60 protein-coding genes (2 of these 60 cut by a window edge) are annotated in these 54,104 nt (G+C 73.1%); 39 read left to right on the forward strand and 21 right to left on the reverse strand.

Going from position 1 to position 54,104, the window contains the following annotated elements; all coding sequences use genetic code 11:
* The 5 genes from ACTG9Q_RS02200 to ACTG9Q_RS02220 form a co-directional block, all read left to right on the forward strand.
* Positions 1-325 carry the final stretch of a pentapeptide repeat-containing protein gene (locus ACTG9Q_RS02200; RefSeq protein ID WP_455570852.1) on the forward strand. 611 nt of this gene lie to the left of the window's left edge, so only the last 325 of its 936 coding nucleotides appear in the window; its start codon lies beyond the left edge, outside the window; the stop codon is at positions 323-325.
* A gap of 69 nt (positions 326-394) precedes the next feature.
* Positions 395-913: a WXG100 family type VII secretion target gene (locus ACTG9Q_RS02205; RefSeq protein WP_455570853.1), complete on the forward strand. Its 519-nt coding sequence runs from the start codon at positions 395-397 to the stop codon at positions 911-913.
* A 9-nt stretch (positions 914-922) separates the two neighbouring features.
* Complete coding sequence (locus tag ACTG9Q_RS02210; protein WP_455570854.1) at positions 923-1,714, forward strand: ESX secretion-associated protein EspG; 792 nt, start codon at positions 923-925, stop codon at positions 1,712-1,714.
* Positions 1,711-3,069 carry a hypothetical protein gene (locus tag ACTG9Q_RS02215; protein ID WP_455570855.1) on the forward strand — a complete coding sequence of 453 codons (1,359 nt, stop codon included), beginning with the start codon at positions 1,711-1,713 and terminating at the stop codon, positions 3,067-3,069. Before ACTG9Q_RS02210 ends, ACTG9Q_RS02215 begins: the two co-directional genes overlap by 4 nt.
* Positions 3,066-3,926, forward strand: coding sequence for a hypothetical protein (locus ACTG9Q_RS02220; RefSeq protein ID WP_455570856.1), 861 nt, complete (start codon positions 3,066-3,068; stop codon positions 3,924-3,926). The genes ACTG9Q_RS02215 and ACTG9Q_RS02220 overlap by 4 nt, the downstream gene beginning before the upstream one ends.
* 54 nt (positions 3,927-3,980) lie before the next feature.
* Here ACTG9Q_RS02220 and purL read toward each other — a convergent pair whose 3' ends face one another.
* Genes purL through purS form a run of 3 tightly spaced genes read right to left on the reverse strand, consistent with a single transcriptional unit; the run spans position 3,981 to position 7,170 of the window.
* Positions 3,981-6,254, reverse strand: coding sequence for a phosphoribosylformylglycinamidine synthase subunit PurL (purL, locus tag ACTG9Q_RS02225; RefSeq protein WP_455571304.1), 2,274 nt, complete (start codon positions 6,252-6,254; stop codon positions 3,981-3,983).
* Positions 6,255-6,262: 8 nt separating this feature from the next.
* Positions 6,263-6,934 carry a phosphoribosylformylglycinamidine synthase subunit PurQ gene (gene purQ / locus ACTG9Q_RS02230; RefSeq protein WP_455570857.1) on the reverse strand — a complete coding sequence of 224 codons (672 nt, stop codon included), beginning with the start codon at positions 6,932-6,934 and terminating at the stop codon, positions 6,263-6,265.
* A complete protein-coding gene (gene purS, locus ACTG9Q_RS02235; RefSeq protein WP_455570858.1) occupies positions 6,931-7,170 on the reverse strand; it encodes a phosphoribosylformylglycinamidine synthase subunit PurS in 240 nt (79 codons plus the stop codon). Before purS ends, purQ begins: the two co-directional genes overlap by 4 nt.
* 151 nt (positions 7,171-7,321) lie before the next feature.
* On the opposite strand from purS, the gene ACTG9Q_RS02240 reads away from it, so the two are divergent.
* From ACTG9Q_RS02240 to ACTG9Q_RS02260, 5 genes are all read left to right on the forward strand, one after another.
* Positions 7,322-8,302: an NAD-dependent epimerase/dehydratase family protein gene (locus tag ACTG9Q_RS02240; protein WP_455570859.1), complete on the forward strand. Its 981-nt coding sequence runs from the start codon at positions 7,322-7,324 to the stop codon at positions 8,300-8,302.
* A gap of 135 nt (positions 8,303-8,437) precedes the next feature.
* On the forward strand, positions 8,438-10,009 hold the full coding sequence (locus tag ACTG9Q_RS02245) for a GMC family oxidoreductase (protein ID WP_455570860.1): 1,572 nt from the start codon (positions 8,438-8,440) through the stop codon (positions 10,007-10,009).
* A gap of 9 nt (positions 10,010-10,018) precedes the next feature.
* Positions 10,019-11,182, forward strand: a complete 1,164-nt coding sequence (locus ACTG9Q_RS02250; protein ID WP_455570861.1) for a pyridoxal phosphate-dependent aminotransferase — start codon at positions 10,019-10,021, stop codon at positions 11,180-11,182.
* A 133-nt stretch (positions 11,183-11,315) separates the two neighbouring features.
* Entirely contained in the window at positions 11,316-11,489 is a 174-nt protein-coding gene (locus ACTG9Q_RS02255) for a hypothetical protein (protein ID WP_455570862.1), read from the forward strand.
* Between the two features lie 37 nt (positions 11,490-11,526).
* On the forward strand, positions 11,527-12,288 hold the full coding sequence (locus tag ACTG9Q_RS02260; protein WP_455570863.1) for an ion channel: 762 nt from the start codon (positions 11,527-11,529) through the stop codon (positions 12,286-12,288).
* Here ACTG9Q_RS02260 and ACTG9Q_RS02265 read toward each other — a convergent pair.
* Positions 12,269-13,291, reverse strand: a complete 1,023-nt coding sequence (locus ACTG9Q_RS02265; RefSeq protein ID WP_455570864.1) for a threonine aldolase family protein — start codon at positions 13,289-13,291, stop codon at positions 12,269-12,271. The genes ACTG9Q_RS02260 and ACTG9Q_RS02265 overlap by 20 nt on opposite strands.
* A 125-nt stretch (positions 13,292-13,416) precedes the next feature.
* On the opposite strand from ACTG9Q_RS02265, the gene ACTG9Q_RS02270 reads away from it, so the two are divergent.
* Genes ACTG9Q_RS02270 through purB form a run of 4 tightly spaced genes read left to right on the forward strand, consistent with a single transcriptional unit; the run spans position 13,417 to position 16,739 of the window.
* A complete protein-coding gene (locus tag ACTG9Q_RS02270) occupies positions 13,417-13,935 on the forward strand; it encodes a SigE family RNA polymerase sigma factor (protein ID WP_455570865.1) in 519 nt (172 codons plus the stop codon).
* Between the two features lie 16 nt (positions 13,936-13,951).
* Positions 13,952-14,716, forward strand: a complete 765-nt coding sequence (locus ACTG9Q_RS02275) for a hypothetical protein (protein ID WP_455570866.1) — start codon at positions 13,952-13,954, stop codon at positions 14,714-14,716.
* Positions 14,717-14,718: 2 nt separating this feature from the next.
* Positions 14,719-15,297, forward strand: a complete 579-nt coding sequence (locus ACTG9Q_RS02280) for a TetR/AcrR family transcriptional regulator (RefSeq protein WP_455570867.1) — start codon at positions 14,719-14,721, stop codon at positions 15,295-15,297.
* A gap of 11 nt (positions 15,298-15,308) precedes the next feature.
* Entirely contained in the window at positions 15,309-16,739 is a 1,431-nt protein-coding gene (purB, locus tag ACTG9Q_RS02285) for an adenylosuccinate lyase (RefSeq protein WP_455570868.1), read from the forward strand.
* 19 nt (positions 16,740-16,758) lie between these two features.
* Here the strand turns inward: purB and nagA are convergent, their stop codons facing one another.
* On the reverse strand, positions 16,759-17,898 hold the full coding sequence (gene nagA / locus ACTG9Q_RS02290; RefSeq protein WP_455570869.1) for an N-acetylglucosamine-6-phosphate deacetylase: 1,140 nt from the start codon (positions 17,896-17,898) through the stop codon (positions 16,759-16,761).
* 103 nt (positions 17,899-18,001) lie between these two features.
* Positions 18,002-18,604, reverse strand: a complete 603-nt coding sequence (locus ACTG9Q_RS02295) for a SigE family RNA polymerase sigma factor (protein ID WP_455570870.1) — start codon at positions 18,602-18,604, stop codon at positions 18,002-18,004.
* Positions 18,605-18,665: 61 nt separating this feature from the next.
* Between ACTG9Q_RS02295 and ACTG9Q_RS02300 the strand changes: the two genes are divergently transcribed.
* Entirely contained in the window at positions 18,666-18,947 is a 282-nt protein-coding gene (locus ACTG9Q_RS02300; RefSeq protein ID WP_455570871.1) for a YciI family protein, read from the forward strand.
* Between the two features lie 12 nt (positions 18,948-18,959).
* Here ACTG9Q_RS02300 and ACTG9Q_RS02305 read toward each other — a convergent pair whose 3' ends face one another.
* From ACTG9Q_RS02305 to ACTG9Q_RS02315, 3 genes are all read right to left on the reverse strand, one after another.
* The gene (locus ACTG9Q_RS02305) at positions 18,960-19,427 is read right to left on the reverse strand and encodes a PPOX class F420-dependent oxidoreductase (RefSeq protein WP_455570872.1); all 468 of its coding nucleotides are present in this window, start codon (positions 19,425-19,427) and stop codon (positions 18,960-18,962) included.
* A gap of 3 nt (positions 19,428-19,430) precedes the next feature.
* Positions 19,431-20,354, reverse strand: coding sequence for an SDR family oxidoreductase (locus ACTG9Q_RS02310; protein ID WP_455570873.1), 924 nt, complete (start codon positions 20,352-20,354; stop codon positions 19,431-19,433).
* A gap of 108 nt (positions 20,355-20,462) precedes the next feature.
* A complete protein-coding gene (locus ACTG9Q_RS02315; protein ID WP_455570874.1) occupies positions 20,463-20,747 on the reverse strand; it encodes a DUF427 domain-containing protein in 285 nt (94 codons plus the stop codon).
* Positions 20,748-20,833: 86 nt separating this feature from the next.
* Between ACTG9Q_RS02315 and fbaA the strand changes: the two genes are divergently transcribed.
* The 3 genes from fbaA to ACTG9Q_RS02330 all read left to right on the forward strand — a co-directional run bounded on the left by fbaA (position 20,834) and on the right by ACTG9Q_RS02330 (position 23,742).
* A complete protein-coding gene (gene fbaA, locus ACTG9Q_RS02320; protein ID WP_455570875.1) occupies positions 20,834-21,868 on the forward strand; it encodes a class II fructose-bisphosphate aldolase in 1,035 nt (344 codons plus the stop codon).
* 248 nt (positions 21,869-22,116) lie between these two features.
* The gene (locus tag ACTG9Q_RS02325) at positions 22,117-23,328 is read left to right on the forward strand and encodes an amidohydrolase (protein WP_455570876.1); all 1,212 of its coding nucleotides are present in this window, start codon (positions 22,117-22,119) and stop codon (positions 23,326-23,328) included.
* 3 nt (positions 23,329-23,331) lie between these two features.
* Positions 23,332-23,742: a DUF3151 domain-containing protein gene (locus ACTG9Q_RS02330; RefSeq protein WP_455570877.1), complete on the forward strand. Its 411-nt coding sequence runs from the start codon at positions 23,332-23,334 to the stop codon at positions 23,740-23,742.
* Positions 23,743-23,798: 56 nt separating this feature from the next.
* Here ACTG9Q_RS02330 and ACTG9Q_RS02335 read toward each other — a convergent pair whose 3' ends face one another.
* Positions 23,799-24,899 (reverse strand): peptidoglycan-binding domain-containing protein, encoded by a 1,101-nt coding sequence (locus tag ACTG9Q_RS02335; protein ID WP_455570878.1) that lies wholly within the window; start codon positions 24,897-24,899, stop codon positions 23,799-23,801.
* 129 nt (positions 24,900-25,028) lie between these two features.
* Here ACTG9Q_RS02335 and ACTG9Q_RS02340 point away from each other — a divergent pair, with 129 nt between their 5' ends.
* From ACTG9Q_RS02340 to ACTG9Q_RS02375, 8 genes are all read left to right on the forward strand, one after another.
* Entirely contained in the window at positions 25,029-25,715 is a 687-nt protein-coding gene (locus ACTG9Q_RS02340) for a hypothetical protein (protein WP_455570879.1), read from the forward strand.
* Between the two features lie 38 nt (positions 25,716-25,753).
* On the forward strand, positions 25,754-26,533 hold the full coding sequence (locus ACTG9Q_RS02345; protein ID WP_455570880.1) for an SDR family NAD(P)-dependent oxidoreductase: 780 nt from the start codon (positions 25,754-25,756) through the stop codon (positions 26,531-26,533).
* The gene (locus ACTG9Q_RS02350; protein ID WP_455570881.1) at positions 26,533-27,138 is read left to right on the forward strand and encodes a hypothetical protein; all 606 of its coding nucleotides are present in this window, start codon (positions 26,533-26,535) and stop codon (positions 27,136-27,138) included. The genes ACTG9Q_RS02345 and ACTG9Q_RS02350 overlap by 1 nt, the downstream gene beginning before the upstream one ends.
* A gap of 74 nt (positions 27,139-27,212) precedes the next feature.
* Positions 27,213-28,016 (forward strand): phospholipid scramblase-related protein, encoded by an 804-nt coding sequence (locus ACTG9Q_RS02355; RefSeq protein ID WP_455570882.1) that lies wholly within the window; start codon positions 27,213-27,215, stop codon positions 28,014-28,016.
* A 23-nt stretch (positions 28,017-28,039) separates the two neighbouring features.
* A complete protein-coding gene (gene pyrE, locus ACTG9Q_RS02360; RefSeq protein ID WP_455570883.1) occupies positions 28,040-28,615 on the forward strand; it encodes an orotate phosphoribosyltransferase in 576 nt (191 codons plus the stop codon).
* 68 nt (positions 28,616-28,683) lie between these two features.
* Entirely contained in the window at positions 28,684-29,043 is a 360-nt protein-coding gene (locus ACTG9Q_RS02365; RefSeq protein ID WP_455570884.1) for a DUF2784 domain-containing protein, read from the forward strand.
* Positions 29,040-29,684: a TrmH family RNA methyltransferase gene (locus tag ACTG9Q_RS02370; protein WP_455570885.1), complete on the forward strand. Its 645-nt coding sequence runs from the start codon at positions 29,040-29,042 to the stop codon at positions 29,682-29,684. The genes ACTG9Q_RS02365 and ACTG9Q_RS02370 overlap by 4 nt, the downstream gene beginning before the upstream one ends.
* A complete protein-coding gene (locus tag ACTG9Q_RS02375) occupies positions 29,681-30,238 on the forward strand; it encodes a GNAT family N-acetyltransferase (RefSeq protein ID WP_455570886.1) in 558 nt (185 codons plus the stop codon). Before ACTG9Q_RS02370 ends, ACTG9Q_RS02375 begins: the two co-directional genes overlap by 4 nt.
* A gap of 2 nt (positions 30,239-30,240) precedes the next feature.
* On the opposite strand, the gene ACTG9Q_RS02380 is transcribed toward ACTG9Q_RS02375, so the two are convergent.
* On the reverse strand, positions 30,241-32,382 hold the full coding sequence (locus tag ACTG9Q_RS02380) for a molybdopterin-dependent oxidoreductase (RefSeq protein ID WP_455570887.1): 2,142 nt from the start codon (positions 32,380-32,382) through the stop codon (positions 30,241-30,243).
* Positions 32,383-32,460: 78 nt separating this feature from the next.
* On the opposite strand from ACTG9Q_RS02380, the gene ACTG9Q_RS02385 reads away from it, so the two are divergent.
* Both ACTG9Q_RS02385 and ACTG9Q_RS02390 read left to right on the forward strand, forming a co-directional pair.
* A complete protein-coding gene (locus tag ACTG9Q_RS02385) occupies positions 32,461-33,612 on the forward strand; it encodes a glycoside hydrolase family 76 protein (protein WP_455570888.1) in 1,152 nt (383 codons plus the stop codon).
* The gene (locus ACTG9Q_RS02390) at positions 33,612-34,355 is read left to right on the forward strand and encodes an SDR family oxidoreductase (RefSeq protein WP_455570889.1); all 744 of its coding nucleotides are present in this window, start codon (positions 33,612-33,614) and stop codon (positions 34,353-34,355) included. Before ACTG9Q_RS02385 ends, ACTG9Q_RS02390 begins: the two co-directional genes overlap by 1 nt.
* Position 34,356: 1 nt before the next feature.
* Here ACTG9Q_RS02390 and ACTG9Q_RS02395 read toward each other — a convergent pair whose 3' ends face one another.
* Both ACTG9Q_RS02395 and ACTG9Q_RS02400 read right to left on the reverse strand, forming a co-directional pair.
* Positions 34,357-34,749 (reverse strand): ATP-binding protein, encoded by a 393-nt coding sequence (locus ACTG9Q_RS02395; RefSeq protein ID WP_455570890.1) that lies wholly within the window; start codon positions 34,747-34,749, stop codon positions 34,357-34,359.
* Between the two features lie 145 nt (positions 34,750-34,894).
* A complete protein-coding gene (locus ACTG9Q_RS02400) occupies positions 34,895-35,890 on the reverse strand; it encodes a LacI family DNA-binding transcriptional regulator (protein ID WP_455571305.1) in 996 nt (331 codons plus the stop codon).
* Between the two features lie 75 nt (positions 35,891-35,965).
* Here ACTG9Q_RS02400 and ACTG9Q_RS02405 point away from each other — a divergent pair, with 75 nt between their 5' ends.
* Positions 35,966-36,559, forward strand: a complete 594-nt coding sequence (locus tag ACTG9Q_RS02405) for a nucleoside/nucleotide kinase family protein (RefSeq protein ID WP_455571306.1) — start codon at positions 35,966-35,968, stop codon at positions 36,557-36,559.
* Here the strand turns inward: ACTG9Q_RS02405 and ACTG9Q_RS02410 are convergent.
* Positions 36,549-37,190, reverse strand: a complete 642-nt coding sequence (locus tag ACTG9Q_RS02410; RefSeq protein WP_455570891.1) for a DedA family protein — start codon at positions 37,188-37,190, stop codon at positions 36,549-36,551. The genes ACTG9Q_RS02405 and ACTG9Q_RS02410 overlap by 11 nt on opposite strands.
* Positions 37,191-37,295: 105 nt before the next feature.
* A complete protein-coding gene (locus ACTG9Q_RS02415; protein ID WP_455570892.1) occupies positions 37,296-37,601 on the reverse strand; it encodes a DUF6191 domain-containing protein in 306 nt (101 codons plus the stop codon).
* 69 nt (positions 37,602-37,670) lie between these two features.
* On the opposite strand from ACTG9Q_RS02415, the gene ACTG9Q_RS02420 reads away from it, so the two are divergent.
* Positions 37,671-38,231 (forward strand): ABC transporter ATP-binding protein, encoded by a 561-nt coding sequence (locus tag ACTG9Q_RS02420; RefSeq protein WP_455570893.1) that lies wholly within the window; start codon positions 37,671-37,673, stop codon positions 38,229-38,231.
* Positions 38,232-38,272: 41 nt separating this feature from the next.
* Positions 38,273-39,403 carry a hypothetical protein gene (locus ACTG9Q_RS02425; RefSeq protein WP_455570894.1) on the forward strand — a complete coding sequence of 377 codons (1,131 nt, stop codon included), beginning with the start codon at positions 38,273-38,275 and terminating at the stop codon, positions 39,401-39,403.
* Here ACTG9Q_RS02425 and ACTG9Q_RS02430 read toward each other — a convergent pair.
* Positions 39,293-41,032: an MDR family MFS transporter gene (locus tag ACTG9Q_RS02430; protein WP_455570895.1), complete on the reverse strand. Its 1,740-nt coding sequence runs from the start codon at positions 41,030-41,032 to the stop codon at positions 39,293-39,295. The genes ACTG9Q_RS02425 and ACTG9Q_RS02430 overlap by 111 nt on opposite strands.
* A 78-nt stretch (positions 41,033-41,110) precedes the next feature.
* Positions 41,111-42,058 carry an alpha/beta hydrolase gene (locus ACTG9Q_RS02435; RefSeq protein WP_455571307.1) on the reverse strand — a complete coding sequence of 316 codons (948 nt, stop codon included), beginning with the start codon at positions 42,056-42,058 and terminating at the stop codon, positions 41,111-41,113.
* Between the two features lie 135 nt (positions 42,059-42,193).
* Between ACTG9Q_RS02435 and ACTG9Q_RS02440 the strand changes: the two genes are divergently transcribed.
* Complete coding sequence (locus ACTG9Q_RS02440) at positions 42,194-43,576, forward strand: FAD-binding oxidoreductase (protein WP_455570896.1); 1,383 nt, start codon at positions 42,194-42,196, stop codon at positions 43,574-43,576.
* A gap of 6 nt (positions 43,577-43,582) precedes the next feature.
* On the opposite strand, the gene ACTG9Q_RS02445 is transcribed toward ACTG9Q_RS02440, so the two are convergent.
* Genes ACTG9Q_RS02445 through ACTG9Q_RS02455 form a run of 3 tightly spaced genes read right to left on the reverse strand, consistent with a single transcriptional unit; the run spans position 43,583 to position 44,918 of the window.
* Entirely contained in the window at positions 43,583-44,236 is a 654-nt protein-coding gene (locus ACTG9Q_RS02445) for a VTT domain-containing protein (RefSeq protein WP_455570897.1), read from the reverse strand.
* A gap of 27 nt (positions 44,237-44,263) precedes the next feature.
* Positions 44,264-44,614, reverse strand: a complete 351-nt coding sequence (locus ACTG9Q_RS02450) for a VOC family protein (RefSeq protein ID WP_455570898.1) — start codon at positions 44,612-44,614, stop codon at positions 44,264-44,266.
* Between the two features lie 46 nt (positions 44,615-44,660).
* Positions 44,661-44,918: a hypothetical protein gene (locus tag ACTG9Q_RS02455; protein ID WP_455570899.1), complete on the reverse strand. Its 258-nt coding sequence runs from the start codon at positions 44,916-44,918 to the stop codon at positions 44,661-44,663.
* 163 nt (positions 44,919-45,081) lie between these two features.
* Between ACTG9Q_RS02455 and dnaK the strand changes: the two genes are divergently transcribed.
* Genes dnaK through ACTG9Q_RS02475 form a run of 4 tightly spaced genes read left to right on the forward strand, consistent with a single transcriptional unit; the run spans position 45,082 to position 49,204 of the window.
* On the forward strand, positions 45,082-46,932 hold the full coding sequence (gene dnaK / locus ACTG9Q_RS02460) for a molecular chaperone DnaK (RefSeq protein ID WP_455570900.1): 1,851 nt from the start codon (positions 45,082-45,084) through the stop codon (positions 46,930-46,932).
* Positions 46,929-47,585: a nucleotide exchange factor GrpE gene (gene grpE / locus ACTG9Q_RS02465; protein WP_455570901.1), complete on the forward strand. Its 657-nt coding sequence runs from the start codon at positions 46,929-46,931 to the stop codon at positions 47,583-47,585. Before dnaK ends, grpE begins: the two co-directional genes overlap by 4 nt.
* Before the next feature lie 20 nt (positions 47,586-47,605).
* Positions 47,606-48,772 (forward strand): molecular chaperone DnaJ, encoded by a 1,167-nt coding sequence (dnaJ, locus tag ACTG9Q_RS02470; RefSeq protein ID WP_455570902.1) that lies wholly within the window; start codon positions 47,606-47,608, stop codon positions 48,770-48,772.
* A gap of 6 nt (positions 48,773-48,778) precedes the next feature.
* Positions 48,779-49,204, forward strand: a complete 426-nt coding sequence (locus tag ACTG9Q_RS02475) for a heat shock protein transcriptional repressor HspR (RefSeq protein WP_455570903.1) — start codon at positions 48,779-48,781, stop codon at positions 49,202-49,204.
* A gap of 80 nt (positions 49,205-49,284) precedes the next feature.
* Here ACTG9Q_RS02475 and ACTG9Q_RS02480 read toward each other — a convergent pair whose 3' ends face one another.
* The gene (locus ACTG9Q_RS02480; protein ID WP_455570904.1) at positions 49,285-50,382 is read right to left on the reverse strand and encodes a globin domain-containing protein; all 1,098 of its coding nucleotides are present in this window, start codon (positions 50,380-50,382) and stop codon (positions 49,285-49,287) included.
* 293 nt (positions 50,383-50,675) lie between these two features.
* Between ACTG9Q_RS02480 and ACTG9Q_RS02485 the strand changes: the two genes are divergently transcribed.
* From ACTG9Q_RS02485 to clpB, 3 genes are all read left to right on the forward strand, one after another.
* Entirely contained in the window at positions 50,676-51,161 is a 486-nt protein-coding gene (locus ACTG9Q_RS02485) for a hypothetical protein (protein WP_455570905.1), read from the forward strand.
* A 10-nt stretch (positions 51,162-51,171) separates the two neighbouring features.
* Positions 51,172-51,615 carry a MarR family winged helix-turn-helix transcriptional regulator gene (locus tag ACTG9Q_RS02490; protein ID WP_455570906.1) on the forward strand — a complete coding sequence of 148 codons (444 nt, stop codon included), beginning with the start codon at positions 51,172-51,174 and terminating at the stop codon, positions 51,613-51,615.
* Positions 51,616-51,864: 249 nt separating this feature from the next.
* On the forward strand, positions 51,865-54,104 hold the 5' portion of the coding sequence (gene clpB, locus ACTG9Q_RS02495; RefSeq protein WP_455570907.1) for an ATP-dependent chaperone ClpB. 352 nt of this gene lie beyond the right edge of the window; the window shows 2,240 of its 2,592 coding nt (coding positions 1-2,240); its start codon is at positions 51,865-51,867; its stop codon lies off the right edge, out of view.

Consider the following 54,104-nt stretch of genomic DNA (forward strand, 5'->3'; position numbering starts at 1 on the left):
CGACCTGACCGGCGCCGAGCTGGCCTACTTCGACATCTCCGAGCGCGTCGTCGGCACCCTGACCATGCGGTTCGCCACCCTGCACGAGTCCAACTCGATGTGGGGCTGCCACTTCCACGGCAGCGCCTGGTTCACCGGCGCGCGCAGCCCCGGCACCCTGCACATGCACGACTCGGTCTTCCACCACAAGGCGTGGTTCAGCGGGTTCCGCGCCACCGGCCCGCTGCGCCTGGCCAGGACCCGGTTCCTCGGCCCGGTCAAGGTGACCGACGCCGAGGTCGCCGAGACCGACACCGACCTGCGGGAAATCGCCACGGTCGGGTGAGGGGAACCGAACCCGGCGCGGTGGCGTCTACCGTCTCGTACCAGTGACCCGCCACCTGGGGGTAAGCACATGGCGTTCTACGGCGACCCCGACGAGCTCGACCGCATCGCCGGGCGGATCGAGGCGCGCGCGGGGGAGATCCGCGACCACGGCACCTCGATGCTCACCCAGGCCGAGGCGATGCGGTGGAAGTCCATCGCCGCCGACCGCTGCCGCGAGACCGTCGCGGGCGACCGCGCGACCCTCGACGGCGCGGCCACCAGGTTCGACGAGGCCGCCGCGATCCTGCGCGGGCACGCCCAGCAGGTGCGGGAGCTGATCGCGGCGATCAAGCGCATCGCCGAGAGCGTGGTCACCTGGTTCACCGGCGCGATCGAGCGGTTCAACCAGGCGGTGGAGAGCTTCAAGAACGCGGTCAAGGACATCGCCAACGGCATCGGCGACGCGCTGGGCTTCGGCGGCGACCAGCCGTCCCCGCCCCGGCCGCCGTGGGAGGGCTGGCGCTACGGGCCGGACAACCTGCCGCCCCCCGGTGACAAGGAATGGCTCGAGGTCGGCAAGTTCATGCAGGCACAGGGAGTGGCGTAGGTGCCCGCCGTGACCACAGCCGCGCACCGACTGGTGCTCACCGCAGCCGAGTACGCCCACCTGGTGGGCGTACTGACCCTGTCCATGCCGCCGGACTGGGCGCCCGCGCCGGACATCACCACCGGCGCCGAGGCCGCCGCCCTCGCCGAGCGCGGCATCGTCGTCGACGGCCGGGTGCACCCTTCGCTGACGGCGAACCTGCGCGTGCTCAGCGGTCCGCAGATCATGTTCGACACCACCGCGACCGCGGGCGCCCGCGGCTCGCGCAGCCTGCACGCGATCGCCGGGCAGCTGGGCGCCTCGCTGTTCCTGCTGCCCGACGCCGCCGTCGAGCTGTCGATGTTCCCCGCGGTCGACCTGGGCCGCGAGCTGGTCAGGGCGGTGCCCGCCGAGGCGGGCGGCGGGATCGGGTCGGCGCTGGACGCCACCGAGTCCGAGCCGCTGCGCGGGCGCGTGCCGCTGGCCGCGCTGCACGAGCTGGGCGTCGCCGAGCTGCTGCGCGAGTCCGACCCGGACGCGCCCGGCTACGTGCTCGGCGAGCTGGACCTGCCCCCGGCCGAGGCCGCGTTCGCCGTCGAGGTGCTGCGCCGCGCCGACGGCCTGCTGCGCTGCCTGGTCACCGCGCTGATCGGCGAGGGCGTGCGCACCGCGCAGCTGACCTGGCTGCACAGCGACACCGGCTGGGTCGGCATCCGCCCGGCGCCCACCGGAACCGACCGCGAGCTGGTCGACCTGGAACCCGTTGCCCGCGAGGAGCTCGGGGTCTGGCTGGCCCCGTTCGTGTCGGAGGCGCTGTCATGACCGGCCCTGTCATGACCGGCCCCGGGGTGACCAACGTGACCGTCGGCGGCGGCGCGGGCGGCACCGAGGCGCAGTACGAGGACTTGGCCGCCCTCGGCGACCTGACCGACGACGTGGCCGGTGAGACGCTGACGATCGCGATGGCCAGTCACAGCCACCTGGTCGACCCGAACGTGCTGGCCTCCGCCGTGCTCAACCCCGCGGGCGTGGTCCGGTTCGAGGGCGCGATGCTGGGCGCGCTGGACGGGCCCAGCGGCCTGACCGCGACCTCGGCGGCGATCGGCCTGCGCGGGCTCACGCTGCAGGCGACCAACCAGGCCTACCAGTTCGCCGACGACCTGAACGCCAAGGCGCTGGAGGCGAGCCGCTGGCTGGCGGGCGTCGCCGCGACCACCCCGGCGGGCCTGGCCGTGGTCGGCGGCACCGGCGCGCTGGTCGCCGCCGACATCATGGTCAACTACGACGGCGACTGGCAGCGCTGGCTCGTCGAGCACCCCGGCATGGTCGACACCGTGCTGGGCATGTCCCCCGGCGCCCTGTCCGCGCTCGGCCTGCCGACGGACATGGCCACCCTCACCGAGCTGATCGCCGCGGCCTACCCCGACGGCGACCCGGCGCTCGCCGGGCTCGGCATCGACACCAGCCCCATCGCGACGACCCCGCCCTCGGGCATCGGCGACCTGATGGACAGCCTCGGCCACCGCAACGGCTCCGAGGCCAACATCGGCGTGCGCGCGGTGTACGGGCCCAACGGCGAGGTCACCGGCTACATCGTGGACATCCCGGGCACCAAGACGTGGAACCTGCCCGGCGCGGACGGGGGCAGCGCCAACGACCTCGGCACCAACGTCGACGGCATGGCGGGCAACGAGACCGTGCTGCAGGAGGGCATCGAGCTCGCGCTGGCGGACGCGGGGGTGCCCCCCGGCGCCCCGGTCATGCTGGTCGGGCACAGCCAGGGCGGCATCGTCGCCGCCCGCGCCGCCAACGACCTCGCCAACCCCGTGACCGGCGCGCCCTACAACGTCACCCACGTCGTCACCGCGGGCTCGCCGGTGGGGGGAATCGACATCCCCGACGGGGTGCAGATGCTGTCGCTGGAGAACAGCGGCGACATCGTCCCGCACCTGGACGCGCGGGACAATCCGGCCAGTGACAACCGCACCACGGTCACCTTCGACAACCAGAGCGGCACGATCACCGGGAACCACAGCATCGAGGGCAACTACACCGATGTGGGTGACCAGCTCGACAACGGTGCCGACCCGTCGGTGCGCCGGTTCACCGACAGCGCGGGCGCGTTCCTCGGGGGCAGCTCGGTCCAGACCCACCAGTACCAGGTGACCCGCAGGTGAGCTTGCGCCGGGGAGTCGCCGCCGTCGTCGCGGTGCTCGGCCTGGCCGCGTGCGCGGAACCCGAGCCGCTCGCGGTGCCCGAGGACCTGCGGCGGCAGGTGGAGGCGCTGCTGGGCGCGGGTGCCGCGATCACCGGCGAGACCTGCGACAGCCTGCCGGTCGACGCGCCGACCGAGGGCAACCACCGCTACCGCGCCGGGGCGAGCGTGCCCGGCGACCCGGCCGAGCTGGTGGAATCGCTGCGCGCCAAGGCGATCGGCGACGGCTGGCAGCCGCAGCGGGCGCCCGAGTTCGACCTCGCGCTGGCCGGTCCCCGACCGGGGACGCAGCTCGCGGCGAAGCGGACCGGGTCGGGGCTGGACGTCGAGGTGCTGGTGGAACACCGCTGCTCGTCCACCTCGGCGCTGTTCCGCGCCGACGGGCCGGAGCTGACCGACCGGCAGCGGAGCAGGCTGGCGGGCCTGGACAGCGCGGTCACGGAGATGATGCGGGGGATCTACGCGGAGTTCGGCGACGTGCCGCCGTCGTGGCCGGAGCGCCCGCCGCCGGAGAACCTCACCGGGTGCCAGGCGGAGGGCCGGGCGGGTGTGCGGTGGCCGGCGCCGGAAACGCCGGAACTCACCGTGCCCGATCCCGAGCGGCTCGGGGACACGATCAGCGGGGCGGTCCCGGAGGCATGGGAGGTCACGGCTGAGCGGTCCACAAAGGACGTCAAGGGTGTGGTCACGACGCCCGTCGCCGTTCGGTCCACTGTGGAGGGATTTGCCGTCGAGGTGCCGTTCGAGGCGATCACCTTCACCGGCGGCGTCACGAAGTTGTTCTACCGAGGCGCCGAGGTGTGCGTTCCGGCGGCATGAGAAAGGGGCCAGGATGACCCTGGCCCCTTCCACTCGTTCCTTGGCCGAACAGTCCTAGCCGAACAGGGCGGGGAGCGTAGCCTCCCACGCGGCGCGCAGCTCCGGGAGCGGCAGCGTGCCGACGTCCTGGATCTCCAGCGCGCCGGACTCCGGGTCCACCACGCCGGTCTTGCGCCACGGCAGGCCGCGCGCGGTGCACATGTCGGTGAACCGCAGCTCCTCGGTCCGCGGCACGGCCACCAGCACCCGCCCCGCCGACTCGCTGAACAGCTGGACGAACGGGTCGGCGTCGGGGTCGAGGAAGACCCGCGCGCCGGTCTCGCCGATCAGGCACGTCTCGACCAGGGTCTGGGCGAGGCCGCCGTCGGAGAGGTCGTGCGCGGCGGAGACCATCCCGTCGCGCGAGCCCGCCACCAGCACCTCGGCCAGCAGCCTCTCCCGCGCCAGGTCGACCCTCGGCGGCAGGCCGCCCAGGTGGCCGTGGATCTCGTGGGCCCACTCCGACCCGCCGAACTCCTCGCGGGTCTCGCCCAGCAGCAGCAGGGTCTCCCCCGGCTCGGCGCCGATCCCGGTGGGGATGCGGCGGCGGACGTCGTCGATCACCCCGAGCACGCCGACCACCGGGGTCGGGTGGATCGCGGTGGTGCCGGTCTGGTTGTAGAAGCTGACGTTGCCGCCGGTGACCGGGATGCCCAGCTCGCGGCAGCCCTCGGCCAGGCCGCGCACGGCCTGCTCGAACTGCCACATCACCGCGGGGTCCTCGGGCGAGCCGAAGTTGAGGCAGTTGGTGACCGCCAGCGGCGTCGCGCCGGTGACCGCCACGTTGCGGTACGCCTCGGCCAGCGCCAGCTGCGTCCCGGTGTACGGGTCGAGCTTGACGAAGCGGCCGTTGCAGTCGGTGGCCAGGGCGACGCCGCGGCCGGTGGTCTCGTCCACGCGGATCATGCCGCCGTCGGAGGGCTGGGCCAGGACGGTGCCGCCGCGCACGTAGCGGTCGTACTGCTCGGTGACCCACCGCCGCGACGCGAGGTTCGGCGACGCGGCCATGCGCAGCACCAGTTCCCGCAGCTCGTCCGGAGTGGACGGTCGGGCAAGGCTCTCGGGACCGTTGGCCTGCAACGCGTCCTGGTAGTCCGGGCGGGCGATCGGGCGCTCGTACATCGGGCCCTCGTGCGCCACGGTGCGCGGCGGCACGTCGACCACGGTCTCGCCGTGCCAGGTGATGACCAGCCGGTCGCCTTCGGTGACCTCGCCGATCACCGTGGCGATGACGTCCCACTTGGCGCAGACCGCCATGAACGCGTCCACGTCGGACGGCTCGACGACGGCGCACATCCGCTCCTGCGACTCGCTGGAGAGGACCTCCGCCGGGGTCATGCCGGTCGCGCGCAGCGGCACCCGGTCCAGCTCGACGCGCATCCCGCCGTCGCCCGCGCTGGCCAGCTCGCTGGTCGCGCAGGACAGGCCCGCGCCGCCGAGGTCCTGGATGCCGACCACGATGCCCGCCTGGAACAGCTCCAGGCAGCACTCGATCAGGACCTTCTCGGTGAACGGGTCGCCGACCTGGACCGCGGGCAGCTTCTTGCGGCCGCCCTCCTCGCCGGAGAACGTCTCGCTGGCCAGCACCGACACGCCGCCGATGCCGTCGAGGCCGGTCCGGGCGCCGAACAGGATGACCTTGTTGCCCGCGCCCGACGCGTGCGCCAGGTGCAGGTCCTCGGTGCGCATCGCGCCGACGCACAGCGCGTTGACCAGCGGGTTGCCCTGGTAGCTCGGGTCGAAGACGACCTCGCCGCCGATGTTGGGCAGGCCGAGGCAGTTGCCGTAGCCGCCGACGCCCGCGACCACGCCGGGCAGCACCCGCCGGGTGTCGGGGTGGTCCGGCGCGCCGAAGCGCAGCGGGTCCATCACCGCGAGCGGGCGCGCGCCCATCGCCATGATGTCGCGGACGATGCCGCCGACGCCGGTCGCCGCGCCCTGGTAGGGCTCCACATAGGACGGGTGGTTGTGCGACTCCAGCTTGAACGTCACCGCCCAGCCGTCGCCGATGTCGACCACGCCCGCGTTCTCGCCGATGCCCGCGAGCATCTTCGCCCGCATCTCGGGCGTGGTGTTGGCCGCCCAGTGCCTCCAGTGGACCTTGGAGGACTTGTAGGAGCAGTGCTCGCTCCACATCACCGAGTACATCGCCAGCTCGGCGTCGGTGGGGCGGCGGCCGAGGATCTCCCGGACGCGGTCGTACTCGCCGTCCTTGAGGCCGAGCTCGCGGTAGGGCTGGGGCTGCTCGGGGGTGGTCCTGGCGTTCTCGACGGTGTCGACGGCGCTCATGGTCTCGCTCACGCGGTCACCACCGAGTCGACCAGGGACAGGAAGATGCCGAGGCCGTCGTCGGATGGCCCGGTCAGCGCGTCGATGGCGTGCTCGGGGTGCGGCATCAGCCCGACGATGCGCCCGGTCGGGTCGGTGATGCCCGCGATGTCGTCCAGCGAGCCGTTGGGGTTGGCGCCGACGTAGCGGAACACCACGCGGCCCTCGGCCTCCAGCTCGGCGACGGTCTCCGCGGACGCGGTGTAGCGGCCGTCCATGTTCTTGACCGGAATGATGATCTCGGCGCCCCGCTCGTAGCGCGAGGACCACGCGGTGGTGGTGTTCTCCACGCGCAGCCACTGGTCGCGGCAGACGAAGTGCAGCCCGGCATTGCGCAGCAGCGCGCCCGGCAGCAGCCCGGCCTCGCACAGCACCTGGAAGCCGTTGCAGATGCCCAGCACCGGCATCCCCCGGTGCGCCGCGGCGATGACCTCGCCCATGACCGGCGCGAACCGGGCGATGGCGCCCGCGCGCAGGTAGTCGCCGTAGGAGAACCCGCCGGGCAGGATCACCGCGTCGACCCCGCGCAGGTCGGCGTCACCGTGCCAGAGCGGCACGGCCTCCGCGCCCGCGGCGGTGATGGCGCGCAGGGTGTCGCTGTCGTCCAGGGTGCCGGGGAAGGTGACCGCGCCGACCCTCACGACTCCACCCGCCGGACGACGAAGTCCTCCACCACCGGGTTGGACAGGAAGCCCAAAGCGATCTTGGCCAGCGTGGCGTCGTCGACGGAGTCGTCGACCTCCAGCTCGAAGTGCTTGCCCTGGCGGACATCGGAGACACCGGTGAATCCGAGCCGGGGCAGCGCGCGGGCGACCGCCTGCCCCTGGGGGTCGAGGATTTCCGGCTTGGGCATGACGTCGACGACGACTCGGGCCACGGCAGGTTACTCCTGGGTTCGACGGCCGGTACCGGTAAAGCGTAACTGACCTGCGGGTTCGCCCTGACCGGCGGGCGGTGAACCCGGTCACGGCCGTTCGCCCGCGGCGAGACCGGTGGCCCGCGGGCCCCGCGCGGAGAAGGGTGGGGACATGCGAATCCTCATTCTGGGCGGCACCCGGTTCGTCGGCCGCACGACGGCCGCGGAGGCGGTGGCCCGCGGGCACGAGGTGGTCTGCGCGGCGCGCGGGCAGGCGGGCGCGGTGCCCGACGGGGCCCGGCTGGTCAAGGTCGACCGGGACACCCCCGACGGGCTCGCGCCGCTGGCGGGCGAGCGGTTCGACGCGGTGGTCGACGTCGCGCCGATCTCGTTCCCGTGGGTGCGCCGCGCGCTCGACGCGTTCGGGGCGCGGGCCGGGCACTGGACGTTCGTGTCCTCCATCAGCGCCTACGCCCACCCCGACAGGGTCGACGACGCCCTGATGCCCCCGCGCGAGGAGCACCACGACCGCTCGAAGGTGCTCACCGACCCCGACGCGTACGGGTCGATCAAGGTGGCCAGTGAGAACGCCGTGCTGGAGGCGATGGGCGAGCGCGCGTTCATCGTGCGGGCGGGCCTGATCACCGGGCCCGGCGACGAGCACGACCGGTTCGGCTACTGGCCCGCGCGGCTCTCCCTCGGCGGCCGGGTCGCGGTGCCGGGGGTGGACCACCTGAGCCAGTACCTCGACGTCGGCGACCTGGCCGCGTGGATCGTGGGGGCCGCGGAGAAGGGCACCGCGGGCGTGGTCGACGGGATCGGCCCGGCCCAGCCGGTGCTCGACCTGATCCGCGGCATCGCCGAGGCGGTCGGCTCCGACGCGGAGCTGGTGCCGGTGCCGGAGCCGGTGCTGGTCGGGCAGGAGGTGCGGCCGTGGGCGGGGGAGCGCTCGCTGCCGCTGTGGCTGCCCGAGACCCACCGAGGCATGTGCGCCCGCGACGCCGGGCCCGCGTTGGCCGCCGGGTTCACCCCGCGACCGCTGGCCGAGGCCGCCGTGCGCGCCTTGGAGCACGAGCGCGCGCTGGGTCTGGACCGTGAGCGCAAGGCGGGTCTCACCCCGGCCGCGGAGGCGGAGGTGCTCGCGGCGCTCTGACGCGCCGCCCGGCGGGAAGCCCGTCCGCGTCGGCGAGCCCTGCCACCCGCGGGTGAGGATGAATTCCGGTGGGTCGGGGATCGCTACCCGACTGATGGCTGCGCGGGTGGCGGCGCGGGGGCAGGATCGGGTCACATGGGCGCTGAATACGACTACGTCATCGTGGGTGCGGGCAGCGCGGGGTGCGTGCTCGCCGCGCGGCTGACCGAGGACGCCGGGGTGTCGGTCCTGCTGCTGGAGGCGGGGGGTCCCGACGACGCCGACGAGATCAAGGTGCCCGCGGCGTTCGCGTCGCTGTTCCGGACCAAGTGGGACTGGAACTACCAGACCGTCGAGCAGAAGCACCTCAACGACAGGACGGCCCACTGGCCGCGGATGAAGGCGCTCGGCGGCTGCGGCTCGATGAACGCCATGATCTACATCCGCGGCAACCGCGCCGACTACGACAGCTGGCGCGACGAGCACGGAGCCGAGGGGTGGGGCTTCGACGACGTGCTGCCCTACTTCGTCCGCGCCGAGGGCAACACCCGGCTGTCCGGGCCGCTGCACGGCACCGACGGGCCGCTGCACGTGGAGGACCGCCGCTACACCCACGAGCTGTCCGACGCCTGGGTGGCCGCGGCGGTCGCCGCCGGGATCACGCCCACCGACGACTTCAACGGCGCCGAGCAGCTGGGCGCCGGGCGCTACCAGGTCACCTGCAAGAAGGGCAGGCGCTGGTCCGCGGCCGACGCCTACCTGCGCCCGGCGATGGGGCGTCCCAACCTGACCGTCCACACCGGCGCCCACGCCACCCGGGTCGTGCTGGAGGGCGCGCGGGCGGCCGGGGTGGAGTACCTGCGCGGCGGGGTCGGCGAGACGGCGCGGGCGGGCCGGGAGGTGATCCTCAGCGGCGGCGCGGTCAACTCCCCGCAGCTGCTGATGCTGTCCGGGATCGGGCCCGCCGAGCACCTGCGCGAGCTGGGGATCGAGGTGGCGGTCGGCCTGGCCGGGGTCGGGGAGAACCTGCACGACCACCCGGCCGCGCCGGTGATCTGGTCCACCAAGGGCACCAGCGACCTGGTCGACTTCGCCACGCCCGCGCGGCTGATGCAGTGGCAGGCCCTCGGGCGAGGACCGATGACGTCCAACATCGGCGAGGCCGGGGCGTTCGTCCACACCCGCGACGGCCTGAGCGCGCCGGACATGCAGTTCCACGTCGCGCCGACGCTGTTCTACGACAACGGGATGCGGGAGCCGTCCGTGCGCGGTTTCACCTCGGCCACGACGCTGGTCGCGCCGCGCAGCCGGGGGACGCTGCGGCTGCGCTCGGCGAACCCGCTGTGGCGGCCGCTGATCGATCCGGCGTACTACTCCGACCCGGCCGACCTCGACGCCACCGTCGCGGGCTGCCGCAGGCTGATGGACATCGGCGGGCACGCCCCGCTGCGGCGGTTCCTGGCCGCGCCGTTCCTGCCCGAGGTGTCGTCGCTGACCGACGAGGAGCTGGCCGAGCACGTCCGGACGTGGACGCAGACGCTGTACCACCCGGTGGGCACCTGTGCGATGGGGACGGTCGTCGACCCGGCGCTGCGGGTGTACGGGGTGGACGGACTGCGGGTGGCCGACGCGTCGGTCATGCCGGTGGTTCCGCGGGGCAACACGAACGCGCCGACGGTGATGGTGGCGGAGAAGGCGGCCGACCTGATCAGGGGCAAGTCCGCTTAGGCTCGCGGCATGGAGCCTCGGCTGTTGAAGGTCGCGTCGCGGGCGGCTGTCCCGCCGTTCTACGTGATGGATGTCGTCTCCGCGGCGAACGCGCGGCAGCGGGCCCGGGGCGATGTCATCTCCCTCGCCGCGGGCCAGCCCGCCACCGGGGCGCCGTCGGCGGTGCGGTTCGCGGCGGCGGAGGCGATCGGGTCCGGGCCGCTGGGGTACACCGAGCAGGTGGGGATTCCCGAATTGCGCTCGGCGATTTCCGCGCACTACTCGCGGCAGTATTCGCTGGACGTTTCCGCTGACGATGTCATCGTGACCACCGGGTCTTCCGGCGGATTCCTGCTGGCGTTCCTGGCGGCGTTCGACGCCGGGGACAGGGTGGCGCTGGCCCGGCCCGGATATCCCGCGTACCGGAATATCCTCACGGCGCTGGGGTGCGAGGTCGTCGACCTGCCCTGTGGATTCGAGGAGCGCTTTCAGCCCACGGTATCGATGCTGGAGGCCGCGGGGCCGCTGGACGGGGTGATCATCGCCAGTCCGGCCAATCCCACGGGGACCGTGCTTGACGCCGGGGAATTGGCCGGGATCGCCGGGTGGTGCGTGGAGCGGGGGGTGCAGCTGATCAGCGACGAGATTTACCACGGGATCTCGTTCGGGGCGGCGACCGCTTCCGCTTGGCAGTTCTCCCGGGAAGCCGTGGTGGTGAATTCGTTCTCCAAGTACTTCGGGATGACGGGGTGGCGGCTGGGGTGGCTGGTCGTGCCGCAGCGGCTGCGCCGGGCGGTGGACTGCCTGACCGGGAACTTCCACTTGTGCGCGCCCGCCATTTCCCAGTACGCCGCTGTGGCCGCATTCGAGGAGGACACCTACGTCGAGGTCGACTCGCATGTCTCCCGGTACCGGGTGAATCGGGACGTGGTGGTGGGCGGGTTGGCGGAGTTGGGGATCACGCGGGTGGCTCCGGCGGACGGGGCGTTCTACGTCTATGCCGACGTCTCGGAGTTGACGAACGATTCCATGAGTTTCTGCCAGCGGCTGCTGGCCGACACCGGGGTGGCCATTGTGCCGGGAATCGACTTCGACCCGGTGGACGGCCACCGTTTCGTGCGCGTCTCGTTCGCGGGCGCGACGGAGGACGTCCGGGAGGCGCTGCGGCGGATTGGCGGATGGTTGACGAAGTGAGGCGTGGCTTTCGCCGCTGAAACGGGCCGGGCTGAACGGGCCGGGCTGAAGCGGACCGGGGTGTCGCGGTGGGGAACTTCGCCGGGACGGAGATCGTTGGGCCTGGTGAAAGTCGTCCGGCGGGAGGGGCCCTGTGGTTCTCAAGATCATCGGCGCGATCATCGTCATCTGGATCGCGTTCAGCGTGCTCGGGTTTGTGTTCAAGGCGCTCGGCACCTTGTTGATCGTGGCGGCCGTGGCCACGGTCGGGGTGGCGGCGTACGGGGCCATCAAGGGGAAGGCGGGGAACAAGCAAATCCGGTCGTGAGTTGGCGTGGCCGGGCCCCGGGGGCAAGATGTCCGAGGTGTCCGAGCCTGGTGTGAAGTCCAAGGGTGATGCGACCGAGCCAGCCCTCAGTGCGTGGGAGGCCCGCACCGAGCTGTCCCTGACCGGACTCGCCCTGCTGTTCCTGGGGATCTACGCCTGGCAGGTGCTCGACGTCGACATGGGCCGGGGGCTGCACAACGCCCTGGAAGTGGCGCTGGCGGTGATCTGGGCGCTGTTCGCGGCCGACTACGTCATCCGGCTGGTGCTCGCCCGGCGCAAGCTGCGGTTCATGCGGCGGCATGTGCTCGACCTGCTGGCCGTCGCGCTGCCGATGGTGCGGCAGCTGCGGGCGCTGCGGCTGCTCACGGTGCTGCGGGTGCTCAACAAGCGGTTCGGGTCGGGGCTGCGCGGGCGGGTGGGGGTCTACGTCGCGGGGACGACGCTGCTGATCGGGCTGGCGTCGGCGCTGGCGGTGCTCGACGCCGAGCGGCGGGACCCGGACGCGAACATCACCACCTTCGGGGACGCGCTGTGGTGGACGCTGACCACGATCACCACCGTCGGCTACGGGGACCGCTTCCCGGTGACCGCCGAGGGGCGGCTGGTCGCGGCGACCCTGATGATCGGGGGCATCGCGCTGATCGGTGTGGCCACCGGGACGATCGCCTCGTGGTTCCTGGAGAAGATCGCCGGGGCCGAGGACACCGACCAGTCGACCTACGCCGAGGTCACCGCGATGCGCGAGGAGCTGGCCGCGCTGCGGGCCGAGATCGCCACGCTCACGCGGCCGCCGAGCTGATCCTGGACAGCACCTCGCCGATGTCGGCGGCGCTCACGTCGCGGTGGGTGACGAACCGCAGGCCGCCCGGGATGGCGACCGCGCCGACGCCGAGGCGCTCCAGGCAGGCGATGGCGTGCGCGGTGTCGGGCACGGCGGCGACGACGATGTTGGTCTGCGGCTCGGTCACCGCCCAGCCCAGGTCGGCCAGACCGGTCGCGAGCGCGCGGGCGTTGGCGTGGTCGGTGGCCAGGTCGCCGATCCGCCCCAGGGCGAGGATGCCCGCGGCGGCCAGCACGCCGCCCTGGCGGACGCCGCCGCCGAGCATCTTGCGCAGCCTGCGGGCCTCGGCGACGAACGGCGCCGACCCGCACACCAGCGACCCGACCGGCGCGCCCAGCCCCTTGCTCAGGCACACCTGCACGGTCTCCACGCCCACCGTCAGCGCCGCGGGCGGCACGTCCAGGGCCACCGAGGCGTTCCAGAGGCGGGCGCCGTCCAGGTGCACGGACAGTCCGGCCTCGGCGGCCAGGGCGACCAGCTTGGCGTGCTCGTCGGGCGGGGTGACCGTCCCACCGGCGAAGTTGTGGGTGTTCTCCAGGCACAGCAGCCGGGTGCGCAGGGCGTAGTACGGGGCGTTGCCGCCCAGGTGCACGCGCAGGTCCTCGGGCGCGATGCGGCCGGGGCCGCCGGACCACTCCAGCGCCTGGGGCATCCCGCCCGCCAGCCACGCCGCGCTGCCCAGCTCGGCCTCCAGCACGTGCGCCGCGCGGGGGGCGAGGAACCGGTCGCCGCGGCCCAGGTGGTGCATCAGCGCGATCAGGTTGCCCATCGTGCCGCTGGGCACCCACAGGCCCGCGGCCATGCCGAGCAGGTCGGCGGCCTGCTCCTCGAGTCTGCGCATCGTGGGGTCGTGGTCGAGCACGTCGTCACCGACCTCGGCCGCGGACATCGCCAGCCGCATGGCCTCGTCGGGCTGGGTCACGGTGTCCGAACGCAGGTCGATGCGGCGCGCGAAAGTCACGATCGGATCACACCACAGCCACGTGCCCGCGGCTGGTGTGGGGGTGGGGTGCCTCTTGTGACCCGTCCGTGCAACCGTTGTGCGGGGCACGTCCGTCCCCAGTCCGGAACAACAGGAGCGTCCGCGTGGACCAGAGCGAGGAGCGGGAGTTCGCGGAGTACTTCGCCGCCCGGCGTGATGCCGTCCGGCGGACCGCGTACCTGCTCTGCGGTGACTGGCACCGGGCGGACGACCTGGCGCAGACCGCGTTCGTCGCCCTGCACCGCAGGTGGCGCAAGGTCCGGGACAAAGCCGCCCTGGACGCCTACGTCCGCCGCAGCGTGGTGCGCGCGGCGATCGATGAGTCGCGGCGGCCGTGGCGGCGCGAGCGCCACGTCGACGCCGTCCCGGAGCGGCCCAACCGCGACGGTGACGTCGGCGACGCGGTGGCCACCCGGTCGGCGCTGCTCGACGGCCTGGCCGGGGTGCCGCCGAGGCAGCGGGCGGTGCTGGTCCTGCGGTTCCTGGAAGGCTTGGACGTGGCGGCCACCGCCGCCGTGCTCAAGTGCTCGGAGGGCAACGTCAAGAGCCAGACCTCGCGCGGCCTGGCCACGTTGCGCACGGTGCTCGGCGACGCGTTGGACGACCTGAGGTCGGCTCAGTGAAGGGGAGGTGCGAGTGATGGACGAGCAGCGGGTTTCGGCGCTGTTCCAGGACGCCGTCCGCGACGTGCCCGCGCCCACCTTCGACACCGGCGACGTCACCGCCGAGTCGGCCAGGTTGACCCGAAAGAGGAACGGACTCATCGCCGGATCGGCGCTAGGCTTCGCGCTGTTGGCTGGCGGTCTCGTCACCGGTGTCGCCCTCTGGGCTGGGCCGAACGGGACCCCGGGTAACGATTCGGGTGCGATGGCGGCCTCTGCCGCTCCCGAGCGTAACGAAGGCAATGCTCCATACGAGGTACCCAGTGCGGCGGAGGATCGCGCCGCAGGCAAGCCCACGGACCACCCGTTCTCGACGCCCATGCAGGGGGGCTCGACGAGCGGGGGCGCCGGGTCTGAACCCGGCGGCACCCCTCTGGGGTGTGGAACGGCGGCCCGGGAGTTCGCTGCTGCCCTCGCGGGCGAACTCCCGGCCGCCACTTCCGCCGGTGATCCGCTCGATTCGCCCGTGGCCTGCCCGCCCGGCGGTCGCAGCGTCGCCATCCCGGTCTCCGACGGCCCACTCAAGGGCCTCCTCTCGCTGGTGGTCGTGCCCGCCGACGTGAAGTTCGCGCTGCAGCCGCCGTGGGCCGACCGCCCCTCCGGCACCGCGGGCGCGGTGGTCGTGGCCGACTCCGGCGCCCAGCTGGTCGTCGTGATCGAGCCGGTGCCCGGCTCCGCCGCGCCACCGATCGACGCCGCGGGGGCCCGTGACATCGCCGACGGGCTCGCCGCCGAGTTCTGAAGGTGACCACCGCCAGCACCCCCAAGGGCGAGCGCCGCAGGCAGGCGCTGGTCGAGGCCGCCGCCGAGATCCTGGTCGAGGGCGGTTTCGACGCCCTGCGCCACCGCGCCATCGCCGAGCGCGCCGGGCTCCCGCTGGCCTCCACGACGTACTACTTCCAGTCGCTGGACGAGCTGGTGATGGCCGCCCTGGAGTACCACGGCCGCACCGAGCTGGCCCGCGGCAAGGAGCTGCTGGCGTCGCTGGCCGCGCGGCCCTCGGAGACGCTGGTGGAGCTGGTCCTCGACCAGCTGCTCGGTCCCCGGGTCGCCGATGGCGACTTCGAGGCCGTGCTGCTGCGCTACGAGCGCTTGGTCGCCACCGGCCGCAGGCCCTTCCTGCGCCCGCTGATGCTCGAACTCGGCGGCGAGCTGCGCGAGCTGCTGACCGCCACCTTCGCCGCGATGGGCGTGCCCATCGATCCCGAGCGCCTTGAGCAGCTGATCGCCCTGGTCGACGGCGCGGTGGTCAACGCGCTGATCGAGGTCGACCCCGACCCGCGCGAGGCCGCGCGCCGGATGCTGCGCGCCGCGCTCGGCTAAAGTCGCTCCCCGTGCAGAAGCCCAGCATCCCCAATGTCCTCGCCGGTCGCTACGCCTCCGCCGAGCTGGCGGCCCTCTGGTCGCCCGAGGCGAAGGTGCGCATGGAGCGCGAGCTGTGGCTGGCGGTCCTGACCGCGCAGGCCGAACTCGGCGTCGAGGTGCCCGCGGGCGCGGTCGAGGACTACCGGCGGGTGCTGGAGCAGGTCGACCTGGCGAGCATCGCGGCGCGCGAGCGGGTCACCCGCCACGACGTGAAGGCGCGCATCGAGGAGTTCAACGCCCTCGCCGGGCACGAGCACGTCCACAAGGGCATGACGTCGCGGGACCTGACCGAGAACGTCGAGCAGCTGCAGGTGCGGCGCTCCCTGGAGCTGGTCCGGGGCCGGGTGGCCGCGGTCCTCGCCCAGCTGGCCCGGCTCGCGGCCGGGCACGCCGACCTGGTCATGGCGGGCCGCTCGCACAACGTCGCCGCCCAGGCCACGACCCTCGGCAAGCGCTTCGCCACGGCCGCCGACGAGCTGCTGCTCGCCTTCGCCCGGCTCGACGAGCTGATCACCCGGTACCCGCTGCGCGGGGTCAAGGGCCCGGTGGGGACCGCCCAGGACATGCTCGACCTGCTCGGCGGAGACCCGTCACGGCTGGCCGCGCTGGAGGAGCGGGTGGCCGCGCACCTGGGCTTCGCGTCGGTGTTCACCAGCGTCGGCCAGGTCTACCCCCGGTCGCTGGACTACGACGTCGTCTCCGCCCTGGTCCAGACCGCGGCGGCGCCGTCGAGCCTGGCCAAGACGATCCGGCTGATGGCCGGGCACGAGCTGGCGACCGAGGGCTTCCAGCCCGGCCAGGTCGGCTCGTCGGCGATGCCGCACAAGATGAACACGCGCTCGTGCGAGCGGGTCAACGGGTTCGCGGTCATCCTGCGCGGCTACGCCTCGATGGTCGGCGAGCTCGCGGGCGACCAGTGGAACGAGGGCGACGTCTCGTGCTCGGTCGTGCGGCGGGTGGCGCTGCCGGACGCGTTCTTCGCGATGGACGGCCTGCTGGAGACGTTCCTGACGGTGCTGGGCGAGTTCGGCGCCCACCCGGCGGTGATCGACCGCGAACTCGACCGCTACCTGCCGTTCCTGGCCACCACGAAGGTCCTCATGGCCTCGGTGCGGGCGGGCGTGGGCCGCGAGAGCGCCCACGAGGCGATCAAGGAGCACGCCGTCGCCGTCGCGCTGGCCATGCGCGAGGAGGGCGCCGAGCGCAACGACCTCCTCGACCGCCTGGCCGGTGACCCGCGCATCCCCCTGGACCGGGCCGCGCTGGACGCGCTGCTGGCCGACCGGCTGCCCTTCACCGGGGTGGCGGCCGCGCAGGTGGCCGAGGTGGTCAGGCGCGTGGAAGACGTCCTCAAGCGCTTCCCGGAGGCAGTGGGCTACGCGCCCGCGGCCATTCTCTAGACGCCTGCTCTCTGGAAGGTCAGCGAATCCACTCGCCCCGGCGGAGGACCGCCGTCGGGTGCAGGGTGGCGTCCATGAGGACGACGTCGGCTCGCAGGCCCTTGGCCAGCCTGCCGGTGACCTCGCCGAGGCCCAGCAGCTCCGCGGGCCGGGTGGCCGTCGCCGCGACCGCGTCCGGCACGCTCATCCCGCACGAGTCCACCAGGTTGCGGAACGCGGCGTCCATCGTCAGGGTGCTCCCGGCCAGGGATGTGCCGCCCGCCAGGGTCGGGACCCCGTCGAGGACGACGACCTCCAGGCCGCCGATGTCGTAGCTGCCGTCGCCCACGCCTGCCGCCGCGATGGCGTCGGTGACCAGGACCGTCCGCTCCCGGCCCGCGTGCTGGGCGGCCAGCCGGACGATGGTCGGGCTCAGGTGGACCAGGTCGCAGATCAGCTCCACGGTCACCCGCGGGTCGGCCAGCAGCGTGCCGATGGGGCCGGGCTCGCGGTGGTGCAGGGGGCGCATGCCGTTGAACAGGTGGGTCGCCACGGTCGCGCCCGCGTCGACGGCGGGCATCACCTGGGCCTCGACCGCGTCGGTGTGCCCGATGGCGGCGATGGCACCCCCGTCGACCAGCTGGCCGACCGCGCGGACCGAGCCCTCCAGCTCCGGGGCCAGGGTGACCATGCGGACCGCGCCGCGGCCGGCGCGCAGGACGGCGGCGACGGAGTCGCGGTCCGGGGGGCGCAGGATCGCCGGGTCGTGGGCGCCGCAGCGGACCGCGGAGAGGAACGGGCCCTCCAGGTGGACGCCCGCGAGCAGGCCGTCCTCGGTCAGCTCGCGCAGGGCGGCGATCTGCGAGACCAGTTCGGGGATGGGGCGCGAGACCAGGCTGGCCAGCATCGTGGTGGTGCCGTGCTGGGCGTGGGTGGCCGCGGCGCGGGCGATGCCCTCGGGGTTTCCGCTGGTGAAGGGCTCGCCGCCGCCGCCGTGGCAGTGGATGTCGACGAAGCCGGGGACGATCCAGGAGCCCGCGGCGTCCAGGACGCTGTCGGCGCGCGGGGGCTCGCCGACCCCCATGGCGCCGATGTCACCGTCCTCGACCAGCAGCCAGCCGTCATCCAGCACGCCGTCGGGGGTGACGAGCCTGCCGCCTGCGATGAGCTGTCCTGCCATGGGTCCTCCGAGCCTTTGCCGCACACCGAACGTTGTGCACAGTGGCAGTCTATTGGTCTAAACCGCAATGGTCTAAACCAACTTGGCCCCAGGCGGAGTATCGCTACGGGGAGTTCATGATCTTCTGCAGGGCTTCCAGGGCGCGGGAGGCCGTGGACTTGACCGTCCCCCGGGAGATGCCCGCCGCCTCGGCGATCTCGGCCTCGGAGAGGTTGCCGTAGTAGCGCAGGACCAGCACCTCGCGCTGGCGCGGCGGCAGCTGCTGCAGGGCCTTGACCACGTGCTGGTGCTCGGCGGTCAGCATCGCCAGGCTCTCGGCGGAGCGCGCGTTGGGCGCGTGCGGCGGGGTGTACTCGCGGGCGGTCTTGCGCCTGCGCAGCACGCTGCGCGAGCCGTTGACCACCGCCGTGCGCAGGTACCCCACCGCCGCGGCCGAGTCGCGCAGGTTGCCCCAGTGGCGGTGCAGGCCGGTGAACGCCTCCTGCACCACGTCCTCGGCGGTCGCGGGCTCGTCGACGAGCAGCAGGGCCAGCCGGATCAGCCGCATCCGGTGGGTGCGGTAGAGGTCCTCCAGGGTCAGCGGCGCCTCCGGCCGCGCGGGGGGCGCACTCTTGAGATCGATCGCGCGCAGCCGGGTCAGCGTCTGCTCGACGCTCTTCTCCGCTTGACCCTCGGCACCGTCCGGCACGAACCCGTCCCCTGTCACGGGCAAACCCTACCCGGACAGAGCCCGCGGATCAGGCGGATCGACGTGCCAAGATTGCGTCATGAGCTGGTTCACCGTCGACACGACCTACGCCGAGGACCGCGCGCTGCTCGACGCCGTGCGCCCGGCGCACCGCGAGTGGCTGGCGGGGTACGTCGAGGCCGGGCGGGTGCTGGGCGGCGGGCCGTGGGCCGACGGCTCCGGCGGGTTCGTCGTGATGGCCGCCGCCGACCGGGCCGAGCTGGACGAGATCCTGGCCGCGGACCCGTACACGACCGAGGGCGTGGCCGCCGGGCGGGTCGTGCGCGAGTGGAAGATCGTGATGGGGCCCTGGGCCCCATAGGCGACCAGCAGTTCAGTAGGTCCCGGCGAGCTTGCGGTGGTCCCAGGACACCGTCCGCGTCGGGGTGAAGACCAGGCCGACCCGCTTGGCCGCCTGCGCGCGGACGAACTGGGACGCCGCGGTCGCGGCCTCCTCGCCGCCGGTGTAGCGCTGGGTGATCGCCATGCCGATCCGGACGACCTTGTCGGCGTCCTCGACGACGGCCACGTCGCACTCCAGGCTGACCCCGCGCAGCTCCTCGTAGGACTCCCCCGCCTCGACCAGCACCGTGGCCCGCGGGTCCCGGCGCAGGTTGGCGATCTTCTGCGAGGCGCCGTAGGTCCAGGTCGAGAGGATGGCGCCGTCCGGGACGTACCAGAGGGGGACCAGGTGCGGACGCCCGCCGGGGCCGAGGGTGGCGACCGTCATCGTGCGCTCGGCGGCCAGGAAGGCGGCCGCCTCGGGCTCGGTCATCCGGATCAGCTCCCGGCGCGACGCCATCGCCTACCTGCCCTTCATGGCGGCCGCGCCCCCGGCGCCCACCGGTCGTGACGACACCGCCGCGCCGCGCTCGGCGACGTCGGCCAGCGCGGCCCTGTCGGCCCTGGCGACCAGGTTCCCGCGCAGCCTGCCGCCGATCTCGACGACCGGCGGGAGGAACGCGCGGACCAGCTTCAGCAGGCCGACCCAGCCGGGCACGTGCACGGTCCGGTCGCGGCGCAGCACGCCCTTCTCCAGCGCGTCCAGGGCCAGCGACACCGGGTGGGTCTTGCCGATCGGGCCGGGCATCCCGGCGCGCAGCGGGCCGAAGACCGGGTGCTCGTCGGCGCCGTGCACCAGGTCGGTCGCGATCCAGGACGGGTGGGCGACGCCGACGGCCACGCCGAGGTGGCGGACCTCGGCGCGCAGGCTGTTGCCGAAGGCCTCCACGCCCGCCTTGGCCGCGGCGTAGGCCGACATGGCCGGGGCGTGGGTGATGGCCGCCAGCGAGGAGATGATCTGCACGTACCCGCGGCGCTCGATGACGTGCGGCAGCGTGACCCGGACCGTGCGCCACACGCCGAGCAGGTCGACCTCGATGGTCCGCTCGAAGGCGGCCGGGTCGATGGAGCGCACGAAGCCCGCCGCGGCGATGCCCGCGTTGGCCACCACGATGTCGATGCCGCCGAAGCGCTCGACCACCCCGGCGGTCGCGGCCTCCAGCGCCGCCCAGTCGGTCACGTCGGCCTCGAACACTGCGGCGTCGGGCCCGCACTCGACGGCGACCTTCGCCATCTCCTCGGGTTCGAGCCCGACGAGGGCCACCTTCGCCCCGCGCGCGCCGAGCCGCTTGGCCAGCCCGGCGCCGAGGCCGCGGGCCGCGCCGGTGATCAGCACCACCTTGCCCTCGACGTCGTGCTCGCGGGCGAACAGGTTCGTCGCACCCATCCGATGCCTCCTCGCAGTCGGTCAGCGCAGTCGTCAGTGGCGCGACGGTACCTCAACTTACCGCCGGTAAGCTACCGGCGGTAACAGTTAATTGGGGTAACGCTGAAGTCAGCCGCTGACCTCGACGCCCCGCCAGAAGGCGACCCGGCCGCGGATGCCCTCGGCCTCCTTCTTGGGCTCGGCGTAGTACCAGACGGCGTCGGTGTTGTCCTCGCCGTTGACGTGCAGCGTGTAGTAGTTCGCCGTGCCCTTCCACGGGCAGACCGTCGTCATCTCCGACGGCCGCAGGAAGTGCTGGTGCACTGACTCGATCGGGAAATAGTGGTTGCCCTCGACGAGGACCGTGTCATCGGACTCGGCGATGACCTCGCCGTTCCAGGTTGCGGTGGCCATTGGGCCAGTCTGCCCGACGCACTCCCTCCGTGCTTTTCGTAGGATGCGGCAGAACGGCGCATGGCCATCCCGAGGAGGAGCCCCCGATGCCCATTGCCACGCCCGAGGTCTACGCGGAGATGCTCGACCGGGCCAAGGCGAACGAGTTCGCCTACCCCGCCATCAACGTGACCTCGTCGGAGACGCTGAACGCTGCCCTGCGCGGCTTCGCCGAGGCGGAGAGCGACGGCATCATCCAGTTCTCCACCGGCGGAGCCGAGTTCGCCTCCGGCACCAAGGTCAAGGACATGGTGACCGGCGCGACCGCGCTGGCCGAGTTCGCCAACGTCGTCGCGGCGAAGTACCCGGTCAACGTCGCCCTGCACACCGACCACTGCCCCAAGGACAAGCTCGACGGCTTCGTCCGCCCGCTCATGGCGATCAGCGCCGAGCGGGTGGCCGCGGGCGGCAACCCGCTGTTCCAGTCCCACATGTGGGACGGCTCGGCGGTGCCGCTCGAGGAGAACCTGCAGATCGCCTCCGAGCTGCTGGACACCGCGGCCAAGGCCCGCATCGTCCTGGAGATCGAGGTCGGCGTGGTCGGCGGCGAGGAGGACGGCGTCGACAACGAGATCAACGACAAGCTCTACACCACGGCCGAGGACTACCTCAAGACCGTCGAGTCGCTCGGCAGCGGCGAGCGCGGCCGGTACCTGCTCGCGGCCACCTTCGGCAACGTGCACGGCGTCTACAAGCCGGGCAACGTCAAGCTGCGCCCGGAGATCCTCAAGCAGGGCCAGGACGTGGTCGCGGAGAAGCTGGGCCTGCCCGCCGGGTCCAAGCCCTTCGACCTGGTCTTCCACGGCGGCTCCGGCTCGCTGCTGGAGGAGATCCACGAGGCGCTGTCCTACGGCGTGGTGAAGATGAACATCGACACCGACACGCAGTACGCCTTCACCCGGCCGATCGTCTCGCACATGTTCACCAACTACGACGGTGTGCTGAAGATCGACGGCGAGGTCGGCAACAAGAAGGCCTACGACCCGCGCAGCTACCTCAAGGCGGCCGAGCAGGCCATGGCCACCCGCGTGACCCAGGCGTGCGAGCACCTGAAGTCCGCGGGCCGCATGATCGCGGGCTGAGCAAGCCAGGCTGAGCAAGCCAGGCTGAGCAAGCCAGGCTGAGCAAGCCAGGCTGGGCGAGCCCGACCGACAGGCCCAGCCTGCCCGACTGACAGGCCCGACCGCGCCCCCGTCCGCATGCGCCCGGACGGGGGCGCGGTCGGTTCTGCTCTGTCAATCTCGGCGCTGTCATCTCGGCGCTGTCATCGTCGGGTCAGCGGCCCGACGAATGATCCCTCCAGCGCGGCCACCACGGCGAAGGGCACGGCATGACTCTCGCGGAGATCTACCGCGACCTGCACCAGCACCCCGAACTCGCCTTCGCGGAGACCCGCACCGCCGCCATCGCGGCCGCGGAGCTGCGGGCCGCGGGGTTCGAGGTGGCCGAGCACGTCGGCGGCACCGGCGTGGTCGGGGTGCTGCGCAACGGCGCGGGTCCCACGGCGCTGCTGCGCGCGGACATGGACGCCCTCCCCATGGCCGAGCGCACCGGGCTGCCGTACGCCAGCACGGTGGTCAGCGACGGCACGCCGGTCGCCCACGCCTGCGGCCACGACATGCACGTCACCTGCCTGATCGGCGCCGCGCGCGCCCTCGCCGCCGAGCGCGGAACGTGGCGGGGCACGGTCCAAGCCGTGTTCCAGCCCGCCGAGGAGGTCGGCGGCGGCGCGCAGGCGATGGTCGACGACGGGCTGTTCACCCGGTTCGGCACACCGGACGTGGTGCTCGGCCAGCACGTCGCCCCGCTGCCCGCCGGGTTCCTCGGCCTGCGGGGCGGGCCCTCCTTCGCCGCGGCCGACACGCTGACGGTCACGCTGTACGGCAAGGGCGGGCACGGCAGCCGCCCCGAGGCGACGGTGGACCCGATCGTGCTCGCCGCCGCGACCGTCCTGCGCCTGCAGACGATCGTCTCCCGGGAGACCGCGGGCGGGGACACCGCCGTGGTCACCGTCGGCGCGATGCGCGCGGGCACGGTCGCCAACATCATCCCCGACGAGGCCGAGCTGCACCTGAGCGTGCGCACCTACGACCCCAGGGTCCGCGAGCGCACCCTGGCCGCCATCGAGCGGATCGTGCGCGCCGAGGCGCTGGCCTCCGGGGCCGAGCGCGAGCCCAGGATCAGCCTGGACACCAGCTTCCCGACCGTCGTCAACGACGGCGACGCCGTCGAGCGCACCCGGGCGGGCCTGGAGGCCGTCGCCCCGCAGCGGGTGGTGGACCCGGGGCCGGTCACCGGCAGCGAGGACGTGGGCGTCTTCGCCACCGCCGCGGGCGCGCCGCTGGTGTACTGGCTGCTCGGCGGCGCCGACCCGCGGGCGTTCGCGGGCGCGACGACGTTCGAGGAGCTGCGCGACGTCGTGCTGGGCCTGCCCGCCAACCACTCGCCGCTGTTCGCCCCGGTCATCGAGCCGACGATCGGCGTCGGGGTGGCCGCGCTGGTCGCCGCGGCCCGGGCCTGGCTGCCCGTACGGCAGGATTGACCCATGACCAACCTGCTCGGCCCCGAACCGACCCGCCTGCCCGACCGCCCCGAGTCGCAGGGCGCCCTGGAGCGCGGCGACGCCCCCGTGGACGTCGCCCGCCGCTGGCCGGACTTCAGCGAGGCGTGGGCCGCCCTCGCCGAGGCCGCCCTGGACGCCGACGAGCCCGTCGCCGCCTACGCCTACGCGCGCACCGGCTACCACCGCGGCCTGGACCAGCTGCGCCGCGCCGGGTGGAAGGGCTTCGGGCCGGTGCCCTGGTCGCACCGTCCCAACCAGGGCTTCCTGCGCGCGCTGGCCGCCCTGGCGCGGGCCGCCGCGGCGATCGAGGACACCGAGGAGCACCAGCGCTGCGCCCAGTTCCTCGCCGACTCCGACCCCGCCGCGCCCGCCGCGCTCGGTCTCCCCGGCTAGCGGACCACGACCAGCTGATTCAGTGACCGACGGATCAGCGACTCGTAGATCAGCGGCTAGGGGATCAGCGACTCCCAGGTGGCCGGGCCCGCGACGCCGTCGGCGACCAGCGGCGGGTGGGCCGCCTGGTAGGCCGTGACGGCCTCCTCGGTCAGCGGACCGAAGTGGCTGTCGACCCGGCGGCCCACGTAGTACCCCTGGTACTGCAGGAGCTGCTGGAGGTAGGTCACCCACTGGTTGTGGAAGTCCCCGCGGCGCACGGTCGGATTGTGGCCCTGCTCGACGCCCTCGGCGAACTCCCGGTACTCCCGCCGCACCGACCCGCCCACGTCGTGGCTGTCGTGCTCCTCGGACAGGTCGCCGCGGTACTCGCCGTAGCGGTCGTTGGCCGGGTCGCCGTCGCCGAGGGTGCCGAGGACGTCGTCGCGGTTGCCGCTGCCGCCGCCGTACACGCTCTCGTACCAGTCGAAGGCACGCCCGTTGCTCAGCGTGCACTGGGTGGTCGGGTTGGCCGTCGCCGCCTGGGCGATCGAGGCGGGGATCTGCATGTCGTTGGCGATGCGCACGGCGTCGAAGCCGTGCAGCCCGGCCAGCAGGCGGGCGATCTCGAACCACTGCTCGGCGTGGCGGGCCTCGTGGTAGACCGTCGCGGCGATGCGACCCTGCTCCTCCTGGCTGAGCGCCTCGGCGTTGGCGGGCTCGAACGGCGTCGGCTCGATCAGCGCGATCCAGGTGGTGAAGTCGAACTGGGCGTAGGGCGGGGTGGCCGGGTCGAGCTGGAAGTGCACGTACGGCACGCCCGCGGCGGTCAGCTCGTCGTTGGCGGCGGACTCCAGGGCCAGGACGCGGTCCTCGGCCGACATCGACTGGTTCAGCACCCCGTAGCTCTCGGCGGCGTAGTCCTCCACGCTCTCCGGGCGCCGCAGCCCCTCCAGCGGACCGAACTGGCCCTCCAGGCTCTGCCAGGTCTCCGCCCCGCACACGCCGTCCTCGATCGTGTCGAGGTCGTGGTCGCGCTGGTAGTGCCGCACCGCACCCTCGGTCCGCGGTCCGAAGTCGCCGTCGACCGGGCCCACGTCGTAGTTCAGGTCGCTGAGCAGGTGCTGGAGCAGCCGCACATCCGGTCCGGTGTCGCCGTTCTTGATCGTTTCGGGCATGGCGCACCTCCTTCACCGCCAGCATCAGCGCGCCCCCGCCGCGGCCCAACGGCCGAAAGGGCGGCAATCGGTGCACATGCCACGCCCCCGTGATCTTGAACGACGCGCCGTGACGACTACGCTGACCGCGTGGGCGTTCCCGCGTGGGTGTGGTTCCTGGTGGCGTTCGTGGCTCTGGCCGCGGGCGCTCTGTTCCTGATGCGCGACCGTGCGCGCCTGACCTCGCGTAACCGCGAGCGCAGGAGATGGGCGGCGCTGCGTGGCTGGCAGTTCGCCGAGACCGATCCTGTCCTGCCCGGACAGTGGAAGGGCGGCGCGGTCGCCTACTACGGCGACGGCGTGGCCCGTGACGTGGTCGCCGGGTCGACCTTCACCGCCGACGGCAGGCGCAAGGTGTACGTCTTCGACCTGGAGGCGGGCGGTCGGGTCAACACCGTCATCGCGGCCGTGCAGTGCAAGCGCGTACACCCGGTGGTGGTGGAGCTGTGGGTGCCGAGCACCCCGTTCCAGCGCGAGCACATGCCCGAGCTGCTGGGCCCGGTCGGCCAGCGCTACGCCTTCGTCTCCGACATCGCGGGCGCCCGCGCGCTGATCACCCCCGACCTGGTCGACGCCACCGAGGAGATCGGCCAGGACGTGGCCGTCGCCTGGATCGAGGACGGCTGGGTGCTGGCCGCGGCCGCGCCCAACTCCTCCCCGTCGCGGCTGGAGCGGCTGCTGCGCGGCCTCGGCGAGATCGCCGACGTCGTGGACCCCTTCGAGGCCGAGGTCGAGGCGGTCGTCGACCTGGACACCCGGCGCCAGGGCGGCGAGTGACCTACCCGGGCACCGGTACCTGTGAGTAGCGTGCCCTCATGCCCACCGCACTGATCACCGGCGCGACCGCGGGAATCGGCGCGGCCTTCGCCCGCAGGCTGGCCGCCGACGGATACGACTTGGTCATCGTGGCCCGCACGACAGAGCGCCTGAAGGCCATCGCCGCCGAGCTGGCCGACGCGCACGGGGTCACGGTGCAGACCATGACCGCCGACCTGACCACCACCCGCGCCCGCAGGCGCGTCGAGGACCGGCTGGCCGAGACCGAGCGCCCGATCGACCTGCTGGTGAACAACGCGGGCTTCGGCACGCGCGGGGCCTTCGCCGAGGCCGAGCCCGCGTGGCTGCAGTCGCAGCTGGACCTCAACGTCACCACGGTCATGCGGCTGACCAGGGCGGCGCTGCCGGGCATGATCGAGCGCGGGCACGGTGGGATCGTCAACGTCTCCAGCATCGCGGGCTTCTTCCCGGCCACCGGGCCGTCCTACGGGGCCACGAAGGCGTACGTCACGGCGCTGTCGGAGGGCCTGGCCGCGAACCTCGGCGGGACCGGCGTGCGGGTGGTGGCGCTGTGCCCGGGGTTCACCCACACCGAGTTCCACGACCGCGCGGGCGACGACATGGCCGGGCTGCCGGAGTTCCTGTGGCTGCAGGCCGACCGGGTCGTGGCCGACTGCCTCGACGACCTCGTGCACGGCCGCTCCCGCTCGATCCCGGGCCCGCAGTACAAGGCGCTGGTCAGCCTGGCCAAGCTGCTGCCCCTCGGCGTGCAGCGGGCCCTGGAGCGGCGCGTCGCCGCCAAGCGGAACCGCGGCTGATGTTCGGCACGCCCACCGTGGTCGTGACCCGCCGGGTGTTCCTGCACGCCCTCACCGACGAGACCACGATCGATGACGGCCACGGCAGGCTCCTCGCCGACGCCGTGCTGGTCGGCGCGGGCGGCGCGGGCAGGGCTGCCGCCCGGTTCCTGCGCGGCCTCAACCAGTTCACCACCCGCGGGATCGAGGTGCGCTCCCCGGCGGGGCCGCTGCTGGCGCTGACCCGCGAGGGCTCGGCGGGCAGGCTCAGGATGGCCGTGGCCACCCCCTCCGGTCAGCCGGTCGGGGAGGTCCGCCAGGAGAACACCGTGGGCAGCCTGCGGCTCGCGCTCACCGCGGGCGCGCGCGTCGGCGAGCTGCGCGCGGCGGGCAACCGCGCGTGGCACAGCACGATCACCGACCACAGCGGCGCCGAGGCCGCCGCCCTCACCAAGGTGATCACCGGCCTGGGCCGCACCGCCGACGGCAGGGCCATCGACCACACCTTCCGCTACGAGCTGCGCTTCCACCACCCACCTGTGGGCGCTTTCGCCCCGCTCGCCCTCGCCGCGGTTTTCGCCGTGGACGAGGCGTTGCGCCACATCCGCCCCAAACCCGGAGGCTAGGCGATGTCCTGCGAGCCCCGTCCGCGATAGCCGGGCCGAGCGCGACTCACAGGACACCACCTAGGCTCGCGGGTATGACGAACCCGCAGCCTGGCTGGTACGCCGACCCGTCCGGCTCCGCGATGCAGCGCTACTGGGACGGCAGGCAGTGGACGTCGCAGACCCGCCAGGGCGGCGACGGCAGCGCGTGGGAGCTGCCCCTCGGCGGGCAGGCCGACCCGGACCGGATCAAGGAGCAGCAGCGCAAGGCCCGGGTCGGGCAGACCGGGCAGGGCGGCGGGACGCTGTTCACCGAGCCCGTGCTGGTGGTCAACCAGAAGGTCAAGCTGATCGAGCTGGCCAACGAGTACGCGGTCCACGACCAGCACGGCCGCCAGATCGGCTCGGTCGCCCAGGTCGGGCAGAGCGCGCTGAAGAAGGCGCTGCGGTTCCTGGGCAGCTACGACCAGTTCTTCACCCACCGCCTCGAGGTGCGCGACGCGCACGGCCAGACCGTGCTGCGCCTGACCCGCCCGGCGAAGTTCGTGAAGTCGCGGATGATCGTCGAGCGCGGCGACGGCACCCAGGTGGGGGAGATCCGCCAGGAGAACGCGATCGGCAAGATCCGCTTCGCCTTCGAGGTCGGCGGGCTGCGCGTCGGCGGCATCCAGGCGGAGAACTGGCGGGCGTGGAACTTCGCCATCACCGACCAGGGCGGCACCGAGGTCGCGCGGATCACCAAGACCTTCGAGGGCCTGGCCAAGACGATGTTCACCTCGGCGGACAACTACGTGCTGCAGATCCACCGCCCGCTCGCCGAGCCGCTGCTGAGCATGGTCGTCGCCTCGGCGCTGACCGTCGACACGGCGCTCAAGCAGGACAGCCGGGGCTTCGGCTGACCGGCGTGCCAGACTGACGCCCCGTGCGAACCGCTCCGAGTGTCGATGCCGCCGCCAAGGCCGAGCTGGCCAGGCTGGTCTCCGAACTGGCCGTCGTGCACGGCCGCGTGACCCTGTCCTCCGGCAAGGAGGCCGACTACTACGTCGACCTGCGCCGGGCCACCCTGCACCACGCCGCCGCGCCGCTCATCGGGCGGCTGCTGCGCGGGCTCACCGCCGACTGGGACTACGTCGCCGTGGGCGGGCTGACCCTCGGCGCCGACCCGGTCGCGCTGGCGATGATGCACGCCGCCGCCTCCGCCGGGGAGGTGCTGGACGCCTTCGTCGTGCGCAAGGAGGCCAAGGCGCACGGGATGCAGCGGCGGATCGAGGGCATCGAGGTGGCCGGGCAGCCGGTGCTGGCCGTGGAGGACACCTCCACCACCGGCGGCAGCGTGCTCACCGCCGTGGACGCCCTGACCGAGGCGGGCGCGACGGTGATCGGCGTGGCCACCGTGGTCAACCGCGGCGACGCGGCCAGGGCGGCGGTCGAGGCGCGCGGGCTGCGGTACCGGGCGCTGCTGGACCTCACCGACCTGGGCCTTCCTGACCAGGGATAATCCCTGAGCCGAACCACCCAGGACGCGGGTACCGTGAGGATTGCCCGGTTTGGGGAGGTGGGGTCGGGATGGCAGGCGTGCTCGCCGACGCGACGATGGTCGTGCACTTCCTCGCCCTGCTGTACATCGGGTTCGGCGGGTTCCTGGCCTGGTGGTGGCCGCGGTCGATCCTCGTGCACGTCTTCTTCGCCGCGTGGGGCGTGCTGGTGAACGTCGCGCCCATCTCGTGCCCGCTGACGGAGTTGGAGAACCACTTCCGGGGCCTGCGGGGTCTGCCGGACCTGGAGGGTGGCTTCAACGAGCACTACATCTACGGTGAGCTGTTCCCCGAGAGCTTCCTACCTGTCGTCGGAGTTGGCGCTGTGGTCCTGCTGGTCGTGTCGTATGGGGGCGCGTACGCGCGCAGGCGCAGGGGCGTGAGGGTTTGAGCGAAGGTCCGACCGAGTGGGTCCACGGCGATCCGGTCGGGGTGGGGCCGTGGCCGGGCGAGTGGCCGACGGAGGCCCGCTACGACCCCGAGCTGCTGGCCTCGGGCGACCGGCGCAACGTGGTGGACGCCTACCGCTACTGGCGGCGCGAGGCCGTGGTCGACGACCTGGACCGGCGCAGGCACGGGTTCCACGTGGCGATCGAGAACTTCCAGCACGACCACAACATCGGCACCGTGGTCCGCACGGCGAACGCGTTCGCGGCGCGGGCCGTGCACATCGTGGGCCGCAGGCGGTGGAACCGGCGGGGGGCGATGGTGACCGACCGGTACCAGCACGTCGCGCACCACCCGGACGTCGGCGCGCTGCTGGGCCACGCGCGGGGTGAGGGGCTGGCCGTCGTCGGGGTGGACAACACGCCGGGGTCGGTGCGGCTGGAGGCGGTGGAGCTGCCCGCCCGGTGCGTGCTGGTGTTCGGGCAGGAGGGGCCGGGGCTGACCGCGCAGGCGCGGGAGGGCGCCGACCTGCTGGTGTCGATCGCGCAGTTCGGGTCGACCCGGTCGATCAACGCCGGGGTGGCCGCGGGCATCGTGATGCACGCCTGGGTGCGCGCCCACGCCGACCTGGGCGCGGCGTGGTGAGCCGCCCGCCCACCAGGGCCGGGGACCTGGTGCGGGCGATCGAGTTCGACCCCGAGGCCGTGCGGCGGGTCGTGGCGGACGCGCGGACGTTCCTCGCGCCGTGGATGCCGTGGGCGGTCGAGGAGTACACAGAGGACTCCGCGGCCGCGTTCCTGGTTGAGGCGGCCGCGGGATGGGCCGCGGGCACGTCGTTCTGCTACCTGATCGCCCCTGCCGGTGAGCCGATCGGGGCGTGCGCCCTGGAACGCCGCATCGGGCCGCGGGGCATGGAGATCGGGTACTGGCTGCACCCGGGCCACACCGGCCGCGGCCACGCCACCCGGGCCACCGCCACCCTGCTCGACCTGGCGGCGGGCCTCGACGACGTCGACCACGTGGAGATCCGCCACGACGTGGCGAACACCGCCAGCGGCGGGATTCCCCGCCGACTGGGGTTCACGCTGGTGGACGCGGCGGAGGAGCGCCCGGCGACGGCCCCGGCCGAGACCGGGCTGGGCTGCGTCTGGCGGATCGCGCTGGAGCGGCCGACCTGGACCCGGGACGCGCCCGGCTGAGTTCAGGCGGGGGCGACCTCCACGGGGATGCCGTTGAGGACGGCGGTCCCGGTCGGGGCGTCCACCAGCAGCTCGTCCGCCAGGACGTTGGAGTTGACGCCCGCGTGCGCGGCGGCCACCGAGCCCCTGGTGTCCGGCAGGCCGTGGCCCCAGCCGTGCGGGATGCTCACGATCCCGGGGCGGACGGCGTCGCTGACCTCCACCGGCACCGTCAGCGTGCCGGTGCGGGAGCTGACGACGCACTGGCCGCCGTCGGTCAGGCCGAGGCGGGCGGCGTCGGTGGGGTGGACCATCGCGGTGCAGCGGTTCGTGCCGCCCACCAAGGGGGCGATGTTGTGCATCCAGGAGTTGTTGGAGCGCAGCTGCCTGCGCCCGATGAGGACCATCTGGCCGTTCGGGACGGTGTCCAGCTCGGCGACCAGGCAGGCGACGTCGGCGGTCAGGGCGGGCGGGGCCAGCTCGACCATGCCGGTCGGGGTGCCCAGGACGTCGGGGACGCGGGAGGTGAGGGGGCCGAGGTCGATGCCGTGGGGGCTGGCCTTGAGGTCGGCCAGGGTGAGGTCGTAGGGGCCCGCGCGCAGCATCATGTCCAGCAGGCGCTCGGGGCCTGCGAGGTCCTCGGCGGGCGGGGTGCCCAAGTGCTCGGCGCTCTGGGCCGCGACGAGGGCGTCCATCGGCTCCACACTGTCCGGATTGGACTGTCCGGTGGCCGCGCAGGCGAGGCGCAGGAGGGTTTCCCACTCCTGGGGCACGGGGGTCTCCAGGACCGCGGGGCTCCAGTTCGCGGTATTGCGCACGGCGAACTGGTACAGGGAGATGTCGTAGTGCGAGCGTTCCAGGGGCGAGGTGCCGGGCAGGATGACGTCGGCGTGGCGGGTGGTCTCGTTGAGGTAGACGTCCACCGACACCATGAAGTCCAGCCCGCGCATGGCCTCGGTGAGCCGGTCGGCGTTGGGGGTGCTCAGGCACGGGTTGCCGGAGAGGGTGATCAGCGCGCGCACGCCGCCGGGGGTGGCGATCTCGTCGGCCAGGGTGGCCACGGGGAGCTCACCCATCACCTCGGGCAGGCCGCGGACCCGGCTGTGCCAGCGGCCGTGGCGGAAACCCTTGCGGCGCCCGGGTTTCGCGTTGGCCTGGCCCGCCGCGGCCAAGGGGAACATGGCGCCGCCGGGGCGGTCGAGGTTGCCGGTGAGGGTGTTGAGGACGTCGACCAGCCAGCTGGCCAGGGAGCCGTAGCGCTGGGTCGTGGTGCCCACCCGGCCGTACACCGCGGCGCTCGGCGCGGCGGCCAGGTCGTGGGCCATGCGCCGGATGGCCGTGGCGGCCAGGCCGGTCATCGGCTCGACCGCGTCCGGGGTGAACGGCTCGGCCAGCGCGCGGACCTCGTCGACGCCGTTGACGTGCGGGGCCAGGGCCTTGAGGTCGACGAGGCCGTCGGCGAAGAGGGTGTTGACCATGGCGAAGAGCAGCAGGGCGTCGGCGCCGGGGCGGATGGCGTGGTGCTCGTCGGCCAGCTCAGCGGTGCGGGAGCGAACCGGGTCGACGACGACGAGCCTGCCCCCGCGCTCGCGCAGCGCGCGCAGGCGGCCGCGGACGTCGGGGGCGGTCATCAGGCTGCCGTTGGAGACCAGCGGGTTGGCGCCGAGCAGCAGCAGGTGGTCGGTGCGGTCGAGGTCGGGGACCGGCACGCTCATCGGGTGGCCGAACATGTGGCCCGCGGCGAACTGCTTGGGCGCCTGGTCGACCGAGCTGGCGGTGTAGACGTTCCTGGTGTTCAGCGCCTTGAGCAGCACCCGGCCGTACAGCGCGGTGGAGAGGTTGTGCACGCCCGGGTTGCCGATGTAGACCGCGACCGCGTCGGCGCCGTGCTCGCCGGTGATCTTGGGCAGGCGCGCGGCGATCTCGGCGTACGCCTGCGCCCAGGACACCGCCACGAACTGCCCGTCGCGCTTGACCAGCGGTTCCCGCAGCCGGTCGGGGTCGGCGTGGACCGCGCCGATCGAGGCGCCCTTGGGGCAGAGGTAGCCCCGGGAGAAGACGTCCTCGGCGTCGCCGCGCACCGACGTCACCGCCCGCCCCTCGGTCGTGACGGCGAGTCCGCAGGTCGCCTCGCACAGCGGGCAGGTGACGGCGTGGGTAAGCATGCGCTTAGCTTGGCACGAATCAGTGATATCACTCCCCTGACGGGACATCGGAAACGATCCAGCAGTCACGATTGACTCATGACCCGAGGCGCTGAGCGCACAGAGGGTGCCGCGGAGCGGTCCCCCGGGCTGTGGGCCGCCCGGGCGGGGGTCGCCGAACGGGCGGTCCGGGGGCGGCACCTGCGCCGGGTGTGGGGGATGCCGGGGACCCGGCTCGGCGTGGTCGGCTGGCCCGCCCGGCTCTCCGACCGGGTGTACGGGCGCTGGCACTACTGGTGGCAGGCGCACCTGGTCGACTGCCTGGTCGACGCCCACCTGCGCGCGCCTGCCGACGAGCGCGCCCTGGCGCTCGACCAGCTCGTGCGCGGCGTGCGGCTGCGCAACCTGCGGCACTGGACGAACGACTACTACGACGACATCGCCTGGCTGGGCCTCGCCCTGCACCGGGCCGAGGCGGTCGCGGGCACCGACTCCGGCGACGCGCTCGCCGAGATCACCGCGCAGCTGCGGGAGGGCTGGACCGACCACGGCGGCGGCGGCATCTGGTGGCGGCGCAAGGACACGTTCAAGAACGTCCCGGCCAACGGGCCCGCGGCGATCCTGCTCGCCCGCGCCGGGGTCGACCGGGCCGACCGGTCGCGGGCGCGGGCCATGACGCGGTGGATGGAGCGGTCGCTGCGGGACCCGGCGACCGGCCTGATGTGGGACGGCCTGCACGTGACCGAGGACGGCGCGGTGCGCGAGGTCGTCCGGATCATCTACACCTACTGCCAGGGCGTGCACCTGGGCGCGTGCGTGGAGATGGCCGTGGCCGACCCGGCGGGCGGCTGGGCCGAGCCCGCCGCGCGGACGGTGCGGGCCGTGGACGCGCACCTTGCGCCCGGCGGGGTGCTCCGGGGCCACGAGGGCGGCGACGGCGGGCTGTTCACCGGCATCCTGGCGCGCTACCTCGCCGACGCCGCCCTCCGGCTGCCCGAGGCCGAGGGCGAGACGGCGGCCCGGCTGGTCTACGACGCGGCCGAGGCGCTGTGGGGCAACCGGGCCGCGGTGCCCGGCGGGGCGCTGTTCGGGCCGGAGTTCGCGGTGTCCGCGGCCGTGCCCCGGCGGAAGGCGTGGTGCCCCGAGCGCGACCTGTCGGTCCAGCTCTCGGGGTGGATGACGCTGGAGGCCGCCGCCCGGCTGGAGCGGGCTCAGTCCGAGGCACGGCTTGGGCCTGCCACCATGGGGTGATGAGCGTTGTGATCGTGACCGGCGGCAGCCGGGGCATCGGCGCCGCGGTGTGCCGCAGGGCGGCCGCGGCCGGGTGGGACGTGGTGGTGAACTACACCGCCGACGCCGCCGCGGCGGCGGGCGTGGTCGACGAGGTGCGCGCGCTGGGCGGGCGGGCCGAGGCCGTGCGTGCCGACGTGGCCTCCGAGTCCGATGTGGAGGGTCTGTTCGACGCAGCCGCGGCGCTCGGGGCGGTGACCGGCGTGGTCGCCAACGCCGGGGTGACCGGGCCCGTCATCGGGCGGCTGGACGAGCAGTCCGCCAAGGACGTCCGGCGGGTGATGGAGGTCAACGTCGTCGGCATGTTCCTGTGCCTGCGCGCCGCGGTGCGGCGGATGTCGACGCGGCACGGCGGCCGGGGCGGGGCGATCGTCGCGGTGTCCAGCACCGCGGCGCGGCGCGGGTCGCCCGGGGAGTGGGTGCACTACGCCGCCTCGAAAGCGGCGGTGGAGACGATGGCAAGCGGGTTGGCCCTTGAGGTCGCCGACGAGGGCATCCGGGTCAACACCGTCGCCCCCGGGACCGTCTACACCGGACTGCACGCGGCGGTGGGCGATCCCGGCAGGCCCGACCGGCTGGCCGCCCGGATTCCGCTCGGGCGGGCGGGGCAGCCCGAGGAGATCGCCGCGGGCGTGGTGTGGCTTCTGGGCGCCGAGGCGTCCTTCGTGACCGGTGCGGTGCTGCCCGTCTCGGGCGGGTTCTGAGTCAGGCCACGGGGAAGTAGGCGGTGAGCGTCGTGCGGTCGTCGGAGTGGTCGATGTCGTAGTGCTCGGTGAGCGCCTCGACCATCGTCAGGCGCTGGGCGCCCAGCACGCCGAGGTTGGTGTCCGGGTCGCGCCACTGCCCCCGGTGGCTGACGGTGACCACGGCGCGCGCGGGGTGGATGACGGTGGTGACCGCGACCGGCCCGTCGGCGTGCTCGGCGGCGCCGGTCGCGGCCTCGGCGACGGCCAGCACGATGTCGCACGCGCACAGCTCGGTCACGCCGTTGTCGATCAGCCAGCGGGTGAGGGTGCGGCGCAGCGCGGCGAGCCCGCCGCCCTCGACGGTGAGTGCCAGGGCTGGCTGGTGGGTTCCGCTCGGCGCGTGCGGCGACACCGGGTCCTCCCGTCCTGGGCGCCCTTCCAAGGCGAGCCCGCAGGGAGCGTCGTCCGCAGGAGGGACGGTGTTACTCGGGGACGTGCGGGGTCACTTCACCTCTTGCGGGAGCCACACCTCGCCGTCGCCGTCGGCCGGTCCGGCGTCAGCGGACCGGGCAGCCGCAGGACTCCCGGTGGATCAGCGACGGGGCCAGGAGGACCGTCTCCGGCTCGCGGCCGGGGTCGGCGACGCGGGCCAGCAGCAGGCGCACGGCGGTGCGGCCGATCTCGTCGACCGGGTGCGCCATCGTGGTGATGCCCGGGCGCACCAGGTCGGCCCACTCGACCTCGTCGTGGCCGACGATGGACAGGTCCCTGCCGATCTCCAGGCCGTGCGCGCGGGCCTCCCGGTACGCCCCGCCGGTCATCGCGCCGTTCCCGGTGATCACCGCGGTCGGCCGCTCGGGCACGGTGAGCAGCCTGCGCAGCGCGAGCACCCCGTCCTCGTGCGTCGCGCCGCCGCCCGCGACCAGGTTGGAGTCCCAGCGCAGGCCCGCGCGGCCGAGGCCGAGCCGGTAGCCGAGGGTGCGCTCCTCGCTGGCGCCGACCCAGTCCACGCCGCTGATGAACCCGATCCGCCGGTGCCCGGCGCCCGCGAGGTGCGAGACCAGCGCCGAGGTCGACTGGATGTTCTCCGGCCCGACCTGATCGAGCTTGACCCGGTGGGAGACCCGGTCGACGAGCACCGCGGGCACGTTGGTGCGGGCCAGCGCGTCGAGGGTGGGGGTGTCGCCGGGGACGGGGGTGAGCAGCACGCCGTCGACGCGGCGGGCCTGCAGCCTGCGCACGGCGTCGCGCTCGCCGTCGGGGGTGTCCTCGGTGTCGCCGATCAGGACGGTGTGGCCCGCCGCGGTGGCCTCGGCCTCGATGGCGTGGATGAGCTGGGCCAGGTGCGGGTTGGCCAGCAGCGACATCGCCACGCCGATGGTGTTGGTGCCGCCGGTGACCAGCGAGCGGGCGATGGCGTTGCCGGTGTACCCGGTCGCCTCGATGGCGGCCAGCACCCGGTGCCTGGTCGACTCGGCGACGGATCTGGTCTCGTTGACCACGTGTGAGACGGTGCTGATCGAGACCCCGGCGATCCGGGCGACATCCTGCATGGTGGCCACGGCGTGAAATCCTGCTCCCCGTTCGCTGCAAACGCTTGCGGAACATACCCCGACGGAGTGGAGATCATGCGACCGACGTTCTCCGACCTGATCACCCGCGCGTCGGCCCCGGCCGCGGGCAGGCGCCTGCTCGGCATCTGCGGCGCGCCAGGGGCGGGCAAGTCCACCCTGGCCGCCCGGCTGGCCGGGGCCCTCAACGCCCCGCTGGTCGGGATGGACGGCTTCCACCTCGCCCAGGGCGTGCTCGACCGCCTCGGCGCCGCCGACCGCAAGGGCGCCCCGGACACCTTCGACGCCGACGGGTACGCCGACCTGCTGGCCAGGCTGAGGGCGCGGACCGACGAGATCGTCTACGCCCCGGAGTTCTCCCGGTCGCTGGAGGAGCCGATCGCGTGCGCGGTGCCGGTGCCCGCCGACGCGCCGCTGGTCATCACCGAGGGCAACTACCTGCTGCTGTGGCCGCGCGTGCGCGCCCTGCTGGACGAGGTCTGGTACGTGGACCCGGGCGAGGACGTGCGCCGGGAGCGGCTGTGGCGGCGGCACATGGCCTACGGGCGCACGTCGCTGGAGGCGTGGGAGCGCACGACGGGCTCCGACGAGCGCAACGCCGAGGTGATCGCGGCGACGGCGGCGGGCGCCGACCTGGTGGTCACTCCGTGATGGAGACGGTGTCCACCGGCTTGCTCATCTCCTGCCGGTAGCGCCAGATGCCGAAGGCCGTGCCGACGACGAAGAAGGCCACGCTGCCGATCACCGCGGCGGTCTGCAGCCAGGGGATCTCCTCGAGCAGGCCCGCGGCGTAGTAGCCGAGCAGGACCAGCGTCGGCACCCACGCCAGCGCCCCGACCGCGGTGGCCAGCGCGAACCGGCGCGGGTCCATCTTGGCCGCGCCCGCGATCAGCGGGGCGAGCGTGCGAATCCACGGCAGCCACCTGGCCAGCACGATCGCCCAGAACCCGTGCCGGTCGAGGTAGTCGCGCGCCTTGGCCAGGTTCGCCGCGTTCAGCACCCGGCCGCCCTTGCGCGTGATGATGGCGTGCCCGGTCTTGTGCCCGATGTGGTAGCCGAGCTGGTTGGCCGCCACCGCGGTCACCGTCGCGGCCAGGGACAGGGCCCACGCCTGTCCCTCCGCGGCGTGCTGGGCGAGCACGACCCCCGCGGCGAACAGCAGCGAGTCGCCGGGGAGGAACAGCCCGAAGATGAACGCGCACTCGACGAACACGAAGCCCAGGACGATGGCCCAGACCAACAGGGGGCCCGCCGAGTCCAGGATGCCGAGCGCGGAGTTCACGGCCGTAGGGTACGTGGCCGCGGGGCGGGCCGGGGCCGTGCGCCGCCGCAATTCATCTGCGGTTGCGCCCGGCGCAAACCAGCGCAAGCCCGGGAAAGTGCCCGGCTACCCGCGACCGCGGAGGTCGTCCTCGCCCAGGACCACCGTGCCCCGGTCCAGGTCGACGCCCAGTGGTGGTGGGCCGCCCTGGCCTTCCTCCTCGCGCATCATGGACATCGAGTCGCGGTGGTCGAGCTCCATGCGCTTGGTCCCGTAGAACATCGCGGTGAACTCGTTGATGTAGGTGGCCGTCAGCGGTGTCCCGGCCTTGCGGCGCCGCCGCTGCCGCCACAGCTCGAAGACCCCGACGGCGACCATCAGCAGGGTCCCGCCGGGCACGCTCCAGGCCAGCACCGTCTCCACCGCGCCCACACCGGCCAAACGTTTCGTGATCCCCCGCGGTTCCGGGAACCCGCGCTTGGCCGCGACCGTTGGGACGGCATGGCGGTGGAGGCGAGCGGGCTCGGGGTGCGGGTCGGGGACCGGTGGCTGTTCCGGGGGCTCGACTTCGCCGTCGACGCCGGGCAGTGCCTGGCCCTGGTGGGGGCCAACGGCTCGGGCAAGTCGACCCTCCTGCACTGCCTGTACGGGCTGCGGGAGCCGACCGAGGGCACGGTGAGCGTGGCCGGGCGGACGCCGGACGAGCGGGACCGGGAGTTCCGCGGGGCCGTGTCCGTCGTGCTCGACGACTCCGCGCTGTTCGAGGAGTACAGCGCCGCCCAGCACCTGCAGATGCTCGGCCTCCCCGACACCACCGGGCTGCCCGCGGTCCCCGCCGTCGAGATGTCGGCGGGGCAGCGGCGCAGGCTGCTGCTGACCGGGGCGCTCGAACGCGACCACGACGTGCTGCTGCTCGACGAGCCCGAGCGGGCGCTCGACGCCACGGCCAGGGGCTGGCTGGCCGAGATGATCACCGCGGCGAAGGCCACGTCGGCGGTGGTGATCGCCAGCCACCACGGCCCGCTGGTCGAGCGCGTGGCCGACCGGGTCGTCCAGCTGTGAGGGCCGCATGGGGGAGGGTCCGGTGGAAGGCCGAGTGGGGGATGCCCGCCTTCGTCGGGGCGGGGCTGCTGACGCTGCCGTTCTCCAAGGCGGGCCTGCTGCGCGAGCGGTTCGTCGGTGAGCACGCGGTCCCGGACAACGCGCTCACCGCCGTCGTCCTGGTCGCGCTGGCCGTGGCGGTGATGTCGTTGCTGCGCCGGGACTTCGTGCGGGCGCACCCGGCCCGGCTCACCTGGGAGGACACCGGGGACCGCGCGGGCCTGGTGCGCGGCGGGCTGCGCGCGGCGTGGGCGGTGCGGTTCGGCGTCGTCGGGTACCTGTTCGTGGCCGCCGGGCTGGTCCTGGGGTGGTCCGCCCTGCCCGCGCTGCCTGCCGTCGCCGTCGCCGCCGCGGGGTTCGCCTACGTGGCCGCGCGCCGGGCCAGGAGGGCCTGGCTGGAGTACCTGGTGCCGTTCGGGCTGGCGGTGGCGGGGGCGGCGTTCGTGTCCCCAGGGTGGCTCTGGGGCGTCGCGGCGGGGCTCGTGGCCGCGACGGCGGTCGTGTGGGGTCCGGTCGCGCGGCCTCGGCGCGCGGAGCTGGTGCGGGGGCACCAGGCGCACGTGGTCCGGTCGGTCGCGGCGGCGTTCGGGGACGTGCTGGCGCTGCTCCCGCGGGCCCGTCCGGCCCCCGGGCGGCTCGGCGGCGCGCCGCGGTTCGTCGTCAGCGGCGTCGTGGCGCGGCGGGGCATGGTGGCGGCTGCGGTCCTGCTCGCCCTGGCGATGCCGGTGCTGCACGCGGTGTTCCCGGTGGTCGCGCCCGTGTGGTGGGCCGGGCTCGGCGCGTACGTCGCGGTGTTGCCGTTCGCGGGCGGGCTGGTCGAGATCACCCAGGTGGCGGGGCTGCGGCGGTGGCTGCCGGAGCCCGACACCGCCCTGTGGCTGAGCGCCCTCGTCGTGGTCCTGGTGGTCGCCGGGCTGTGGCTGGCGCTCGCGGCGCTGGCCGGGCTGCCCGCCGCGCCCGCGGCCGTGCCGGTGGTCGCCGCGGCCGTCGTGCGGACGGTCACCAGACCCGCGCTGGACTACTCACCGTCCCCGGCGATCGACGTGGTGGGGGCGTACGTCCCGGTCAACCTCGTCCGCCAGCTCGCGCGGGGCCCGCTGCTGCTCGTGGTCGGCCTCGCCGCTCTCGGCTAGCGCCGCGGCCTGCGTGGCGGTGTGCATCCGCAGCGGGATCTCCTTGATGAACAGCGACACCACGAACGCCAGCACCATCACGCCCGCGCCCACCAGGAACACCAGCTGGATCGACTCGGTGAAGCCCTGCTGGAACGGCAGCGCCAGGCGCGGGTCGATCTGCAGCAGGAACGAGGAGTCGTTCAGCACGCCGCCGTGCCCGCCGGAGGCCACCGCGTCGAACACCGGGGCGTTCACCGGGTCCGCGCGCACCGCGGGGTCGGCCAGCGCCGCCCGGAACTCCGGGGACGCCGCCGCGGCCCGGAAGGCGGTGGCGATGTTGTCGGCGACCGTGCTGAACAGCAGCGACAGGAACACCGCGACGCCGAGCGTCCCGCCGAGCTGGCGGAAGAAGGTCACCGACGCCGTCGCAACGCCCATGTCCCCGAACGGCACCGCGTTCTGCGCGGCCACCGTCAGCGTCTGCATGCAGTTGCCCAGGCCGAGGCCGAACAGCGCCATGTAGACCAGCGGCTGCCAGATCGGGGTGTCCACGGCGACGGTGTGGAACAGCAGCAGGCCGATCACGAGCAGGGCGGTGCCGATGACCGGGAAGATCTTGTAGCGCCCCGTCTTCGAGGTGTAGCGGCCGGAGAAGATCGACGCCGCCATGATGCCCAGCATCATCGGCAGCATCATCAGGCCCGCCTCGGTCGGGGAGTAGCCGCGCACGATCTGCAGGTACTGCGGGATCATCGAGATCCCGCCGAACATCCCGACGCCCAGGATCGTGCCCGCGATGATGGTCATGGCGAAGGTCGAGGTGCCGAACAGGCGCAGCGGGATCAGCGCCTCGGGCCCCATCGAGCGCTCCACCAGCAGGAACGCGACCAGCCCGACCGCGCCCAGGCCGTAGCACAGCAGGGCGGTCCCGGAGTCCCAGCCCCATTCCCTGCCCTGCTCGGCCACCAGCAGCAGCGGCACCACGGCCAGCGCGAGGAACGCCGCGCCCCAGTAGTCGATGCGGTGGTCACGGCGCTTGTGCGGCACGTTGAGCACCTTGGCCACGACGATCAGCGCCACCGCGCCGATCGGCACGTTCACCAGGAACACCCACCGCCAACCCGCGATGCCCATGATCGACTCCTGGCCCGCGAAGAACCCGCCGATCACCGGGCCGAGCACGCTGGAGACGCCGAACACGGCCAGGAAGTAGCCCTGGTACTTGGCCCGCTCCCGGGGCGGCACCAGGTCGGCGATGATCGTCAGGGCCAGCGACATGAGCCCGCCCGCGCCCAGGCCCTGCAGGGCGCGGAACGCCGCGAGCTGGCCCATCGAGTCGGCCAGGGTGCAGGCCAGGGAGCCGATGACGAACACCGAGATCGCCGTGGTGAACCACGGCTTGCGCCCGTAGATGTCCGACAGCTTGCCGTACAGCGGGGTGGTGATGGTCGCGGTGATCAGGTACGCCGTGGTCGCCCACGCCTGCATGCTCAGGCCGTTGAGGTCGTCGGCGATGGTGCGGATCGCGGTGCCGACGATGGTCTGGTCGAGGGCGGCGAGGAACATGCCGAGCAGCAGCCCGGACATGATCACCAGGATCTGCCGGTGGGTGGGCGCGGCGACGGGACCCCGCTCGGCGACGGACATGCGATCCTCGGAATCGTTTGGTTGGGCTTTGCAACTTTCTGCGTCCAGCCTTCCCCTGTCGCGCCGTGATCGCAAGTCCTACGCGGCCAGCTCGGTGGCGAGCGCGGCGCGGACGAACTCCCCGACGTAGGCGATGGCCAGGCGACCCTCGGGCACGATCGGGAAGAACGCCGGGAAGACGTGCACCTGTCCGGGCCACACCTGCAGCTCGCAGTGCGCCCCCGCCGCGCGCATCACCGCGGCCATCCGCTCGGAGTCGCCCAGCAGGCACTCGGTGTCGCCCGCCTGGATCAGCATGGGCGGCCAGCGCCGCTTGCTGCCGCGCAGCACCGACAGCCGCGGGTGCGTCAGCGGGTGCTCCCCGGCGAAGCAGGCGGCGGCCTCCCGGGCGCGCCGCGGCGGGATGTACGGGTCGCGGCAGGCGGCGTCGCGCTCCTCGAGGCCGGGGCACGCCAGGTCCAGGAACGGGGAGAACAGCACCGCGGCGCCCGGCATCGGCGCGCGCGAGCGGGTCAGGTCGCCGAGCAGGCCCGCGGCCAGGTGCCCGCCCGCCGAGTCGCCCGCGACGACCAGCCGGTCGGCGGCGTAGCCCTGGTCGAGCAGCCAGTGGTAGGCCGCCAGGGCGTCGTCGGAGGCCGCGGGGAACGGGTGCTCGGGCGCGCGGCGGTACTGCAGCAGCAGCACCGGCAGGCCGGTGGCCGCCGACATCGCCGCCGCCAGGTGCCGGTGCGTGCGCAGGGAGCCCAGCATGAACCCGCCGCCGTGCAGGTACAGCACCGCGCCCGCCTCGGCGTCGGCGTCGCGGGCGGTGATCCACAGGCCGGTCACGTCGCCGTAGCCGTGGGACTCCGAGACCGCGCGCACCCGGGTGCCGCGCGGCAGCGGGGTGACCCCGGTGGCGTCGAAGGCCTCCCTGGCCAGCGCCAGTCCGGCCCCGCGCAGCTGGACCCGGTCGCCGAGCGGGCGGACGCTGCTCAGCAGGAAACGCGCCAGCGCCTTGGCCTGCACGCTGGGCGCGGCCATCATTCGGGCCACGGCGCACCTCCCCCACGGCCGAGTCGACAGTGACAGCGGCCACATAACCACTGTAAATCAGTGACCCGTCACAGCGGCAGACTCAAGACGGCTCGACTTGGGCACGGCGGGGATACGGTGGACGGCGTGAAGCTGCTCACCAGGCTGCGGGACGCGCTGGGCACCGACGCCGTCCTGGTCGACCCGGACGTCACCGCGGCGTACCGGCGGGACATGATGCCGCTGGCCCCGCACGGCCAGCCGCTCGCCGCCGTGCTGCCCGGCGACACCGAGCAGGTGCGCGAGGTGGTCAGGGCGTGCGCCGAGCACGGCGTGCCGATCGTGCCGCGCGGCGCGGGCAGCGGGCTGACCGGCGCGGCCAACGCCATCGACGGCTGCGTCGTGCTCGTGCTGACGAAGATGAACCGGATCATCGAGATCGATCCGGACAACCGCCTCGCCGTCGTCGAGCCGGGCGTGGTCAACCTCGACCTGCGCGGCGCGGTGGAGAAGCACGGGCTGTTCTACCCGCCCGACCCGTCCTCCTACGACTGGTGCACCATCGGCGGCAACGTCTCCACCAACGCTGGCGGGCTGTGCTGCGTGAAGTACGGCGTGACCACCGACTCCGTGCTGGGCCTTGAGGTCGTGCTGGCCGACGGCGAGCTGCTCAGGACCGGCCGCCGCACCGTCAAGGGCGTCGCGGGCTACGACCTGACGCGCCTGTTCGTCGGCAGCGAGGGCACCCTCGGCGTCGTCACCCAGGCCACGCTCGCCCTGCGCCCGCTGCCCCACGCCCCCGGCACGACGGTGGCGTCGTTCCCCTCGATCGTCGCCGCGGGCGCCGCGGTGTCGCGGATCGTGCGCGAGGGGATCGTGCCCTCGCTCATGGAGATCATGGACGCGGTGTCCATCGAGGCCGTCGAGGCGCACCTGAAGACCGAGGTCGGCGCGGGCAGGGGCAGCGCGGCGCTGCTGATCTGCCAGTCCGACGCGGGCGGCGAGGCGGCCAGGCGGGAGCTGGCGGCCATCGAGCTGGTCTGCGCGGACGCGGGCGCCGACCTCGTGCACACCACCTTCGACCTCGCCGAGGGCCGGATGCTGCTCGCCGCCAGGCGGGCGGTCCTCATGGCGCTGGAGGTCTACGGCGCCTGGATGACCGACGACGTGTGCGTGCCGCGCACCCGCATCGGCGACCTCATCGCGGGCTGCGAGCGCATCAGCGCGGAGGTGGGGCTGCGCATCGCCGTGGTCGGGCACGCCGGGGACGGCAACATGCACCCGACGATCGTCTACGACCCCGCCTCCGCCGACGAGTTCGCCCGCGCCCACCGCGCCTTCGACGACATCCTCGCGCTCGGGCTGGGCCTGGGCGGCACGGTGACCGGCGAGCACGGCATCGGCAAGGTCAAGCGGGAGTGGCTGGCCAAGGAGATCGGCCCGGTGGGGCTGCGCGCCCACCGGGCCATCAAAGCCGCGCTCGACCCGGGGAACCTGTTCAACCCGGGCTCGATGTTCAGCCCCGGGTAGGCCGGGTCAGTTCTGGGCGGCCTGCCGCTTCTCGCGGCGCGCCTTGATCACCTCGAAGATGATCGGCAGGATCGACAGGAAGACGATGCCGATGATCATGAGGTCCAGGTTCTCGCGCACGAACACGATCTGGCCGAGCGCCGCGCCCAGCAGCGTCACGCCGGTGGCCCACAGGACGGCGCCGACGGCGGAGTAGACGAAGAAGGTCCGCTTGTCCATGCGGCCCACCCCGGCGATCGCGGTGATGAACGTGCGCACGATCGGCACGAACCGGGCCAGCACGATCGCGCGGGCGCCGTACTTCTCGAAGAACGCGTGCGTCTTCTCGACGTGCTCGCGCTTGAACAGCTTGGAGTTCGGCTTGTCGAACAGCGCGTCCCCGGCCTTCTGTCCGATCCAGTAGCCGGTGACGTTGCCCGCGAACGCGCACACCGTCAGCAGCACGCAGATCGCCCAGAGCGGCGCCGGGATCACCCCGGTCACCGCGAACAGCCCGGCGGTGAACAGCAGCGAGTCCCCGGGCAGGAAGAACCCGATCAGCAGTCCGCACTCGGCGAAGATGATCAGGCACAGGCCGGGCAGCAGGAACGGCCCCAGTCCCTGCAGGATGTTGACCGGGTCCAGCCACTCGGGCAGCAGGGCGAGGTTCACGGCGTTCACCCGGTCAAGGTACAGGTCGGCCCGGTGTCACCAGTGCACCAGGCAGAACGGGTGACCCGCGGGATCGGCGTACACGCGGTACCGGTCGCCGCCGCCGTCGAGCCTGCGCGCGCCGAGGGCCAGCACCAGCTCGCCCGCCCGCGCCAGGTCCTCCACGCGCACGTCGAAGTGCATCTGCGCCGACTCGGCGGGCCAGCTGGGCGCGACCCAGTCCGCGACCCGCTGGAAAGCGACCCCGGGCCGGTCGGGGGCGTCGCCGATGACGACGAAGTCCGGGCCGTCCTGCACCCGGATCATGCCCAGCAGCTCCTCGTAGAAGTCCGCGAGCGCCCGCGGGTCAGGGCAGTCGACGACCAGGCCGTGCCAGCGTCCGATCATGGACGTGATCGTGGCACCCGGGGCGGACAGTTTCCGCCCGCCCACCTCAGACGAGCGTGAGCAGCCCGACCACGGCGCCCGCGGCCAGCCCCAGCAGCAGTGCCACCGCGAGCACCCACCACGACGGCGCCGACCGCTCCTCAAGGCGCTCGGTCACCTCGACCGGCCGAGGAGCGAGGTCGTGGCCGTTGTGGAACTCACTGCCCGACAGCAGCCCGAACGCGGGCGCCTCCGCGCGCGGCGCCTGGGCGGCCTGGGCCCGCAGCGCCTCGGCCAGCAGGCGCTCGGGGTCGGCGTCGGTCACGCCGCGACGGTAGCACCGGTGACGCCGGTCACCCCGGGAACTGTTCGGCGGGCCGGCGCGTTGAGTCAGCAGGAAGATTGAGCGACCTCGGCTCAACTACAAAAGCTGATGCGAGTAGACTCAACTTCGCTCAGGCAAGACTACTGATCCATGGAGGAACCAAATGGCGCGAGCGGTCGGCATCGACCTGGGGACGACCAATTCCGTCGTCGCCGTCCTCGAGGGCGGTGAACCGACGGTTATCGCCAACTCGGAGGGCTCCCGGACCACCCCGTCCATCGTGGCGTTCGCCAGGAACGGCGAAGTGCTCGTCGGTCAGCCCGCCAAGAACCAGGCGGTCACGAACGTGGACCGCACGGTCCGGTCGGTCAAGCGGCACATCGGCACCGACTGGAAGCAGGAGATCGACGACAAGCCCTACACCGCGCAGGAGATCAGCGCGCGCGTGCTGATGAAGCTCAAGCGCGACGCCGAGTCCTACCTCGGGGAGACCATCACCGACGCGGTGATCACCGTCCCGGCGTACTTCGAGGACGCCCAGCGGCAGGCCACCAAGGAGGCCGGGCAGATCGCGGGCCTCAACGTCCTGCGGATCGTCAACGAGCCGACCGCGGCGGCGCTGGCCTACGGCCTGGACAAGGGCGCCAAGGAGCAGACCATCCTGGTCTTCGACCTCGGCGGCGGCACCTTCGACGTCTCGCTGCTGGAGATCGGCGACGGCGTCGTCGAGGTCCGCGCCACCTCCGGCGACAACCACCTCGGGGGCGACGACTGGGACCAGCGCGTCGTCGACTGGCTGGTCGAGAAGTTCCGCCAGTCCAGCGGCATCGACCTGACCAAGGACAAGATGGCGCTGCAGCGCATCCGCGAGGCCGCGGAGAAGGCCAAGATCGAGCTGTCCAGCTCGAACAGCGCCAACATCAACCTGCCCTACATCACCGTCGACTCGGACAAGAACCCGCTGTTCCTCGACGAGAACCTCTCCCGCGCGGAGTTCCAGCGGATCACCTCCGACCTGCTGGACCGCACCCGCAGCCCGTTCAACAACGTCATCAAGGACGCGGGCATCGCCGTCGGCAACATCGACCACGTCGTGCTGGTCGGCGGCTCCACCCGGATGCCCGCCGTCGCCGAGCTGGTCAAGGAGCTGACCGGCGGGCGCGAGCCGAACAAGGGCGTCAACCCCGACGAGGTCGTCGCCGTCGGCGCCGCGCTGCAGGCCGGGGTGCTCAAGGGCGAGGTCAAGGACGTCCTGCTGCTCGACGTGACCCCGCTGTCGCTGGGCATCGAGACCAAGGGCGGGGTGTTCACCAAGCTCATCGAGCGCAACACCACGATCCCGACCAAGCGCTCGGAGATCTTCTCCACCGCCGACGACAACCAGACCACGGTCGGCATCCAGGTCTACCAGGGCGAGCGCGAGTTCGCCCAGGACAACAAGAAGCTCGGCACCTTCGACCTGACCGGCCTGCCGCCCGCCCCCCGCGGCGTGCCGCAGATCGAGGTCACCTTCGACATCGACGCCAACGGCATCGTGCACGTCAGCGCGAAGGACATGGGCACGGGCAAGGTGCAGTCCATGACCATCACCGGCGGATCGGCCCTGCCCAAGGACGACATCGACCGCATGGTCCGCGACGCGGAGTCCCACGCCGAGGAGGACAAGAAGCGCCGCGAGGAGGCCGAGGTCCGCAACCAGGCCGAGACGCTGGTCTACCAGACCGAGAAGTTCGTCAAGGACAACGAGGACAAGATCCCGGGCGAGGCCAAGGACAAGGTCTCGGCCGCGGTCAAGGAGGCCAACGACGCCCTCGCGGGCACCGACATCGCGGCCATCAAGGCGGCGATCGAGAAGCTGGCCACCGAGTCCCAGACGATGGGCGCGGCGCTCTACGCCAACACCGGCGCGCAGGCGGGCGCCGAGGGCGCTGACGGTGGCGCCCAGGCGGGCACGTCGGACGCCGATGACGTGGTCGACGCCGAGATCGTGGACGAGGACAAGGACAAGAAGTGACCGACAAGCACGACGAGCACGGCGGCGAGGAGCCCCGGGTCGTGGTGCGCGACCGGCGCCGGATCGACCCGGAGACCGGGCAGGTCCGCCAGCCCGCGGCCGAGGCGGACCCCGCCCCGGCCGCGGCGCCCGCCGGTGACGCGGCCGCGCCGATCGAGGGCACCATCGAGTTCCCGCCGGAGTCCACCGAGGTGGACCCCGCCGCCGAGCTCAAGACGCAGCTGGAAGAGCGCACCGCGGACCTGCAGCGCCTGCAGGCCGAGTACGCCAACTACCGCAAGCGCGTCGACCGCGACCGCGAGGCCGTGGTCAACGCGGCCAAGGCGCAGGTGGTCGGCGACCTGCTCGGCGTCCTCGACGACATCGAGCGGGCGGGCGCCCACGGCGACCTGACCGGCGCGTTCAAGGCGGTGGCCGACAAGCTGGCCGCGACCTTGCAGCGCAGCGGCCTGGAGCCCTTCGGCCACGAGGGCGAGCCGTTCGACCCCGCGGTCCACGAGGCCGTGCAGCACAGCACGTCCACCGAGGTCGACGGGCCCACGGTGACCGGCGTTCTGCGCCGGGGCTACCGCTTCGGCGACCGCGTGGTCCGCGCGGCGATGGTCGCGGTGACCGACGCCGAGGCGCCCGGCGCGCCGACCGAGGAAGACTGAGCGGGAGGAGGGGACGTCCGGTGAGTGCCAGGGACTGGATCGACAAGGACTTCTATCGCGAACTGGGCGTCTCCTCCGACGCGGGTGACGCCGAGATCAAGAAGGCGTACCGCAAGCTCGCCCGCGAGCTGCACCCGGACGCCAACCCGGGCAACACCACCGCCGAGGCCCGCTTCAAGTCGGTCTCCGAGGCCTACGGCGTGCTCGGCGACCCGGAGAAGCGCAAGCAGTACGACGAGGCCCGCAGCCTGTTCGGCAGCGGCTTCCGGCCCGGCGGCTTCGGTGGCGGCGGCAGCGGCAACTTCGACTTCACCGACATCTTCAGCCAGCAGCAGGCCGCCGCGGGCCAGGGGGCGGGCTTCGGCGGCGGTCTGGGCGACCTGTTCGGCAACCTGTTCAACCGGCGCGGCGGCAGCCCCCGCCCGCGCCGCGGCGCGGACGTCGAGACCGAGGTCCGCATCGACTTCACCGAGGCGGTCCGCGGCGCGACGGTGCCGCTGCGCCTCACCAGTCCGTCCACGTGCGACAGCTGTCGCGGGTCGGGCGCCCGGCCGGGCAGCAGCCCCGAGGTCTGCGCCAACTGCGGCGGCGCGGGGCTGGTCAACCGCAGCCAGGGCGCCTTCGCCTTCAGCGAGCCCTGCCGCGACTGCCGGGGCAAGGGCACCGTCGTGACGGACCCGTGCCCCGACTGCGGTGGCGAGGGCGTCAGCACCAAGACGCGCACCCTCACCGTGCGCATCCCCGCGGGCGTGGAGGGCGACCAGCGCATCCGGCTCGCCGCCCAGGGCGAGCCCGGCTCCAACGGCGCCGCGGCGGGCGACCTGTTCGTCCGCGTCCACGTCACCCCGCACCCGGTCTTCGGCCGCAACGGCGACGACCTGACCCTCAAGGTCCCGGTCACCTTCTCGGAACTGGCCCTGGGCACCACGCTCACGGTGCCCACGCTGGACTCCACCGTCAGCCTGCGGGTGGCCCCGGGCACCGCCTCCGGCCGCGTCCTGCGCGTGCGGGGCAAGGGCGTCACCCGCCGCGACGGCCGCGGCGGGGACCTGCTGGTCACCCTGCAGGTGGCCGTACCGCCCACGCTGAGCCCGGAAGCCCAGGCCGCGCTGGAGTCCTACGCCGCGGCCACACAGGACCACGACCCCCGGCCCGAACTCACCGCCCTCGTGGAGAAGGCGAGGTAGCCCGCGATGAACCCGCTTCCGCCCGGCACGGACGAGGACACCCCGTTCTTCGTCATCTCGGTGGCCGCCCAGCTCTCGGGCCTGCACGCGCAGACCCTGCGCAGCTACGACCGCCAGGGCCTGGTGAGCCCGGGGCGCACCCCGGGCGGCGGGCGCAGGTACTCCCTGCGCGACATCGCCCTCCTGCGCGAGGTCCAGCGCCTCTCGCAGGAGGAGGGCGTCAACCTGGCGGGCATCAAGCGCATCATCGAGCTGGAGAACGAGGTCGACCGCCTCCAGGGTCTGATCACGGCGCTGTCGGAGGAGCTGGCCGCCACGCACGTCGCCGCCGAGCAGGCCGCCGCGGCCATCCACCGCAGCTACCGCCACGAGCTGGTCCCGGTGCGCAGGCAGACCGCGCTGGTGGTCTGGCGGCCCCAGCCCAAGCGCTAGCCCGAGAGTGGTCCAGGAGCGGACCGTTCCGAGCGGGCCAAGTCCGAGCGGGCCAGTCCGGGCGGGCCAGTCCAAACAGGTCAGTCCAGAGTGAAGGGGTCGTAGAGGATGCGGTCCAGCGGGGTTCCCGCGACCAGCATCCGCGACACCGTGGCCCTGATCATCGGCGGTGAGCCCGCGACCAGCACGTCGCGGTCGGCCCAGGCGCCGTAGCTGGTCACGACCTCCGCCAGCGTGCCGGTCTCCAGCCCGGGAGTCGCCTCCTCGGTCACGCCGACGACGGTGAGCCAGGGGTTGGCCGCCGCGATGTCCTGCAACAGCCCCAAGTCGTAGAGGTCCTCGGCCGCGCGGCCGCCCGCGAACAGGTGCACGGCGGGGTTCTCCCCCCAGCGGGCCAGGTCCTCGACGATCGCCCGCATGGGCGCGATCCCGGTCCCGCCCGCCACCATCAGCACGTCGGACCCGGAGGTCCGGTCCACGCCGAGGCGCCCCATCGGCGGCCCGATCCGCCAGACGTCGCCGCGGACCGCGTGGGCCACCACCGAGCGGCTGACCCAGCCGCCCTCGACCCCGCGCACGTGGAACTCGATGACGCCGTCCTCGCGGGGGGCGTTGGCGGGCGTCAGGTAGCGCCACAGCCGGGGCCGCTGCGGGACCTCGACGCTCAGGTACTGCCCGGGGCGGTACGGCACCGGGTAGTCCGGGCGCAGCCACACCCTGGCCAGGTCCCAGCCCAGCCGCTGGTGGTCGATCACCTCGGCGTGCCAGTACGCGGGACCGGCGTCGGCGGCGGCGGCGTCCAGCATGGCCCTGGCCATGATCGTGTACGCCTCGGCCCACGCCCGCTCGACGTCGTCGGTCCAGGCGCGTCCGGAGTACTTCTTCACCGAGGCGATCAACGCCATGCCGACGGCCTCGTAGTGCTCGGTGACGACGCCGAACTTGCGGTGGTCGCGGCCGAGCTGGCGCAGGAACGGCACCAGGTCGTCGGGCCGGTCGACCATCTGCACCACGTGCACCAGCGCGCGCAGCAGCCGGGAGCGCTGCACCTGCATGTTCGCCGGGAACATCTCCCGCGTGGCGGGCGCGATGGAGAACAGCATCCCGTAGAAGAACTGCGCGACCTTGTCCGCCTGCGGCTCGACCACCGCGAAGCTCTCCCGGACCAGGCGCACCATTGTCACCACCGCGGTCGGGGACTCCGGGTGTGGCTGTATGGACGGTATGGGGCTCACCACGGGATTCGCTGTCATGGTCGGGGTGCTGACTCCACCTCTCGGGCGCCTACCAGCGTGGCACCACGCTACTTGCGCATCCATCCCCCGACGGTGTGGACAGTAGACCCAATCTGGTCCACACGCCGGATTCCGCGTCGACGCGAAGCCGATCTTCGCTACCGACAGTGACAACCTAGCGGACGTACGGGTGAGCGGACTCGCGGATGCCGCAGCGGCATGACACCGTCTCCCGCGTGTCCCCCGATCTTCTCCCCCCGACCGGCACCGCCACCGCCGACCTGCTGACCCTGGAGTTCGCCGACCCGCCCCCCGCCGCGACGGGGGCGACGGGCCCCCGGGAGGCGCCGGAGCACGCGTACCCGATCGGACCAGCGCCGCGCGCGCCCCGGACGAGCCCGGTGCTCGACCACCTCGACGCCCGCATGGTCGAGTTCATCGACCGCGCCGGGCAGGGGCACGTCGCCACCGCCGACGCCGCGGGCCACTGCGAGTCCTCCTTCCGCGAGGTCCGGGTGCTCGACCCCCACCGCATCGCCTACCCGGGCGACGACGGCCCGCCGCCCGCCGCCGTGGGCGTGCTGCTGGTGGATTTCGCCGCCGAGCCGGTCGGGCTGCACGTCAACGGCCGCGCGTGCGAGGACGCCGCGCTGCCCGCGGGCTGGGTCGTGGTCGAGGTGGCCGAGGCCCGGCTACACCGCGGCGCCGCAGCAGACGGGTAGTGGGACGGTGGTGGACGGGACCGACGACCGGCAGCGGGCCGGGCAGGACCTGGAGCGGGAGCTCTCGAAGCTGTTCGGCCGCGCGCGCAGCCTCTCGCTCACCCTGGCCGCGCGGGTGCACCCCGGCCTCGACGGCGCCTCCTACGCGCTGCTGCTGCACCTCAGCGACATCGGCCCGGTGCGCGCGGCCGACGTCGTCGAGCGCACCGGTCTGGACAAGTCGACGGTGAGCAGGCAGATCGCCCGGCTCGCCGAGCTGGCGCTGGTCGAGCGCGTGCCCGACCCCTCCGACGGCCGGGCCCGGCTGGTGCAGCTCACCGCGTCCGGGGCGGCCCGGCTGGAGCGGGTGCGCGAGGACCGCAGGCGCCAGCTCCGCGAGCGGGTCGCGCGGTGGCCGACCGACGACATCCGCGAGTTCTCCCGGCTGCTGGCGAGGCTCAACAGCGACCTGTGACCGCTCGGCTGGGTGGTTCCCTGGTCGGCCGAGCCACGCGAACGGGTGATTCGGCGATTGTCCCCAGGCGTGTGGACAACTTCCTGGGAATTGTGGATAACCCGCCTGAAGCTGGGGACAACCCGGTTGCGACATGTGGGTGATCACCTGTCGGGCGACCCAGGTCACATCGACCGGACGGGGTTGAGCGGAACTGGCTCAACTTTTCTGACGTTGAGATGGGCGAGACCGCAGGACATGAGGTGGGAGATGGACGCGTTCAACCCGACGACCAAGACCCAGGCCGCCATCACGGCCGCCGCGCAGGCCGCGGCGGGCGCGGGCAACCCCGACATCGCGGCCGCGCACCTGCTCGGCGCCCTGCTCGCCCAGGCCGACGGCCTGGCGGGCCCGATGCTGACCGCGGTGGGCGCCGACCCGGAGGTCGTGCGCAAGGAACTCGACCCGGTGCTGCGCGCCCTGCCCTCGGCGACCGGCGCGACCGTGTCGTCCCCCGCGCTGTCGCAGCCCGCGCTGCGCGCGATCACCCACGCCCAGAAGCTGGCCACCGAACTCGGCGATGAGTACGTCTCCACCGAGCACCTGCTGGTCGGCCTGGCCGCCGCGGGCGGCGACGTCGCCGACCTGCTGCGCCGCCACGGCGCCACCCCCGACGCGCTGCGCGAGGCGTTCACCAAGGTGCGCGGCTCGGCGCGGGTCACCAGCCCCGACCCCGAGGGCACCTACCAGGCGCTGGAGAAGTACGGCATCGACCTGACCAGGCAGGCCAGGGAGGGCAGGCTCGACCCGGTCATCGGCCGCGACGCCGAGATCCGCAGGGTGGTGCAGGTGCTGTCCCGGCGGACGAAGAACAACCCGGTGCTCATCGGCGAGCCCGGCGTCGGCAAGACCGCGATCGTGGAGGGCCTCGCCCAGCGGATCATCGCAGGCGACGTCCCCGAGTCGCTGCGCGGCAAGCGCGTCGTCGGCCTCGACCTCGGCGCGATGGTCGCGGGGGCGAAGTTCCGCGGCGAGTTCGAGGAGCGGCTCAAGGCCGTGCTCAAGGAGATCACCGAGTCCGCGGGCCAGGTCATCACCTTCATCGACGAGCTGCACACGATCGTCGGCGCGGGCGCCACCGGCGAGGGCGCGATGGACGCGGGCAACATGATCAAGCCGATGCTGGCCCGCGGCGAGCTGCGCATGGTCGGCGCGACGACGCTGGACGAGTACCGCAAGCACATCGAGAAGGACGCGGCGCTGGAGCGGCGCTTCCAGCAGGTGCTGGTGGGCGAGCCGTCGGTGGAGGACACCATCGGCATCCTGCGCGGCCTCAAGGAGCGCTACGAGGTCCACCACGGCGTGCGGATCACCGACAGCGCCCTGGTCGCGGCCGCGGCGCTGTCCGACCGCTACATCACCGCGCGCTTCCTGCCGGACAAGGCCATCGACCTCGTCGACGAGGCCGCGTCCCGGCTGCGCATGGAGATCGACTCCCGGCCCGTCGAGGTCGACGAGGTCGAGCGCGCCGTGCGGCGGCTGGAGATCGAGGAGATGGCGCTGTCCAAAGAGGACGACCCGGCCTCGAAGGAGCGACTGGCCGCGCTGCGCGCCGAGCTGGCCGAGAAGCGCGAGGGCCTGGCCGCGCTGACCGCCCGATGGCAGAACGAGAAGGGCTCGATCGACCGGGTCCGGGAGCTCAAGGAGCAGCTGGAGTCGCTGCGCGGGGAGTCCGAGCGCGCCGAGCGCGACGGCGACCTCGGTCGGGCCGCCGAGCTGCGCTACGGGCGCATCCCGGCGCTGGAGAAGGAGCTGGACGTCGCGACGCGGGCCACGACCCCGCAGGCGGGGGCGGCGGTGATGCTGAAGGAGGAGGTCGGCTCCGACGACATCGCCGAGGTGGTCTCGGCGTGGACCGGCATCCCGGCGGGCCGGATGCTGGAGGGCGAGACGCAGAAGCTGCTGCGGATGGAGGACGCCCTCGGCTCCCGCGTGGTCGGCCAGGCCGAGGCGGTGCGCGTGGTCTCCGACGCCGTCCGCCGGGCGCGCGCGGGCGTCGCCGACCCGGACCGCCCGACCGGCTCGTTCCTGTTCCTCGGCCCGACCGGCGTCGGCAAGACCGAGCTGGCCAAGGCGCTGGCGGAGTTCCTGTTCGACGACGAGCGCGCCATGGTCCGCATCGACATGAGCGAGTACAGCGAGAAGCACTCGGTGGCCCGCCTCGTCGGCGCGCCGCCGGGGTACGTCGGCTACGACCAGGGCGGCCAGCTCACCGAGGCGGTCCGGCGGCGGCCGTACACGGTGGTGCTGCTCGACGAGGTGGAGAAGGCCCACCCGGACGTGTTCGACGTGCTGCTGCAGGTGCTCGACGACGGCAGGCTGACCGACGGCCAGGGCCGCACGGTCGACTTCCGCAACACCATCCTGGTGCTGACCTCCAACCTGGGCTCGCACGCGATCGCCGACGCGAACCTCGACGGCGCCCAGCGCCGCGACGCGGTGCTGGCGGT

This window comes from Actinokineospora lacus, from assembly GCF_053813445.1.

What these genes read in the sequence shown, in the direction of transcription:
- ACTG9Q_RS02205 (WP_455570853.1), top strand. Translation starts at nt 395, where the DNA reads ATGGCGTTCTACGGCGACCCCGACGAGCTCGACCGCATCGCCGGGCGG.
- ACTG9Q_RS02215 (WP_455570855.1), top strand. Translation starts at nt 1,711, where the DNA reads ATGACCGGCCCTGTCATGACCGGCCCCGGGGTGACCAACGTGACCGTC.
- purL (WP_455571304.1), bottom strand. Translation starts at nt 6,254, where the DNA reads ATGAGCGCCGTCGACACCGTCGAGAACGCCAGGACCACCCCCGAGCAG.
- ACTG9Q_RS02240 (WP_455570859.1), top strand. Translation starts at nt 7,322, where the DNA reads ATGCGAATCCTCATTCTGGGCGGCACCCGGTTCGTCGGCCGCACGACG.
- ACTG9Q_RS02245 (WP_455570860.1), top strand. Translation starts at nt 8,438, where the DNA reads ATGGGCGCTGAATACGACTACGTCATCGTGGGTGCGGGCAGCGCGGGG.
- ACTG9Q_RS02250 (WP_455570861.1), top strand. Translation starts at nt 10,019, where the DNA reads ATGGAGCCTCGGCTGTTGAAGGTCGCGTCGCGGGCGGCTGTCCCGCCG.
- ACTG9Q_RS02275 (WP_455570866.1), top strand. Translation starts at nt 13,952, where the DNA reads ATGGACGAGCAGCGGGTTTCGGCGCTGTTCCAGGACGCCGTCCGCGAC.
- nagA (WP_455570869.1), bottom strand. Translation starts at nt 17,898, where the DNA reads ATGGCAGGACAGCTCATCGCAGGCGGCAGGCTCGTCACCCCCGACGGC.
- ACTG9Q_RS02300 (WP_455570871.1), top strand. Translation starts at nt 18,666, where the DNA reads ATGAGCTGGTTCACCGTCGACACGACCTACGCCGAGGACCGCGCGCTG.
- ACTG9Q_RS02305 (WP_455570872.1), bottom strand. Translation starts at nt 19,427, where the DNA reads ATGGCGTCGCGCCGGGAGCTGATCCGGATGACCGAGCCCGAGGCGGCC.
- ACTG9Q_RS02310 (WP_455570873.1), bottom strand. Translation starts at nt 20,354, where the DNA reads ATGGGTGCGACGAACCTGTTCGCCCGCGAGCACGACGTCGAGGGCAAG.
- ACTG9Q_RS02315 (WP_455570874.1), bottom strand. Translation starts at nt 20,747, where the DNA reads ATGGCCACCGCAACCTGGAACGGCGAGGTCATCGCCGAGTCCGATGAC.
- fbaA (WP_455570875.1), top strand. Translation starts at nt 20,834, where the DNA reads ATGCCCATTGCCACGCCCGAGGTCTACGCGGAGATGCTCGACCGGGCC.
- ACTG9Q_RS02325 (WP_455570876.1), top strand. Translation starts at nt 22,117, where the DNA reads ATGACTCTCGCGGAGATCTACCGCGACCTGCACCAGCACCCCGAACTC.
- ACTG9Q_RS02330 (WP_455570877.1), top strand. Translation starts at nt 23,332, where the DNA reads ATGACCAACCTGCTCGGCCCCGAACCGACCCGCCTGCCCGACCGCCCC.
- ACTG9Q_RS02335 (WP_455570878.1), bottom strand. Translation starts at nt 24,899, where the DNA reads ATGCCCGAAACGATCAAGAACGGCGACACCGGACCGGATGTGCGGCTG.
- ACTG9Q_RS02345 (WP_455570880.1), top strand. Translation starts at nt 25,754, where the DNA reads ATGCCCACCGCACTGATCACCGGCGCGACCGCGGGAATCGGCGCGGCC.
- ACTG9Q_RS02350 (WP_455570881.1), top strand. Translation starts at nt 26,533, where the DNA reads ATGTTCGGCACGCCCACCGTGGTCGTGACCCGCCGGGTGTTCCTGCAC.
- ACTG9Q_RS02355 (WP_455570882.1), top strand. Translation starts at nt 27,213, where the DNA reads ATGACGAACCCGCAGCCTGGCTGGTACGCCGACCCGTCCGGCTCCGCG.
- ACTG9Q_RS02365 (WP_455570884.1), top strand. Translation starts at nt 28,684, where the DNA reads ATGGCAGGCGTGCTCGCCGACGCGACGATGGTCGTGCACTTCCTCGCC.
- ACTG9Q_RS02380 (WP_455570887.1), bottom strand. Translation starts at nt 32,382, where the DNA reads ATGCTTACCCACGCCGTCACCTGCCCGCTGTGCGAGGCGACCTGCGGA.
- ACTG9Q_RS02385 (WP_455570888.1), top strand. Translation starts at nt 32,461, where the DNA reads ATGACCCGAGGCGCTGAGCGCACAGAGGGTGCCGCGGAGCGGTCCCCC.
- ACTG9Q_RS02390 (WP_455570889.1), top strand. Translation starts at nt 33,612, where the DNA reads ATGAGCGTTGTGATCGTGACCGGCGGCAGCCGGGGCATCGGCGCCGCG.
- ACTG9Q_RS02400 (WP_455571305.1), bottom strand. Translation starts at nt 35,890, where the DNA reads ATGCAGGATGTCGCCCGGATCGCCGGGGTCTCGATCAGCACCGTCTCA.
- ACTG9Q_RS02405 (WP_455571306.1), top strand. Translation starts at nt 35,966, where the DNA reads ATGCGACCGACGTTCTCCGACCTGATCACCCGCGCGTCGGCCCCGGCC.
- ACTG9Q_RS02420 (WP_455570893.1), top strand. Translation starts at nt 37,671, where the DNA reads ATGGCGGTGGAGGCGAGCGGGCTCGGGGTGCGGGTCGGGGACCGGTGG.
- ACTG9Q_RS02425 (WP_455570894.1), top strand. Translation starts at nt 38,273, where the DNA reads ATGCCCGCCTTCGTCGGGGCGGGGCTGCTGACGCTGCCGTTCTCCAAG.
- ACTG9Q_RS02430 (WP_455570895.1), bottom strand. Translation starts at nt 41,032, where the DNA reads ATGTCCGTCGCCGAGCGGGGTCCCGTCGCCGCGCCCACCCACCGGCAG.
- ACTG9Q_RS02435 (WP_455571307.1), bottom strand. Translation starts at nt 42,058, where the DNA reads ATGATGGCCGCGCCCAGCGTGCAGGCCAAGGCGCTGGCGCGTTTCCTG.
- ACTG9Q_RS02450 (WP_455570898.1), bottom strand. Translation starts at nt 44,614, where the DNA reads ATGATCGGACGCTGGCACGGCCTGGTCGTCGACTGCCCTGACCCGCGG.
- dnaK (WP_455570900.1), top strand. Translation starts at nt 45,082, where the DNA reads ATGGCGCGAGCGGTCGGCATCGACCTGGGGACGACCAATTCCGTCGTC.
- ACTG9Q_RS02475 (WP_455570903.1), top strand. Translation starts at nt 48,779, where the DNA reads ATGAACCCGCTTCCGCCCGGCACGGACGAGGACACCCCGTTCTTCGTC.
- ACTG9Q_RS02480 (WP_455570904.1), bottom strand. Translation starts at nt 50,382, where the DNA reads ATGGTGCGCCTGGTCCGGGAGAGCTTCGCGGTGGTCGAGCCGCAGGCG.